Annotated in this window: 35 protein-coding genes and 1 pseudogene (2 of these 36 only partly in view); 18 read left to right on the forward strand and 18 right to left on the reverse strand. The window is 71.7% G+C overall.

Annotation, left to right across the window (positions count from 1 at the left end; translation table 11 throughout):
* Together ACSU6M_RS00485 and ACSU6M_RS00490 are read right to left on the reverse strand one after the other, a co-directional pair.
* Nucleotides 1-163, reverse strand: the beginning of a protein-coding gene (locus ACSU6M_RS00485) for a universal stress protein (protein WP_437066008.1). It extends 323 nt beyond the left edge of the window; the window shows 163 of its 486 coding nt (coding positions 1-163); its start codon is at nucleotides 161-163; its stop codon lies beyond the left edge, outside the window.
* 3 nt (nucleotides 164-166) lie between these two features.
* Nucleotides 167-1,426, reverse strand: coding sequence for an arsenic transporter (locus ACSU6M_RS00490; RefSeq protein ID WP_437074940.1), 1,260 nt, complete (start codon nucleotides 1,424-1,426; stop codon nucleotides 167-169).
* Between the two features lie 81 nt (nucleotides 1,427-1,507).
* Between ACSU6M_RS00490 and ACSU6M_RS00495 the strand changes: the two genes are divergently transcribed.
* Entirely contained in the window at nucleotides 1,508-2,614 is a 1,107-nt protein-coding gene (locus ACSU6M_RS00495) for a ricin-type beta-trefoil lectin domain protein (RefSeq protein WP_437066010.1), read from the forward strand.
* A gap of 260 nt (nucleotides 2,615-2,874) precedes the next feature.
* Nucleotides 2,875-3,288: a hypothetical protein gene (locus ACSU6M_RS00500; RefSeq protein WP_437066012.1), complete on the forward strand. Its 414-nt coding sequence runs from the start codon at nucleotides 2,875-2,877 to the stop codon at nucleotides 3,286-3,288.
* Nucleotides 3,289-3,389: 101 nt separating this feature from the next.
* Here ACSU6M_RS00500 and ACSU6M_RS00505 read toward each other — a convergent pair whose 3' ends face one another.
* Nucleotides 3,390-6,050: an RICIN domain-containing protein gene (locus tag ACSU6M_RS00505; protein ID WP_437066014.1), complete on the reverse strand. Its 2,661-nt coding sequence runs from the start codon at nucleotides 6,048-6,050 to the stop codon at nucleotides 3,390-3,392.
* A gap of 449 nt (nucleotides 6,051-6,499) precedes the next feature.
* Here ACSU6M_RS00505 and ACSU6M_RS00510 point away from each other — a divergent pair, with 449 nt between their 5' ends.
* The 8 genes from ACSU6M_RS00510 (at nucleotide 6,500) to ACSU6M_RS00545 (ending at nucleotide 18,254) form a co-directional block, all read left to right on the forward strand.
* A complete protein-coding gene (locus ACSU6M_RS00510) occupies nucleotides 6,500-8,632 on the forward strand; it encodes an alpha-galactosidase (RefSeq protein ID WP_437066015.1) in 2,133 nt (710 codons plus the stop codon).
* A 41-nt stretch (nucleotides 8,633-8,673) separates the two neighbouring features.
* Nucleotides 8,674-10,185 carry a glycoside hydrolase family 43 protein gene (locus ACSU6M_RS00515; protein WP_437066017.1) on the forward strand — a complete coding sequence of 504 codons (1,512 nt, stop codon included), beginning with the start codon at nucleotides 8,674-8,676 and terminating at the stop codon, nucleotides 10,183-10,185.
* A 170-nt stretch (nucleotides 10,186-10,355) separates the two neighbouring features.
* A complete protein-coding gene (locus ACSU6M_RS00520; RefSeq protein ID WP_437066019.1) occupies nucleotides 10,356-11,414 on the forward strand; it encodes a LacI family DNA-binding transcriptional regulator in 1,059 nt (352 codons plus the stop codon).
* 125 nt (nucleotides 11,415-11,539) lie between these two features.
* The gene (locus ACSU6M_RS00525; RefSeq protein ID WP_437066021.1) at nucleotides 11,540-12,874 is read left to right on the forward strand and encodes an extracellular solute-binding protein; all 1,335 of its coding nucleotides are present in this window, start codon (nucleotides 11,540-11,542) and stop codon (nucleotides 12,872-12,874) included.
* 5 nt (nucleotides 12,875-12,879) lie between these two features.
* Nucleotides 12,880-13,869 (forward strand): carbohydrate ABC transporter permease, encoded by a 990-nt coding sequence (locus tag ACSU6M_RS00530; protein WP_437066023.1) that lies wholly within the window; start codon nucleotides 12,880-12,882, stop codon nucleotides 13,867-13,869.
* A complete protein-coding gene (locus tag ACSU6M_RS00535) occupies nucleotides 13,866-14,702 on the forward strand; it encodes a carbohydrate ABC transporter permease (RefSeq protein ID WP_437066025.1) in 837 nt (278 codons plus the stop codon). Before ACSU6M_RS00530 ends, ACSU6M_RS00535 begins: the two co-directional genes overlap by 4 nt.
* Nucleotides 14,703-14,751: 49 nt before the next feature.
* Complete coding sequence (locus ACSU6M_RS00540) at nucleotides 14,752-17,118, forward strand: glycoside hydrolase family 3 N-terminal domain-containing protein (protein ID WP_437066027.1); 2,367 nt, start codon at nucleotides 14,752-14,754, stop codon at nucleotides 17,116-17,118.
* Between the two features lie 53 nt (nucleotides 17,119-17,171).
* Nucleotides 17,172-18,254, forward strand: coding sequence for an endo-1,4-beta-xylanase (locus ACSU6M_RS00545; RefSeq protein WP_437066028.1), 1,083 nt, complete (start codon nucleotides 17,172-17,174; stop codon nucleotides 18,252-18,254).
* Between the two features lie 143 nt (nucleotides 18,255-18,397).
* Here the strand turns inward: ACSU6M_RS00545 and ACSU6M_RS00550 are convergent, their stop codons facing one another.
* On the reverse strand, nucleotides 18,398-18,751 hold the full coding sequence (locus ACSU6M_RS00550) for a peptidase inhibitor family I36 protein (protein WP_437066030.1): 354 nt from the start codon (nucleotides 18,749-18,751) through the stop codon (nucleotides 18,398-18,400).
* Nucleotides 18,752-19,064: 313 nt separating this feature from the next.
* On the opposite strand from ACSU6M_RS00550, the gene ACSU6M_RS00555 reads away from it, so the two are divergent.
* The 3 genes from ACSU6M_RS00555 (at nucleotide 19,065) to ACSU6M_RS00565 (ending at nucleotide 21,643) form a co-directional block, all read left to right on the forward strand.
* Entirely contained in the window at nucleotides 19,065-20,294 is a 1,230-nt protein-coding gene (locus ACSU6M_RS00555; RefSeq protein WP_437066032.1) for a hypothetical protein, read from the forward strand.
* A 242-nt stretch (nucleotides 20,295-20,536) separates the two neighbouring features.
* Nucleotides 20,537-21,013, forward strand: a complete 477-nt coding sequence (locus tag ACSU6M_RS00560) for a DUF6924 domain-containing protein (protein WP_437066034.1) — start codon at nucleotides 20,537-20,539, stop codon at nucleotides 21,011-21,013.
* Between the two features lie 105 nt (nucleotides 21,014-21,118).
* Nucleotides 21,119-21,643 (forward strand): hypothetical protein, encoded by a 525-nt coding sequence (locus tag ACSU6M_RS00565; RefSeq protein WP_437066036.1) that lies wholly within the window; start codon nucleotides 21,119-21,121, stop codon nucleotides 21,641-21,643.
* Nucleotides 21,644-21,773: 130 nt separating this feature from the next.
* Here ACSU6M_RS00565 and ACSU6M_RS00570 read toward each other — a convergent pair whose 3' ends face one another.
* From ACSU6M_RS00570 to ACSU6M_RS00610, 9 genes are all read right to left on the reverse strand, one after another.
* A complete protein-coding gene (locus ACSU6M_RS00570; RefSeq protein WP_437066038.1) occupies nucleotides 21,774-23,558 on the reverse strand; it encodes a lectin in 1,785 nt (594 codons plus the stop codon).
* 16 nt (nucleotides 23,559-23,574) lie between these two features.
* Entirely contained in the window at nucleotides 23,575-26,370 is a 2,796-nt protein-coding gene (locus ACSU6M_RS00575) for a lectin (protein ID WP_437074942.1), read from the reverse strand.
* A 503-nt stretch (nucleotides 26,371-26,873) separates the two neighbouring features.
* A complete protein-coding gene (gene pgm, locus ACSU6M_RS00580; protein WP_437066039.1) occupies nucleotides 26,874-28,514 on the reverse strand; it encodes a phosphoglucomutase (alpha-D-glucose-1,6-bisphosphate-dependent) in 1,641 nt (546 codons plus the stop codon).
* Between the two features lie 130 nt (nucleotides 28,515-28,644).
* Nucleotides 28,645-29,214: a hypothetical protein gene (locus ACSU6M_RS00585; RefSeq protein WP_437066040.1), complete on the reverse strand. Its 570-nt coding sequence runs from the start codon at nucleotides 29,212-29,214 to the stop codon at nucleotides 28,645-28,647.
* A gap of 177 nt (nucleotides 29,215-29,391) precedes the next feature.
* Nucleotides 29,392-35,616, reverse strand: a complete 6,225-nt coding sequence (locus ACSU6M_RS00590) for an RHS repeat-associated core domain-containing protein (protein ID WP_437074943.1) — start codon at nucleotides 35,614-35,616, stop codon at nucleotides 29,392-29,394.
* Between the two features lie 492 nt (nucleotides 35,617-36,108).
* Nucleotides 36,109-37,512 carry a GH1 family beta-glucosidase gene (locus ACSU6M_RS00595; protein WP_437066041.1) on the reverse strand — a complete coding sequence of 468 codons (1,404 nt, stop codon included), beginning with the start codon at nucleotides 37,510-37,512 and terminating at the stop codon, nucleotides 36,109-36,111.
* A gap of 106 nt (nucleotides 37,513-37,618) precedes the next feature.
* Nucleotides 37,619-38,521, reverse strand: coding sequence for a carbohydrate ABC transporter permease (locus tag ACSU6M_RS00600; protein WP_437066043.1), 903 nt, complete (start codon nucleotides 38,519-38,521; stop codon nucleotides 37,619-37,621).
* Complete coding sequence (locus ACSU6M_RS00605; protein ID WP_437066044.1) at nucleotides 38,518-39,480, reverse strand: carbohydrate ABC transporter permease; 963 nt, start codon at nucleotides 39,478-39,480, stop codon at nucleotides 38,518-38,520. The genes ACSU6M_RS00600 and ACSU6M_RS00605 overlap by 4 nt, the downstream gene beginning before the upstream one ends.
* Nucleotides 39,481-39,561: 81 nt before the next feature.
* Nucleotides 39,562-40,860: an ABC transporter substrate-binding protein gene (locus ACSU6M_RS00610; RefSeq protein WP_437066045.1), complete on the reverse strand. Its 1,299-nt coding sequence runs from the start codon at nucleotides 40,858-40,860 to the stop codon at nucleotides 39,562-39,564.
* A 351-nt stretch (nucleotides 40,861-41,211) separates the two neighbouring features.
* On the opposite strand from ACSU6M_RS00610, the gene ACSU6M_RS00615 reads away from it, so the two are divergent.
* Nucleotides 41,212-43,986 (forward strand): glycosyl hydrolase, encoded by a 2,775-nt coding sequence (locus ACSU6M_RS00615; protein ID WP_437066046.1) that lies wholly within the window; start codon nucleotides 41,212-41,214, stop codon nucleotides 43,984-43,986.
* A 194-nt stretch (nucleotides 43,987-44,180) separates the two neighbouring features.
* Here the strand turns inward: ACSU6M_RS00615 and ACSU6M_RS00620 are convergent, their stop codons facing one another.
* Nucleotides 44,181-45,203: a LacI family DNA-binding transcriptional regulator gene (locus ACSU6M_RS00620; RefSeq protein WP_437066048.1), complete on the reverse strand. Its 1,023-nt coding sequence runs from the start codon at nucleotides 45,201-45,203 to the stop codon at nucleotides 44,181-44,183.
* Between the two features lie 363 nt (nucleotides 45,204-45,566).
* Here ACSU6M_RS00620 and ACSU6M_RS00625 point away from each other — a divergent pair, with 363 nt between their 5' ends.
* On the forward strand, nucleotides 45,567-47,171 hold the full coding sequence (locus ACSU6M_RS00625; protein WP_437066050.1) for an ABC-F family ATP-binding cassette domain-containing protein: 1,605 nt from the start codon (nucleotides 45,567-45,569) through the stop codon (nucleotides 47,169-47,171).
* Nucleotides 47,172-47,248: 77 nt separating this feature from the next.
* On the opposite strand, the pseudogene ACSU6M_RS00630 reads toward ACSU6M_RS00625, so the two are convergent.
* Both ACSU6M_RS00630 and ACSU6M_RS00635 read right to left on the reverse strand, forming a co-directional pair.
* Nucleotides 47,249-47,860: pseudogene (locus tag ACSU6M_RS00630) on the reverse strand (alpha/beta fold hydrolase); the annotation flags it as partial.
* A 211-nt stretch (nucleotides 47,861-48,071) separates the two neighbouring features.
* Entirely contained in the window at nucleotides 48,072-48,743 is a 672-nt protein-coding gene (locus tag ACSU6M_RS00635; protein WP_437066051.1) for a hypothetical protein, read from the reverse strand.
* A gap of 375 nt (nucleotides 48,744-49,118) precedes the next feature.
* Here ACSU6M_RS00635 and ACSU6M_RS00640 point away from each other — a divergent pair, with 375 nt between their 5' ends.
* The 3 genes from ACSU6M_RS00640 to ACSU6M_RS00650 all read left to right on the forward strand — a co-directional run bounded on the left by ACSU6M_RS00640 (nucleotide 49,119) and on the right by ACSU6M_RS00650 (nucleotide 51,542).
* Nucleotides 49,119-49,934 carry an SAM-dependent methyltransferase gene (locus ACSU6M_RS00640; RefSeq protein WP_437066053.1) on the forward strand — a complete coding sequence of 272 codons (816 nt, stop codon included), beginning with the start codon at nucleotides 49,119-49,121 and terminating at the stop codon, nucleotides 49,932-49,934.
* Nucleotides 49,935-50,031: 97 nt separating this feature from the next.
* Entirely contained in the window at nucleotides 50,032-50,526 is a 495-nt protein-coding gene (locus ACSU6M_RS00645) for a GNAT family N-acetyltransferase (protein ID WP_437066054.1), read from the forward strand.
* Between the two features lie 194 nt (nucleotides 50,527-50,720).
* Nucleotides 50,721-51,542, forward strand: a complete 822-nt coding sequence (locus ACSU6M_RS00650; protein ID WP_437066055.1) for a serine peptidase — start codon at nucleotides 50,721-50,723, stop codon at nucleotides 51,540-51,542.
* A 69-nt stretch (nucleotides 51,543-51,611) separates the two neighbouring features.
* Here the strand turns inward: ACSU6M_RS00650 and ACSU6M_RS00655 are convergent, their stop codons facing one another.
* Together ACSU6M_RS00655 and ACSU6M_RS00660 are read right to left on the reverse strand one after the other, a co-directional pair.
* A complete protein-coding gene (locus tag ACSU6M_RS00655; RefSeq protein ID WP_437066056.1) occupies nucleotides 51,612-55,988 on the reverse strand; it encodes an AAA family ATPase in 4,377 nt (1,458 codons plus the stop codon).
* Nucleotides 55,989-56,050: 62 nt separating this feature from the next.
* Nucleotides 56,051-57,671: the 3' portion of an SAV_2336 N-terminal domain-related protein gene (locus ACSU6M_RS00660; RefSeq protein WP_437066057.1), read on the reverse strand. Its footprint extends 1,280 nt past the window's final position; the window shows 1,621 of its 2,901 coding nt (coding positions 1,281-2,901); its start codon lies beyond the right edge, outside the window — the gene reads right to left on this strand; it ends in the stop codon at nucleotides 56,051-56,053.

Raw genomic sequence — 57,671 nt, forward strand, 5'->3', positions numbered from 1 at the left:
GACCGCGGCCGAGCAGTCCGGCGAAGGCGCCGTGGGCCGCTCCGGGGACGTCGGCCGGGGTGACGTGCAGCAGGACGATGCCGGCGTCCGCCGGGGCGTGGGCGCGGGCGGCGTCCACGCAGGCGGGCCAGGTGCCCTCGACGATCCAGACGACCACGGACATGGGTCAGCCTCCTCCGATGACGGCCAGCGAGACCCACAGTGCCAGCACGGCGGCACCCAGGCTCGCGGGCACCGCGTACAGGCCGAGCCGGGTGAACTCCTTCAGCTCCACCTCGCCCTCGTGGGCGTGGACGATACGCCGCCACAGCAGGGTGGCCAGCGAGCCCGCGTAGGTGAGGTTGGGGCCGATGTTCACCCCGAGCAGCACGGCGAGGACGGCGCCCGGCCCCGACGGGGCGGCGAGCGGCAGCAGCACCAGCACGGCGGGGAGGTTGTTGATGACGTTGGCGAGGACGGCTGCCAGAGCGGCGAGCGCGAGCAGTTCGGGCAGCCCGGTGCCCTCGGGGACCAGCCGGCCCAGGGCCTCGTCGAGCCCGTTGTCGACGACCGCCCGGACCACGATCCCGAGGGCCAGTACGAAGGCGAGGAACGGCACCGAGGCCGCTCCCAGCAGGGCCCGCGGCGTGGTGGGCCGCCGTAGCAGGGCCCTGACGGCGAGGGTCAGGGCGCCGCCCAGGGCCGCCCATGCCGGGTCGATTCCGACCGCCGAGGTCAGCACGAACCCGGCGAGCGTGCAGCCGACGGTCACCAGGGCGAACATCGGCAGCCGCGGTGGCTCGGCGACGGAGGGGGCCTGCGCTCCGGCGTCCAGGTCCAGGGCGAAGAAGCGGCGGAAGACCACGTACTCGACGGCGATCGCGGCCAGCCAGGGCAGGGCCATCAGCGCGGCGAAGCGGGTGAAGCTGAGCCCGCTGGCCGCGAAGGCCAGCAGGTTGGTCAGGTTGGAGACCGGCAGCAGCAGCGAGGCCGTGTTCGACAGGTGGGTGCAGGCGTACACATGCGGTTTGGGGCGAGCGCCGAGCCGTGCCGCGGTGGCGAACACCACCGGCGTCAGCAGTACCACCGTGGCGTCCAGGCTGAGCACCGCCGTGATCGCCGACGCGGCGACGAACACCTGCCCCAGCAGCCGCCGCGGCCGGCCCGCCGCCGTCCGCGCCATCCAGGCCCCGCACGCCTGGAACAGCCCTTCGTCGTCGCAGAGCTGAGCCAGTACCAGTACCGCCGCGAGGAAGCCGACCACCGGCCCCAGTCGTTCGACCTCGTCCAGTGCGTCGTCCAGCGGGATCGCCCCGACGGCGATCAGCAGTCCGGCGGCCGGCACGGCCACCACGGCCTCCGGCCAGCCGAAGGGGCGGATGACCGCGCAGGCCAGCACCAGGACGAGCAGGGCCGCGGACAGTGTCTCCGCGAGCTGGGTGTTCAGAATCGGGTCCTTCCGCTCGGCGGCGGACGCACCGCCTCCACATCACACCGAACGATATCCCTGACAGAAAAGGACACCTGTATGAGAAAGTCCTGGATCTCCACCCTGGTCATGCTCGTCGCCGCCGCGCTCGGGGTGACGGCGACAGGGGCACCTCCCGCGGCGGCCGCCTCCGACACGCCGTTGCGGGTCATGCCGCTGGGCGACTCCATCACCTGGGGGGTGGGCAGCAGTACGGGCAACGGCTACCGGGGGCCGTTGTGGACCATGCTCGCGGCGGACGGCCATCCGGTGGACTTCGTCGGCACATTGCGGGGCGGTTCGATGTCCGACCCCGACAACGAGGGCCACTCCGGGTACCGCATCGACCAGATCGCCGCACTCGCCGACGCGCCGCTGACCCGCTACCGGCCCAACGTGGTGACGCTGCACATCGGAACCAACGACCTCAACGGGAACTACCAGCCCTCCACCGCCGCGGCCCGGCTCAAGTCGCTGGTCGCCCAGATCACCGCCGCCGCCCCCGACGCGACCGTCCTGGTCGCCTCCCTGGTCGTGTCCACCAGCGCCTCGGAGGAGCAGCACCGGGCCGGGTACAACCGGGCCATCCCCCAGATCGTGAGCGAGGCACAGGCGGCGGGCAAGCGCGTCGGCTATGTGGACATGAGCGGCCTGACCACGGCCGACCTGGCCGACGCCCTGCACCCCAACGACTCGGGCTACCGGAAGATGGCGGACGCCTTCCACCGCGGCATCCGGGCCGCGGACGCCGCGGGCTGGCTGAGGAACCCCGCGCCGGCCGCCGCGAGCGTGCGGTCCGGCATCACCGGCAAGTGCCTGGACGTCAAGGGCGCGGGCACCGCCGACGGGACCGCCGTCCAGAGCTGGAGCTGCAGCGGCGGGGTCAACCAGCTCTGGTCCGCCTACACCGACGGCACCCTGCGCTCCCTGGGCAAGTGCCTCGACGCCGCCGGCTGGGGCACGGCCAACGGCACCAAGGTGCAGCTGTGGTCCTGCCACGGTGGTGCCAACCAGGTCTGGCAGCCCTACAACGGCGGCTACCGCAACCCCGCCTCCGGGCGCTGCCTCGACGTTCCGGGCTCCTCCACGGCCGACGGCACACAGCTCCAGCTGTGGGACTGCCACGGCGGCGCCAACCAGAGGTGGACCACCCTCACCGCCGGATGACCCCGCGCTGCGCCGGAGTGCGCCCGAGGAGGTGAGCGCGGTGTGCACGGCACGTGAGGGGTCGGGGCGGCGCGGATGAGACGGCCCCTCCGGACGGCGGCTGCTCCGCCCCGGCCCTCGGGACGGAGCAGCCGGTCGACCACCACATCCCGTACGGCTCTGACGACCGGCGGCCGACCGCCGTGCCTGCCCTGGCCGAGGTGCTTCGCGGCCGAGCCGCATCTTGACCTCAACTGTGGTTGAGGTACAACACTCGACGCATGAACGCCACAAGCAGCAACGCCATTCTCTTCCGCAACACCATGCGCATCACCGACGGTCACCTCGACGGCTTCCGGCACGCCATCGCCCAGGCGGTGGCGTTCGCTCAGGAGCACGGCCCGCAGCTCATGGTGGACGTCTTCATCGACGAGGAGCGGATGCTGGCCCACAGCTTCCAGCTCTACCGCGACTCCGACGCCATCCGCACCCACTGGCGGCTGTCCGATCCGTACATCCGCGAGGTGATGGAGCACTGCACCGTGCAGCACTTCGAGATATTCGGCGCACCGGACGAGGACATCGTGGCGGCCCTCAGGACCCCCGACGGCGAGTCCTTCCCCTTCGCCGTCTCGCCCCGCCTCGTCGGCTTCCACCGTCTGGGGACGCCTGTCCGGAGCGCATCGCCCGCTTAGCGAACGGGACCGTCCGGTCGGCGGCCACCGGGGCGCCCGCGCGATGCGGGCACCACAGGGCGGGGGCCCCGGCGCCGTCGTGCCCGGGGCCCCGCTCCGTGTCAGGGTCGGGACGGGTCGCCGTACTGGAGGCCGCGGCCGTTGGTGCCGACGTAGACGCGGCCGAAGGTGTCGGGGTCGCCGGTGATGACGCCGACGCCGCCGATGCTGCCCCACTGGTGGGCGTCGTCGTTGACGCGGAGCCAGGTGGCGCCCTTGTCGGTGGAGCGGAAGACTCCGGTGACGTCCTCGACGGTGCCGATGAGGTACAGGGACTGGTAGGAGGCGCCCGGCGCGGCCTTGCCGAAGCCGAGGGCCGAGGCGGACTTCACCGTGGTGAGCCGGGTGAAGGTGCGGCCCCCGTCCGTGGAGTGCAGCAGCCCCTTGTCGCCGCCGGCGATCCACAGGTCCCCGGCGATGCCGGGGACGGCCTTGAGCCGGCCGTCGGCGGGCAGGCCGGTGGCGCGGGCGCTGAACGTCGCGCCGCCGTCGGTGCTGGCATGGAGCGTGCCGCCGGACAGCGCGTAGAAGGTCCGGGCCGAGGAGCGGTCGGCGACGACCACCGCGCCGGTGCCCAGACCGCCGACCCGCGACCAGCTCGCGCCCCTGTCGGTCGAGCGGTACGGGGCCTGACCCTCCTGGGTCCAGACGAGGGTGGAACCGTCCGCCGCGAGCGCGACATGGCCGTCCTGGGCAGCGGCCACCGGCTCCGCCCCGAAGCCCTTCCAGCTGCGGCCGCCGTCGGTGGAGTAGGCGCCGTCCTGGGAGCCGCCACGGCCGACGCGGACCATCGTCGACGGCTTGGACTGGGCGAAGTCGATGTCGGTGCTGTTGGTCATCATCGGGTTCTTCAGTCGCCCGGCGGGCACCTTGGTCAGGGAGTCGTGGCGGAAGCCGCCCTGGTCGCCCATGGCGGTGACGACGGTGGCGCCGCCGGGCGGGGCGATCGCGTCCAGCAGCGCGGTCTCCTCCAGCCCTCGCGCCCCCGCAGTCCAGTGGCTGGTGCCGCCGCTGTCGGTGGCGGTGGCGTCCTTGCTGCGCCAGATGCCGTTGCCGGTGCCGTACAGCACGTGCCCGGAGTCGAAGGGGTCGATGGCCAGGGCGGTCATCCAGTGCCCGGTGTGGGTGCCGATGTAGGGGGCGGCGGCGGCGTTCCGCGCCGTCCGGCCGGCCAGTGCCTTCCATGTCGTACCGCCGTCGGTGCTGCGGTAGATCTCGTCCTCGGGCCACCAGCGGCCGAGGGTGGTGACCATCACCGTGGACGGCTTGCGCGGGTCGACGGCCAGACCGGAGAACCCGTAGGAGCCTTGGGAGGGGGAGATGTTCTTCCACGCCCCGCCGGCCGGTGCGTACTTCCACACCGAGCCCGCCGTCACGCCGTTGGGTCCGAGGTTGTCGGTGTACGTCAGGTACAGCGAGCCGTCGCCGGAGAGCACGCCGTGCTGCGGCAGTTGGCCGGTGGGCTGCCCGGCGACGGCCTGCCAGGTGGTGCCGCCGTCGGTGGAGCGGTACAGGGAGGTGGACCTGTCGGCGACACCGACGTAGACCGTTCTGCTGCCGGCCGGGCCGTACGTCACGAAGGAGATGCCCGCACCGGTGCTCGCCCCGCCCTTGACGGGGAAGGAAGAGACCTGACGCCATGTCACCCCGTAGTCGGTGCTGCGCCACAGGCCGTTCTTGCGGGTGCCCAGCAGCAGCGTGCCGTGGCGCGCGGGGTCGATCGCGAGCCTTTCGCCCGCCCCGCGGCCGTCCTCGTTGGCGCCCAGCTTGAACGGCAGGTCGGTGCGCTTGAAGGTGCGGCCCCGGTCGGTGGAGCGCAGGATCGCGCCGTTGCCCGCCCATGCGTTGGTGTAGGTGCCGGCCCCGAGGTAGAGCCGTCTGGGGTCGACGGGGTCGGTGGCCACCGCGTCGATGCCGAGCAGGTTCCAGTCCTTCTCACCGACCCAGTCGGTCAGCGGAATCCACTGCTCGGCCCCCGTGTCCCAGCGGTAGGCGCCGCCCATGTCGGTCCGCGCGTACAGCAGGCCCTTCTCCCGCTGGTTGAACACCAGCCCGGTGACGTAACCGCCGCCCACCACCTGGGCGTTCTGCCACACATACGGTCCGGCGGCCGCCGCGGTCCGCGCACCGCCGGCATCGGACGCCCGGTCGCCGGCCGTCTTCACCAGCCTCCACCGCTCGTCGGCGCCGCCCCGGCTCGGATGCTGGACGACCGCGGCGCCGTCGGCCGGGGAGTTCCCGGAGACGGCCAGGACCTGCCCGCTCCTGCGGGAGGTGAAGGTGACGGCGCCGGAACCGCCCGCTTTCTCGATCTTCCACTCCTGGGAGGTGGCGGAGCTGTCGGTCTGCTGCGCGGCGACGGCGCCCTCGGCGGTCGAACCGCCCGCTATGCCCAGCACTTTGCCGCTGTTGCGGTTCACCAGCTCGTAGTAGCCGTCTGCGGTGGCCCTGAGCCTCCACTGCTGGTTGGCGGTGCCCTGGTCGGTCCACTGCTGGATGCGGGTGCCGTCGGCGGTGGAGTAGCTGTCGACGTCCATCACCTTGCCGCTGCGCACCGAGACCAGCCGGTAGTAGGCACGTCCGTCGACCGTCGCGGCCTGCGAGTCCTCCTGCGCGAACAGGAGCCAGGGCACGAGGGCGGCGGGCACACCGAGCAGCAGACCGGTGGCGGTCCAGCGACGGCGGTGACGTCCGCGGCGTCCGCCGTTCGTGGGGTTGTTCATGAGGGGGGTGTTCTCCTTGCATAGCGTTCACCGGAGGGCGACGGATCCGGGCACCGCAGTGACCGCGGATCCGACTCCTTGTGGCCGCAGCCACCGCGAAGGGTTGCCTCGGTCGGGAAACTTTTTGACCTTGGCCTGCGGACCCCGAATTGAAGCGCATCGACTCCCGCTCACTGTTGAAAGGGGCTGCTATTGGCGCAGGTCGGAGAAACCCGTCGAGGTCGCGGTCTGACCTGCCTCTTGTTTCGCAAGAAAGATGTCCGTTAACTTCCCTCTCGGGGTGAAGCGCTTCGACAGTCCGGGAAGAGACGCACACCGGCATCCACCGCAGCGGAACAGGCGCCCCGGCCACAGCTGCTGACGACACATCAGAAGCACATCGACCCCCGATCCCTGTCCTGCACACTCCTGCGCGGCCATCGACGCCCTCGACCTGGAAAAGGGACACCATGGACAACGAACAGCGGAGCTTCCGGTGGGGTCATGAGACCCTGCGACTCGACTTGGTCATCGGCGACGACGGCAGCGCCCGCCTGACGCATCTCGGGCTGCCCGGCGAAGCGGGCAGCGACCTCCGTCCGTCCCTGCCTCTGGTCGAGGTGACGGCCACCGGTCACGGCCGCGGCTGGTCGGGCAGCCGCCTGGTCGGGACCGCGCTCGGCGAGCGGCTGCGCCACCGCGGTCACCGCGCGGCCCGCGACGGCGACTGGCACACACTGACCGTGGACCTCCACGACCCGGACAGCGGGCTGGCCGCGGAGGTGACCTACCGGTCACCGGACGGCGTGCCCGTGCTCCGCGGTGAAGTGACCCTGCGCAACGAAGGGCCCTTGCCGCTGCACCTGGAGTCGGTCACCTCGCTCGTTGTGGGCTGCCTCACCCCGCGCGCCCGCGCGGCCGTCGACGCCGCCGACGTGCTGTGGGCGGACAACGACTGGCTCGCCGAGTGCCGTTGGCAGCGACAGCCGATGCGCCGGACCACCCCGGCTGTCAGCGGACGCGTGAGGTACGGGCACGGCAAGGCCGGCTTCGAACTGACCGGACGGGGCACCTGGTCGAGTTGCGGGCACCTGCCCATGGGCGGTCTGACGGACCGGCGTACCGGCCGCACCTGGGTGTGGCAGATCGAGCACAACGGCGGCGGCTGGCGCTGGGAGTGCCAGGAGCACGACGGGGCGGCCTACGTGGCGCTGTCCGGCCCCACCGACACCCACCACGGCTGGCGGCACCCCCTGGAACCGGGCGCCGCCTTCCGCACCGTACCCGTGGCCCTGTCCTTCAGCGCCGACGGCGGCCCCGACGCCGCGTTCGCCGCGCTGACCCGCTACCGCCGCGCCCAGCGCCGCCCGCACGCCGACCACCAGCGTCTGCCCGTCGTCTTCAACGACTACATGAACTGTCTGATGGGAGACCCCACCACCGACAGACTGCTGCCGCTGATCGACGCGGCGGCCGACGCGGGCGCCGAGTACTTCGTGATCGACGCCGGCTGGTACGACGACAGCGACGGCTGGTGGACCAGCGTCGGCGCCTGGGAGCCGTCCGTCACCCGCTTCCCCGGCGAGAAGGGGATCCACGAGGTGCTGGACCGGATCCGCGGACGCGGCATGGTGCCCGGCCTGTGGCTGGAGCCGGAGGTCGTCGGCGTCGACAGCCCCGTGGCCGCGTCCCTGCCCGCCGAGGCGTTCTTCCGCCGCGACGGCGTCCGCGTCACCGAGTCCGGCCGGCACCACCTGGATCTGCGCCATCCGGCCGCCCGCGCCCACCTGGACCAGGTCGTGGACCGCCTGGTCGGCGACTGGGGCGTCGGCTACCTCAAACTCGACCACAACATCGACCCCGGCTCCGGCACCAGCGCCCACCCCGGCGAGAGTCCGGGTGCCGGACTGCTCGGCCACAACCGGGCGCACCTCGCCTGGCTCGACGGCATCCTCGACCGCCACCCGCACCTGGTCGTGGAGAACTGCGCCTCCGGCGGCATGCGCTGGGACCACGCCCTGCTGTCCCGACTCCAACTGCAGTCCACCAGCGACCAGCAGAACCTCCACCACTACGCGCCCATCGCGGCCTCCGCCCCCACCGCCGTCACCCCCGAGCAGGGTGCCGTCTGGGCCTACCCGCAGCCGCAGGACTCCCTCGACGAGGTCGCCTTCACCATGGCGAGCGCCCTCCTCGGCCGCATCCATCTCTCCGGCCGCCTGCCGGAGCTGGAGCCCGAGGCCCGCGCCCTGGTCCACGAGGCGGTCGCCGCGTACAAGGCGGTCCGCGCCGACCTGCCGCGGGCCGTGCCCTCCTGGCCGCTCGGCCTGCCCGCCTGGGACGCCCCCTGGATCGCCCTCGCCCTGCACACCCCCGCCACCACATACCTCACCGTCTGGCGCCGTCCGGGAGGTGCGAGCACCACGACCGTGAGGCTGCCCGAACGGGCGGGCGGCGCAGCGCGTGCCGAAGTGCTGTACCCCGCCGCACGTCAGGCCGCCGCCGACTGGAACCCGGACACCGCCGACCTCACCGTGACCCTGCCCACCGCGCCCTCCGCGGCGCTGCTGCGCATCACCCGCACGGAACCGGACGCTCCCTGAGCGCCGTACCCGCCGCCCGCCCCACGAAAGGACGACCAAGGGTGCCAGACCAGCCCCGGCCCGCCCGCGCCGCCAACCCCGTCATCCCCGGATTCCACCCCGACCCGAGCATCTGCCGGGTCGGCGACGACTACTACCTCGCCTGCTCCAGCTTCGAGTACTTCCCCGGCGTACCGCTCTTCCACAGCCGTGACCTGGTGCACTGGCGGCAGATCGGCAACGTCCTGGACCGGCCGGAGCAGTTGCGTCTGCCGGCCGCCATGCCGTCCTCGGGCGGCATCTACGCCCCCACCCTGCGCCATCACGACGGACGTTTCTGGCTGATCGTCACCAACTGCTGCGAGGGCGGCGGGAACCTGATCGTCACGGCCACCGATCCCGCCGGTCCCTGGTCGGATCCGGTCCGGGCGCCGGGCGTGCCCGGCATCGATCCCGACCTGGCCTGGGACGAGGACGGCACCTGCTGGTGCACGGTCGCCGGGGTGTCGCAGGTCCGTCTCGACCCGTCGACCGGGCGGACGTACGGGACACCGCACAGGCTCTGGTCCGGCGGACCCGGCGCCAAGGCCCCGGAGGCGCCTCATCTGTACCGGATCGGCGACTACTGGTACCTGCTCATCGCCGAGGGCGGCACGGAGCGCTGCCACGGTGTGTCCGTCGCCCGCGGACGCGGGCCGAGCGGCCCGTTCGAGCCCTGCCCCGCCAACCCGATCCTCACCCACCGCGGCACCGACCATCCCGTCCAGAACACCGGCCACGCCGACCTGGTGCAGGGCCCCGACGGCTCCTGGTGGATGGTCTTCCTCGGCGTACGGCCGCGCGGCGGCACCCCCGGCTGGCACGTCCTCGGCCGGGAGACCTTCCTGGCCCCCGTCAGCTGGGAGGACGGCTGGCCGGTCGTCGGCGAGGTCACCGAGGACCTGGCCACGCTCCCCTGGCCGCTCTCCCCCGGACCCGTCGAGGAACGGCGGGACGACTTCGATCTCGGCGCACTCGGGCCGTCCTGGATCTCCGTGCGCGACCGGCCCGCCGGGCACTGCACGACCGAGGAGCGCCCCGGATGGCTGACGCTCCGCGCACGGGGCGGCTCCCTCGACGAGCCCGATGTGGTGTTCACCGGCCGCCGGCAGCAGCACCTGACCTGCCGGGCCCGCACCCTGATCGACCCGTCCGAGGGGCGCGGCGGCCTCGCCGTCCGGCTCGACGAACGGCACCACTACGCGATCGAGGCGACCGGCACCCACGTCCAGGTGATCGTGCGCGTCGGCGACCTGCGCAGTGTCGTGGCCGAACAGCCGGTGGCGCCGGGACCGTTGGTGCTGGGCGTCACGGTCACCGGCCCGCCGTCCCCGCACGGCCCGCTCACCGGACCCGACGTCGTCTCGCTCGGCATCGAGGCTCCGGACGGCACGTTCACCGCGCTCGCCGCCCTCGACGGCCGCTACCTGTCGACCGAAGTCGCCGGCGGCTTCACGGGCCGGGTCATCGGCATGTACGCGGCCCGGGGCACCGTCCGCTTCGACTGGTTCGACTACGAACCCGTCTACGACTGACAGGCCCTGACGCAGACGCTGGGGCGCAGGGCGAAGGGTGACGAAGTGCCCCATCCGTTCGGTGGGTCGGACGGAATCTCGGGGTGACCGGCGGGCGGTCGGCGGCATGTCCTACGGTTTCCGGAAGGTGTCCGGAGATTTTCCGGGCGTACAGCCAGGGAGGTGGGGCGATGGCCGGCCGAGGTGCACAGCGCAGGACAGGCACACGGGGTCCGGAGGAAGCGGCCAAGGTGACGATCGCCGAGATCGCGCGGGAGGCCGGTGTGTCCGTGCCGACCGTCTCGCGGGTCGTCAACGGGCGCTCGGACGTGTCGCCCGCCACCCGTGCCCGGGTCGAGGACCTGCTGCACCGGCACGGCTACCGCCGCCGTCCGGCCGCCGCCGGCACCCGGGCGGTCCTGCTCGACCTCGTCTTCAACGATCTGGACAGCCCCTGGGCCGTCGAGATCATCCGGGGCGTCGAGGAGACCACGCACGATGCCGGTGTGGGCACGGTGGTCTCCGCCATCCACGACCGGGCGGGGTCCGCGCGGCAGTGGATGACCAATCTGCGGGCCCGCCAGTCCGACGGCGTGATCCTGGTGACCTCGGTGCTCGCGCCGGGGATCCACGAGCAACTGCGCCGGCTGGGTGTGCCGTTGGTGGTGGTCGACCCGGCAGGTTCGCCGGCCACCGACGCGCCGAGCGTGGGCGCCACCAACTGGGCGGGCGGGATGGCCGCGACCGAGCATCTGCTGCGGCTCGGACACCGCAGGATCGGGTTCATCGAGGGGCCGCCCCGGCTGCTGTGCTCGCGCGCCCGGCTCGACGGCTACCGGGCGGCGCTGGACGTGGCCGGCGTGGCGGTGGACCACGCCCTGACCGTGCCCGGCGACTTCTACCACGAGTCCGGGTTCAGGGGCGCGGGACGGCTGCTGGACCTCGACGAACCGCCCACCGCGATCTTCGCGGCGAGCGACCAGATGGCGCTCGGCGCGATCGAGGCGCTGCGGCGGCGCGGGCTTCGGGTGCCGGAGGACATGAGCATCGTCGGCTTCGACGACCTGCCCGAGGTGCGCTGGAGCGCGCCTCCGCTGACGACGGTCCGCCAGCCGTTGTCCGACATGGGCAAGCTGGCCGCCAGGATGCTCCTCGACCTGGCACAGGGCGTCGAACCGGCTTCGCCCCGAGTGGAGTTGGCGACCGAGCTGGTGGTCCGCGCGAGCACCGCACCGCCCCGCCCGGCATAACGGAAGATAACGCTCCGGGGGTGTCGACGGCCTTTTTTGTCAAGGCCGTTGACACCCCTCTTGCATGCCCGTAACTTCCATGGCCGTCTCCGTATAGTTATCGGAAATTTTCCGGAAGGTGTGCCATGTCTGCCTCCGTTCGAGCCATCACTTCCGTGTTCCGCGCCTCGCCCTCCCCCCTCTCCCGCCGCCGGTTCCTGGGGAGCACCGCGGCGGTGGGCCTGGGGGCGGCCGGCCTGTCCGCCTGTTCGGACTCGGGGTCCTCCAACACCGACAGTCAGGGGCGGACCGTCGTGGAATGGTGGAACATCCAGACCACGGAACCGTCGAAAAGTATCTGGCCCGAGCGGGCGAAAGCCTTCGAGGCCGCACACCCCGATGTGCGCATCAAGCTCGTCACGATGGAGAACGAGGCATACAAGTCGAAGATGACGGCGCTGACCAGTTCCGGAAAGCTGCCGGACATCTACCACACATGGGGCGGCGGCGTTCTCCGGCAGCAGATCGACGCCGGCCTGGTCGAGGACCTCACGCCTTCTGTCGGCTCGCTGCTCGACACCCTCGTACCGGCGTCGGTCAAGGCGTACCAGTTCGACGGGAAGACGTATGCCGTGCCCTTCGACATCGGCGCCGTCGGGTTCTGGTACAACAAGGCCCTGTTCGCGCGGGCCGGCATCCAGGCGCCCCCCACCACCTGGGCCGACTACCTCGACGCGGTCAGGAAGCTGAAGAGCGCCGGGATCACTCCCATCGCCCTGGCGGGCAAGGAGAAGTGGCCCGGCATGTACTACTGGGCGTACCTGGCCATGCGGATCGCCGGGATCGACGGCATGCAGGCGGCCGCCGACACCAAGGACTTCACCGGCGACGACTTCGTCAAGGCGGGTGAGCACCTGAAGGAACTCGTCGCGCTCGAGCCGTTCCAGAAGGGCTTCCTCGGCGCCGCGTACTCCACGCCCACCGGCGAGGCGGCCGCGATGGGCAACGGCAAGGCGGCGATGGAGCTGATGGGCCAGTGGGCGCCCGTCGTGCAGGCCGACGCGGGCAAGGGCATCGGCAAGGACCTCGGGTTCTTCCCGTTCCCCGCCGTCGCCGGCGGCAAGGGGGCCCAGACCGATGTGTTCGGCGGAGGCGGCGGCTACGCGGTGCGCAAGGGCGCCCCCAAGGCAGCCGTGGACTTCCTGAAGTTCTTCATGTCGGCCGAGTCCGACCGCATTCTTGTGTCGAAGGCGTCGATGATGCCCGTCGTCAAGGACGCCACGAGCGCCCTGACCGATCCCAGCCTCAAGCTGGTCTCCGATGTCGTCGGCAAGGCCACCGGTTTCCAGCTCTACCTCGACCAGGCGTACCCGCCCGCCGTCGGCCAGGAGATCAACGACTCGGTGGCCGCCCTGATCGCCGGATCCAAGTCGCCCGAGCAGGTGGCCCGTTCGGTGACCCAGGTCGCGAAGAGCCAGTGACCGCCATGGCCTCCCCGTCCGTGAAGGAGCCCGCGACCGCCCCTGCTCCACCGAAGCTGCCGGACGCCGGGACCGGGCGGTCACGGGCCCGGCGGACCGTCGACTGGCTGACCGCCTTCACCTTCACCCTGCCCGCCCTGGTGCTGTTCGGCGTGCTCGTGCTCGCCCCGATCCTGTACGCCCTGTACGTCAGCCTCTTCAACTGGGGCGGCTTCGGCTCGCCCGAGGACTATGTCGGCCTCGACAACTACAGCCGGCTGCTGCGGGACCCGGTCTTCCTGGGCGACCTGTGGCGCGGACTGCTGCTGGTGCTGTTCTCGGTGGGCGTGCAACTGCCGTTCGCGCTCGCCATGGCGGTCCTGCTCAACCAGCGGCTGCGCGGCCGGGCCCTGTACCGGACCCTCTTCTTCGCCCCCTACGTCCTGTCCGAGGTCATCACCGGCGTCCTCTTCTCCATGATCTTCGCGCCGGAGGAAGGGCTCGCCGACAACGTGCTCGGCAAGGTCGGCCTCGACGGCCTCGGCGGTCTGTGGTTCGCCGACCAGGACCACGTACTGCCGACCCTGTTCCTCGTCATGACATGGAAGTACTTCGGCTTCCACATGATGCTGTACCTGGCCGGACTGCAGGGCATCCCCGCCGAACTGCACGAGGCGGCCCGCATCGACGGCGCCGGCCCCTGGCAGCGCTTCCGCCACATCACCCTGCCGCTGCTCGGACCGACGATCCGCATCAGCGTCTTCCTCTCCGTGATCGGCGCCATCCAGCTCTTCGACCTGGTGTGGGTGGTCACGCAGGGCGGCCCCGACCACCACTCCGAGACCATGGCCGTGACCATGTTCCAGTACGGCTTCAAGCGCTTCGAGATCGGCTACGCCAGCGCGATCAGCATCGGCATGTTCCTCATCAGCCTCGTCTTCGCCCTCGTCTACCAGCGCTCCGTGCTGCGCCGCGACACCGAAGGAGCCCTCACCACCATGCGAGCCTCCCGATGAGCGCCGGCACGCGCAGAAGGCTGCGCTCCGCACCGCTGTATGTGATCGTGTGGCTGGTCGGCGTCGTCATGGTCACACCGCTGGTGTACGCGTTCGTGTCCGGGTTCAAGTCCACCGACCAGCTCTCCAGCAACACCTTCGGGCTGCCCTCGCCATGGGTGACGTCCAACTACACCGATGTGCTCGCCTCCGGCTCGTTCTGGCGCATGCTGGGTTCGTCCACCCTGATCGCCGTCGGTACGGCCCTGCTGACCGTCGGCACCGCGGCCCTCGCCGCCTTCGCGCTGGCCCGCTTCGCCTTCCGGGGCCGCGAGGTGCTCTTCACCCTGTTCACCGCGGGGCTGATGTTCCCGTTCGCCGTGGCGATCCTGCCGCTGTTCGTGCTGCTGCGCACCTTCGGGCTGCTCGACAACCCCTGGGGCGTGATCCTGCCGCAGGCGGCGTTCGGCCTGCCCATGACCATCGTCATCCTGCGCGGCTTCTTCCGGGAGATCCCCGGAGAGATCGAGGAGGCGGCCACCCTCGACGGCTGCTCGGCGTTCGGCTTCTTCTGGCGGATCCTGCTGCCCATGGCGCGGCCCGCGCTCGGCACCGTGTCGATCCTCGCCATCGTCGGAAGCTGGAACAACTTCCTCCTTCCGCTGCTGGTGTTCAGCGAGCAGACCTGGTGGACGATCCCCATCGGCGTCCAGCAGTTCCAGGGCCAGTACGCCACCGACATCGCCCGCGTCTTCGCCTATCTCGTCCTCGCCATGGTGCCGGCCCTCGCCTTCTACGCCGTCGCGGAACGGCAGTTGATCGGCGGCATCACGATGGGCGCCACCAAGGGCTGAGACCCGCGCAGGCCAACCCCCGTACCAGCACCGCCCTTTAAGGAGTTCCATGGTCGAGCCATGGCAGGACACCACCCTGCCCGCCCACGTCCGGGCGGCGGACCTGCTCGCCCGGATGACCACCGAGGAGAAGACCGCCCAGCTGTCCAGCGTCTGGATCGGCGCCGACACCGAGGGGGCCGACGTGGCCCCCGGCCAGCACACCTACGCGGCCCGCAGCGCCGCCCTCGACGCGCTCCTTCCCTATGGCGTGGGCCAGCTCACCCGCCCCTTCGGCACCGTTCCCGTCGACCCCGCCGAGGGCGCGGCCCGCCTCGCCCGGCTGCAACGCCTGATCCGCGCCGGCAACCGGTTCGGCCTGCCCGCGCTCGCCCACGACGAGTGCCTGACCGGGTTCACCGCCTGGCAGGCCACCGTCTTCCCCACCCCGCTCGCCTGGGGCGCCACCTTCGACCCCGAGCTGATCACCGAGATGGGCCGGGCGATCGGTACGTCGATGCGCGCAGTCGGCGTGCACCAGGGCCTCGCCCCGGTCCTGGACGTCGTACGGGATGCGCGGTGGGGCCGCACCGAGGAGAGCATCGGGGAGGACCCGTATCTCGTCGGCACCATCGGCACCGCCTATGTGCGGGGCCTGGAGACCGCCGGGATCGTCGCCACGCTCAAGCACTTCGCCGGGTACTCGGCCTCGCGGGCCGCCCGTAACCACGCGCCCGCCTCGCTCGGTCCGCGCGAGCTGGCCGACGTGATCCTGCCGCCGTTCGAGATGGCGCTGCGCGACGGCGGGGCCCGGTCTGTGATGCCCGCCTACAACGACATCGACGGGCTGCCCGCCCACGCCCACGTCCAACTGCTCACCGGGATCCTGCGGGAGCAGTGGGGGTTCACCGGCACCGTGGTCTCGGACTACTACGGCGTCTCGCTGCTGGAGGAGGCGCATCGGGTCGCCGACGGGGAGCAGCAGTGCGCACGGCTCGCCCTGACGGCAGGCGTCGACGTGGAGCTGCCGGCGGCCCGCTGCTTCAGCCCCGCGGACCCGCTCCCCGAGGAGCTGCTGGACCGGGCCGCGCTGCGCGTCCTGACCCAGAAGTGCGAACTGGGGTTGCTGGACCCGGACTGGGAGCCCGTCACGGACGCGGAGCCGGTCATGGGTGGGGAGCCTGTCACGGGCGGGGAGCCCGTCACGGGCGGGGAGCCCGTCATGGACGCGGAGCCCGTCGCGGACTGGGAGCCCGTCATGGACACGGAGCCCGTCACCGACGCGGAGCCCGTCGCGGGCGGGGAGCCCGTCGACCTCAATCCCCCGCACATGCGGGACCTGGCACGGAAGGTCGCCGAGGAGTCGGTCGTCCTGCTCGCCAACGACTCCGGTGTGCTGCCGCTGAGCGACGGCCTGCGTCTCGCGCTCCTCGGTCCGCTCGCCGACGAGCAGGCCGCGATGCTGGGTTGCTACACCTTCCCCCGGCACGTGGGCGTGCACCATCCCGGACTGCCGACCGGGGTCGAGGTGCCGACCCTGGCCGAGGCGCTGCGTGCCGAGCTGCCGGGCGCCGTGTTCGTCGACGAGCCGGCGCAGGCCGAGGTCTGCCTCGCCGTGGTCGGGGACCGGTCGGGTCTGTTCGGGCGCGGCTCGTCGGGCGAGGGCTGCGACGCGGAGGACCTGGAACTTCCCTATGGCCAGGCGGAGTTGCTGGACGAGGCGCTGGACTCCGGTGTGCCGGTCGTCATCGTCGTCCTCAGCGGACGGCCCTACGCGCTCGGGCGCTGGGCCGACCGGGCCGCCGCCGTGGTCCAGGCGTTCTTCCCCGGGCAGGAGGGCGGCGGCGCCGTCGCGGGCGTCCTGTCCGGGCGGGTCGAGCCGTCCGGACGGCTGCCGGTCGGCGTGCCGCGCACCCCCGGCGGGCAGCCCGCGCCCTACCTCGCCCCGCCGCTCGGCCGGCACGGCTTCCCCAGCACCGTGGACCCGACGCCCCTCTACCCCTTCGGGTACGGCCTGTCCTACACGACGTTCGCCTGGGAGACCCCGCAGTGCGACGCGCCCGAACTGCCCACCGACGGCGAGACCACGCTGCGCCTCACCGTCCGTAACACCGGCGAGCGGCCCGGCACCGAGGTGGTCCAGCTCTACCTCCACGACCCCGTCGGCACCGTCGCCCGCCCCGAGGTCCGGCTCGTCGGCTACGTCCGCGTCACGCTCGATCCCGGCGCGTCCGCCGAGGTGCACGCCACGTTCCCGGCCGACCTCGCCGCGTACACCGGTGCCGACGGCCGCCGTGTCGTCGAACCGGGCGCCCTGGAACTGCGTCTCGCCGCATCCAGCGAGCACGTCCACCACACCGTGCCGCTCACCCTGACCGGCCCCGCACGCGAGGTCGGGCACGACCGCCGGATGCGCTGCGAGCTCCGGGTGAAGTGAGCCCCTGCGATCCATCCCCGCACAGCACCGTCCCCCAGTTGAGGAGATGCACCATGCGCACACCCGTACGCCGTGTCCGCGTCGGATCCGCCGCGCTCGCCGCCTCCGCGGCCCTGCTGCTCGGCCTCGCCGTGGCGCCCGCCGCCGAGGCCGGCACCGACGCCAGGAAGCCGACCAAGACGCTGCACCAGCTGGCCCGCGAGTCGGGCCGCTATTTCGGCGCCGCCGTCGACAACCCGGAGCTCGCCGACACCGAGTTCGCCGAACTGCTCGGCACCGAGTTCGGCCAGACCACACCGGGCAACGGCATGAAGTGGTACGCCACCGAACCCCAGCGCGGAGTCTTCGACTTCACCGCGGGCGACGAGATCGTGAACTTCGCCCGCGCGAACGGCATGAAGGTCCGCGGGCACACCCTGCTGTGGCACTCCCAGCTCCCGGACTGGCTGACCTCCGGCACCTGGACCGCCGACGAACTGCGTTCCATCCTCAAGAACCACATCACGAAGGTGGTGAAGCACTACCGGGGCAAGGTGTTCGCCTGGGACGTCGCCAACGAGATCATGAACGAGGACGGCACCTACCGCGAGAACATCTTCTACAAGACCCTCGGTCCCGGCTACATCGCCGACGCCCTGCGCTGGGCGCGCGCCGCCGACCCCAAGGTCAAGCTCTACCTCAACGACTACAACGTCGAAGCCCTAGGCCCGAAGTCGGACGCGTACTACACCCTGATCAAGCAGCTCAAGAAGGACCGGGTCCCGATCGACGGCTTCGGACTGCAGGGCCATCTCGCCCTCCAGTACGGCTTCCCCGGCGGCCTGAAGGAGAACCTGCAGCGCTTCGCCGACCTAGGCGTCGAGGTCGCGATCACCGAACTCGACATCCGCATGATCCTGCCCACCGACGCCGCCAAGCTCGCGCAGCAGGCCGACTGGTACGGGCAGGTGACCGACGCCTGCCTGGCCGTACGGCGCTGCGTGGGCATCACCCTGTGGGGCTACACCGACCGCCACTCCTGGATCCCCGCGGTCTTCCCGGGCGAGGGAGCGGCCCTGCCCTGGGACGAGAACCTCCGTCACAAGCCCGCCTACGACGCGATCCGCAACGCCCTGAAGGCGGCGGCCCGGTCCTAGCACCGGGAGCACACCGCCGGAGTCGCGGCCGGACCTACAACCCGGCCGCGACCCCGTCACCCCGGCTGGGACTGGCGTCGCCGGTCGGGCACAGACCTCCGGTAGACCGGCTCACGTGGGCGTCCCGGCACCTGGCGAGGTGGTCAGCATGCGCCTACCCACAGGGAGCTGATGTTGTCGTTCCGGTTGTACAGGGAGGTATTGCCCTGCCAGTTTCCTACGGGCCACGTGGCGCCGTCGCGATTGATGTTCAGCCACGTGCAGAAGGTCCTGCCCGTCCTGTTCCAGACCGAGGAGATCTGGTCGTTCAGGTTGAAGTCGCGGAGGTCGTCTGATCCCAGCTGGAAGCGCGCCATCCGGCCCCATCCGCCGGCGTCCTCCCAGACACAGAACCAGCCGACGGGGCAGTCCTGGTACGCGGTGATCGACGTCGGCGCCGACCGAGTGGCGGGGACTGCTGCCGCGGCTGGTGCGGTGAGCGCCGCGGACAGTCCCATGCCTGCGGTGACAGTGAGGGTGAGGAGTGAGCGTCGCCGTGACATCACAGGATTCGCCTTCGGCCGGGGACGGGTGGACTGCTCCCTGCCTACTAGAGCAGCCGGAGGCGGGGGAACCACACACCAACAGGCCGTGGCCGCGGGCGATTGGCCCGGACCGCACACCTCAAGCACACCCTACGGATCCCGCGTAACGCCTCGGTCGGAATCGGCCGGTCGAACGGCCGAATTGTGGCCTTGGGCGAGGGGGCCGCCTTCAATACCTTCTTCCGCACTGCGGTCCCGCGCCTGCGGGACCGGTGAGGGGGGACAGATGAAGAACGCCCTGAGACGTTCGATCGCCCTCGCGGGAGCCCTCGTGCTGCTTCCGCTGATGTCGGTCTCCGCCGCGGCGGAGACTCCGGGCCCGCTGTCCGCGGAGATGGTGGCCGCGATGACCCCGGAGCGGCAGGCCGAGGTCCTGGAACCGCTGCGGGTCGCCGCCGATGCCGCGGCCCAGGTGGGTCAGGGTGAGCGGGCGGACATCTACACACAGGTCGAGATGGCCGCCGACTACCGCAAGGTCAATGTGTATCTGACCGATGTCCGCCGGGGCGGGGAGTTCCTGTCCGCGGTACGCCGGACCAACCCCAAGGCCGATACCCGGCTGATCGACATCGTGCAGGGCAAGAAGTCCCGGCAGCAGCTCAGGAAGGAGATCGACGAGCTGACGAACCGCTCCGACCTGCCCTTCACCGTCACCCTCGCCGGAACCTCGGTGGACGGCGGCACCATCGAGCTCGCCGTGGACGACCCCGGTGCCGCGCGGGCCTACTTCGGCTCACCGGCTGTCGCGAGCCGGCGTGCCGCCGCCGGGGCCACCCCCGTGAAGGTGCGGCAGGCGCCCGCGGCGACACCGCTGAGCCGCTGGAACGACAGCTCGCCGTTCTACGCGGGGGCCGCGCTCGGACCGGCTTCGGGCGGGCAGTCGTACTGCACCAGCGGCATCCCGGCCGTCAGCACCTGGGACGGCCGCCAGTGGCTGGTCACGGCCGGCCACTGCTACGGAGTCGGCACCAACGTGTACACCGCCGGCGGCAACTACATCGGCCGCGTCGAGTTCCGCAGGCCAGAGCTCGACGCCTCGTTCATCGAGGCACCCACCTACCGCTACACCTGGGACGGCACCGACGCGACCGGCTACACCCGCTACCTCAACGGCGTCCGCAATGTCGCGGTCGGTGACTTCACCTGCCAGCTCGGGTACAACTCCAAGGTCGTCTGCAACATCCGGACGGTGTACGCGGGCAACGCCAGCTGGAACATCAGCGGCACGACCGTCTGGGGCAGCTACGGCGTCCCGCACTACGGCGGTGTGGTGGGCCGGGGCGGCGACAGCGGCGGCCCGGTGATCTACATCAACGACCCGAACTCCCGGCAGCTCAACGGCATCGTCAGCGCGGGCTGGGGCTGCGACGCCAACAAGGTGTGCAGCACCGGGCTGGGCTGGGTGGACGTCTGGTCCATCTTCAACGGATTCGCCATCAAGCTGAACCCGTCCTGATCCGCACCCCTGATCGGCACCCCTGTCCCGCATCCCTCGGCGCCCGTGCCTCCGACAGGATCACTGGACGCTGTAGGTCGATTCGGGGCTGCTCCGTCGCGACGTCGGCCTTCAGGACCCGGTGGTGGTTCTGAAGGCCGACGTCGTCGTGCGAGGTGAGTGCGGATGTCGATTGCAGCCGAGGCGGCGGCCCGTGAGACAGTCGGACACGGCTCACCGATCGTCACCGAGGAGAAGGACCCATGCCGGCGCTGCCCACCGTCACCGGCCGTGGCGAGTTCGACGTCCTGGTCGTCAGGACCGACTACCACGACGACCGGGCGTGGCAGGACGTGACGGCGGCGCTGACGCAGCCCTGGGGCGACGGTCGGTACGAGGCACACCTCCACTTCGTCGACGACCCGGCCTGGGCGGGAGCGAGCGTCGAGGAGGTGCTGCACGCGGTCCGCGCCGACGACGAACTGGCCGTCGTCTTCCTCGCCGACCGGACGACGATGCAGGCCGAAAGCCATGCGCTGCTTGCGGTCACCACGCTGACGCGGGAGGAGTGCGCGGACGACGAGGACTACGAGCGGCTGACCGAGTTCGGCCGTGAGTTCCGCACCGTCCCCGCAGGCGTCCACGACGTCCACGCCAACCTGAGCATCGGCAACCTCGGCTTCGAGGAGTACGCCGCATGGGCTCACGATGACCCCGAGGGGATCTACCGGCCCTTCTGAACAGGGCGGAGGGAACTGCGGGCAGAGCCGGACGCACCCCCGGAGTGCGGTCCTCGGGCATCGGATATGTTCCCCGTCGGACAGAGGCAGGACGAGGGAGAGGGCATGGCGCAGTACCTGGGGCCGTTGGAGCTGATCGGGGACCGGTGGGTGATCGGGGACCCGGCGCGGGAGGACGGCCTGTCCATCGTGCTCACGCCCGAGGGCCTGGAGCACCACCGGCGCGGACAGGCGGAACCTCTTGCCGCGACGGAGTGGTCCCGGTTTCTGGAGCTGAAGGTGCGAGCCGCCTACCGGAGGTGGCATGTCACGCGGTTCGGAGGCTTCGTGGGGGGTTTCGCGCCCGGTGCCGACATGGGCCGCGACGGCTGCTCCCTACGCGGCATCGTGCGCGATCCCTACGAGCTGTGGTCGGTACGGTACACGCGGCACGAGCGCGCTTACACGGGCGGGCACGTCATCGTGCTGAAGGCCCTGTTCGACCAGCTCACCGAGGCCAAGGCGCTGGACCGGCTCGGTGACCCCGAGTGGTTGGGTGCGGCGGTGGCCAAGCTGTCGTCGTACACCTCGTGGTACGCGCCCCAGGGCAACCGTCTGGTGGCCGAGACCCTCCAGAGCCTCGGCACCTGAGCCGGCACCCGAACCGGGTGGGCCGGCTGACCCTGTTGCTGACCAGCTCCGCGCCGCAGGTGCGGGCCGGGACTGGGCCCGGCCCGCACCTTCATCGTGCCGCCCCGCAGGTGGCGGGGTGGTCAGGCCGTCAGGGCAGGGTCCATTTCTGGTTGGGTCCGGTGTGGCAGGTCCACAGATGGACGGCGGTGCCGTCGTTCCACGTGCCACCGGACGCGTCGAGACACTTGCCGGACTGGGGATTGCGGACGGTGCCGTCCGCCTGCGCGGCCCACTTCTGCGCACCCGAGCCGTTGCACGTCCACAACTGCACCCGCGTACCGTCGGCCGTGCCCCCACCGGCGACGTCCAGACACTTGCCCAACGCCTGGAACGTACCGTCGGCCGCCACCGTCCACCGCTGCGCGGCCGTACCGTTGCACGTCCACAACTGGATCCTCGTACCGTCCGCGGTGCTCGCGCCGGACACGTCCAGGCACTTGCCGTTGACCCCCTTCACCTCACCGGTACGGGGGCCCGGCTGCGGGTCTGCGGCGGTCTTGATGCGGACGTTGCGGAAGGCGACGTCGTCGCCGTCACCGTGGTTCTGCAGGCCGATGTGGCCCTGTCGGAGGCTGCGTGCCGGGTCGGTGTTGGTGAAGTCGTTGATCTTGCGGCCGTTGAGGAAGATCTCCAGCCGTTCGCCGGTGACGCGCAGCTCGTAGGTGTTCCACTCGCCGGGCGGGTTCAGCGCGGCATCGCGTGCCGCGATGTCGGCGGACTTGAACCCGTAGACGGCCCCCGTGGTGCGCTCGGCCGCGTCGGTGGCGTCGATCTGGATCTCGTAGCCGTTGTTCACCGCCGACCAGGGGTCGTCGGAGGAGGGGAAGCCGATGAAGACGCCCGAGTTGTCGTCACCGGCGGCCCTCCAGTCGAGCTTGAGCGAGTAGTCGCCGGTGAACTCCCGGGCGGAGTACCAGAGCATGCCGAGCCCGCCGTACGAGGTGAGGGTGCCGTCGGCCAGGGTGAATCCGCCGGGGCCGGCCTGCTTCCAGCCGGTGGTGGACGAGCCGTCGAACAGGGAGGTGTAGCCGGTCTCGGGCCGGCAGTCCGCCTCCGTCATGCCGGCGGCCCAGCGGATGCCCCCGAGGAGGTGGCGGCGGAAGGCGGGTTCGCTGTAGGACTCGTCGGTGTGGCCGCCGCCCGTGTAGAAGGCGCGGCCGCCCTGGTAGTCCTTGCACCAGGCGATCGGGTGGTCGCCGGACATGTTCCCGCCCGCGTAGCTGGACTCGTCCAGGGAGGCCAGCACATGGGCCGTGGTGCGCGGGTTGGTGCGGTAGTTGTACCACTCGTCGGTGCGCTGCCAGGCGGAGCCCAGATGGGCGGTGGCGTCGTGTGCCCGGTCCTCGACCTCGACGGTGGCCGGCTGGATGGCCGGGTGCGAGTGGAACAGGGCGCCGGCCAGCCCTTCGTAGAAGGGCCAGTCGTACTCCGTGTCGGCCGCCGCGTGGATGCCGACGTAGCCGCCACCGCCCTTGATGTACTGCTCGAAGGCGCTCTGCTGGGCGCTGCCGAGCACGTCGCCGGTCGTGGAGAGGAAGACGACCGCCTTGTACTGGGCGAGATTGCCGGTGGTGAAGACCTGCGGATCCTCCGAGGCGTCCACGGTGAAGTTGTGGGCGGTGCCGAGGGACCGCAGGGCCGCTATGCCGTCGTCGATCGACGAGTGCCGGAAGCCGGCGGTCCGGGAGAAGACGAGAATCCGGTACGCCGGGTCGGCCGCCGGCGCGGCCGCGGTCGGGCCGGTCGCCGCGGACTGCCGGGCCGGGGCGGCCGGTCGGTCCGCCGCCGGGCCGGGGACGGCCACGGCCTGCGATGTCAGACAGAGCGCGAGGCCGGCGAACAGGCCGAGCGTCGCCTTGAGTCGGGTGCGCATGAGGGTCGCCTCCTTTCTACGGAAGGGTCCATTTCTGGTTGGGTCCGGTGTGGCAGGTCCACAGATGGACGGCGGTGCCGTCGTTCCACGTGCCACCGGACGCGTCGAGGCACTTGCCGGACTGGGGATTGCGGACGGTGCCGTCCGCCTGCGCGGCCCACTTCTGCGCACCCGAGCCGTTGCACGTCCACAACTGCACCCGCGTACCGTCGGCCGTGCCCCCACCGGCGACGTCCAGACACTTGCCCAACGCCTGGAAAGAGCCGTCGGCCGCCACCGTCCACCGCTGCGCGGCCGTACCGTTGCACGTCCACAACTGGATCCTCGTACCGTCCGCGGTACTCCCGCCGGACACGTCCAGGCACTTGCCGTTCACCCCCTTCACCTCACCCGTACGGGGGCCGCCGCCGGAGGTGGTGAAGGAGAACTCGTCGACGTCGAACAGCGCGCCGGTGCCGCCCTTGAAGACGAGGTACAGCGTCGTGGAACCGGCGGGGCGGTTGGTCAGCGGCGCGGTGACGTCCTGGAAGGTCTCCCAGCCGCCGGTCACGGGCACGGACGCCGTGCCGAGCAGGGTGCCGGCCGGGGACCCGGCGCGCACCTCGATGGTGCCGCCGGCGCCCGCGGAGGAGACGCGGGCGGTGAACCGGGTGACGTTGTCGAGGGCGTACGGGGTGAAGGCGATCCAGTCGCCGTTGTCGATGTGGCCGACGGTCCGGCCGCCGTGGGCGGGGGCGTGGGTGACGACCTGGACGCCGAAGGAGTCGCCGTGGTGTTCGGCCTGCCGGTGGGTGGGCTGGGTGATGTGCTGGTCGTGGGTGGTCAGGGCGGGCTGGCCGTTCGCCCCCTTGTCGGTGTACTCCGCGTCGACGACGCCGAAGATGTTGGCGTTGGGGTCGTGCTCGCCGTCGGCGAGGGTCTGGAGGGTGCCGGTGCAGCCGGTGGCCGAGGTCTGCGGGTGGCCGTGGCTGTCGTGCCCGACGATGAACGAGACCTTCACCTTGGAGCAGTCGATGGTGCCGTCCTCCGGGTCGGTCACCGTGACCTTGAACGGGATCGCGGCGCCGAAGTCGTAGACGCGTCCGTCCAGGGGGAGGTCGATGTTCACGGTGGGGGCCGTGTTGCCGACGGTGATCTGCACGGATGCCGTCGCGGACTTGCCGGTGGAGTCCGTGACCTTGAGCGTGGCGGTGTACTGGCCGTCGGCCGTGTACGTGTGGGAGGGGTTGGCGGCCGTGGAGGTCGCTCCGTCACCGAACGTCCAGGCGTAGGCGAGGGAGGTGCCGTCCGGGTCGGTGCTGCCGGCGGAGGAGAAGGAGACGGCCAGGGGCGCCCTGCCCGAGGTGACGTTCGCCTTGGCCTGCGCGATCGGGGCGAGGCCGCCGGTGACGTGTTCGATGCGGTACAGGGCGGAGTTCTCGTCGCCGCTGAAGTAGCCGGTGCCGTAGTCCAGGACGTACAGGGCGCCGTCCGGGCCGAACGCCATGTCCATCACCTGGGTGCCGCTCCAGGGGAAGGCGTTGATGGACTGCACGGTGCCGTCGCCTGCGGCCTCGACGCGCTTGATCCAACGGCGGCCGAACTCGCCGGCGAAGTAGTCGCCGTCGTACTCCTGGGGGAACTTGACCTCGGAGGCGGAGCCGGCGTCGTAGCGGTAGACGGGGCCGCCCATCGGGGACTCGGAGCCGTTGCCGAACTCCGGTACGGAGCCGCCGTTGTAGGGAATCCAGGCCGGTTGCGCGGGGGGCAGATCGGTCAGGCCGGTGTTGCGCGGTGATGTGTTCCTCGGGACGGCGCAGGTGAACTTGGCGCCGGATGCGCCGGTGGCGAAGTCGTAGTCGGTGTAGGCGTCGTTGTTCCCGGTGCAGTACGGCCAGCCGTAGTTGCCCGCCTTGGTGATCCGGTTGAACTCGACCTGTCCCTCCGGGCCTCGGGCCGGGTTGGCGACTCCCGAGTCGGGGCCGTAGTCGCCGAGGTAGACGATGCCCGTGGCCTTGTCGACGCTCATCCGGAAGGGGTTGCGGAACCCCATCGCGTAGATCTCGGGCCGGGTCCTGGCGGTTCCGGGCGGGAAGAGATTGCCGCTGGGGATCGAGTACGACCCGTCGGCGTTGACCTTGATCCTCAGGACCTTGCCGCGCAGGTCGTTGGTGTTGGCCGCGGAACGCTGGGCGTCGTAGGCGGGGTTGCGGGAGGCACGCTCGTCGATCGGGGTGAAGCCGTCCGAGGCGAACGGGTTGGTGTCGTCGCCGGTCGACAGGTAGAGGTTGCCCGCCGCGTCGAAGTCGATGTCGCCGCCGACGTGGCAGCAGATGCCGCGCGAGGCCGGAACGTCGAGGATCTTCTTCTCGCTGGTCAGGTCCAAGGTGCCGTCGGTCCTGAGGACGAACCTCGAGAGCCGGTTGACGCCGTCGAACGGCGCGAAGTCGGAGGCCGATCCGTCGGAGGGGGCGTCGCCGCTCGGGGTGCTCAACCGGGGCGCGTAGTACAGGTACACGAACCGGTTGGACGCGAACTGCGGGTCCGCGGCGACGCCTTGCAGCCCTTCCTCGTCGTGGCTGTACACGTCGAGCTTGCCCGCCACCTTCGTGGTTCCGGCCGCGTCCGTGAGCCGGACCGTGCCGTCGCGCGAGGTGTGCAGCACCGAACGGTCCGGCAGCACGGCGAGCGTCATCGGCTCGCCCGTCTCGGCCACGCCCTTGGCGAGCGTGACCTGCTGGAAGTCGGCGACCGCCGCCGGCTCGGCGCCGCCGGTCCGAGGGGGCGGAGCGGCGGTCGCGGTGGTCGGCATCAGACAGCCGGCGGCGAGCATGAGGGCCGGCACGGACCAACGGACGGGTCTGGATCTGATGAATCGTGTCAGCACAGACGTCTCCCGTGGAGTGGGGGTGACCGCAGGGCTCGATCAGTCCTGTGGAGGGGAGCACCGGCGCGCGCCGTCGCGCCGTCGAACCGGACCTCATGTACATGACCGGTTCAATCGAAGGAAGTTAGCGGCCTTCTTTCCGGCGCGTAACCCCTTTCGCGCTTGATCTCTCGACTTTTTCTATGACTAGGACAAAGTCGAGTGGCGTCCGACGAGCGCGTGCGGGCCCGGTGCGACGCCCACGAGGATCCGCGGGACCTCGGAGGAAAGCGGTGCGGTCGATACGGGAGGGGCCCGACAGGGGGGTGTGGTCGTGCGCAGCCTGGGTGCGCCTGGGCCGCGCGTTCAGCGACTCGGCCAGGACGCGGGCAGCGGCGGCTCGTCGCCTCACGCCCGTTCGCGCGGTACGGCGGCTCCCGTACCGCGCGAGCGGGTGCGCTTGGTCCGGGTCAGGCTCCCAGCGCCGCGAGGACGACGGACTTGGCCTCCTCCTGCACCCGGCGCAGGTGGTCCTCGCCCTGGAAGGACTCCGCGTAGATCTTGTAGACGTCCTCGGTGCCCGAAGGGCGGGCCGCGAACCAGGCGTTGGCGGTGGCGACCTTGATGCCGCCGAGGGACGCGCCGTTGCCGGGGGCCTCCGTGAGCACCGCGGTCACCGGTTCACCGGCGAGGGTGTCGGCGGTGACCTGGCTCGGGGAGAGCTTGGCGAGCAGCGCCTTCTCCTCTCGGGAGGCGGGGGCGTCGACGCGTGCGTAGGCGGGGGCGCCGAAACGCTCGGTCAGCCGGGCGTAGTGCTCGGAGGGCGTCTTTCCGGTGACGGCGGCGATCTCGGAGGCGAGCAGGGCGAGCGTGATGCCGTCCTTGTCGGTGGTCCACACCGACCCGTCGCGGCGCAGGAAGGAGGCGCCCGCCGACTCCTCGCCGCCGAAGCCGAGCGTCGCGTCGGACAGGCCGTCCACGAACCACTTGAATCCGACCGGAACCTCGACCAGCCGGCGGCCGACGTCCGCCGCCACCCGGTCGATCATGCTGGACGACACCAGGGTCTTGCCGATCCCGGCGCTGCCGGGCCACCGCTCCCGGTGCGCGAACAGGTAGGAGATCGCCACCGCCAGATAGTGGTTGGGGTTCATCAGGCCGGCGTCCGGGGTGACGATGCCGTGCCGGTCGGCGTCGGCGTCGTTGCCGGTGGCGATGTCGAACCGGTCGCGCTGCTCGATGAGGGAGGCCATGGCGTACGGCGAGGAGCAGTCCATGCGGATCTTGCCGTCCCAGTCCAGCGTCATGAACCGCCAGGTCGGATCGGTCAGCGGGTTGACGACCGTCAGGTCGAGCCGGTGCTCTTCGGCGATACGGCCCCAGTAGGCGACCGAGGCGCCGCCGAGCGGGTCGGCGCCGATGCGTACGCCGGCGGACCGGATCGCGTCCAGGTCCACCACGTTCGGCAGATCGGCCACATAGGCGCCCAGGTAGTCGTGGCGGCCGGTGCCGGGGGCGGCCAGGGCGCGGCTGTAGGGGACGCGCCGTACGTCCTTCAGGCCGCCGGTGATGATGGCGTTGGCGCGGTCCTGGATCCATGAGGTCGCCGCGGAGCCGGCGGGACCGCCGTGGGGCGGGTTGTACTTGAAGCCGCCGTCGGTGGGCGGGTTGTGCGAGGGGGTGACCACGACGCCGTCGGCGAGGCCGGACGTGCGGCCGCGGTTGTAGGTGAGGATGGCGTGCGACACGGCCGGGGTGGGCGTGTATCCGTCGCCCTGGTCGATCAGCACGGTCACGTCGTTGGCGGCGAAGACCTCCAGCGCCGTGATCCGCGCGGGCTCGGACAGGGCGTGGGTGTCGGCGCCGAGGAAGAGCGGGCCGTCGGTGCCCTGGGCGGCCCGGTACTCGCAGATGGCCTGGCTGGTGGCGGCGATGTGATCCTCGTTGAAGGCGGCCACCAGGGACGAGCCCCGGTGCCCGGACGTGCCGAACGCCACCCGCTGGCCCGGCTCCGCCGGGTCCGGGTGCAGTGCGTAGTACGCCGTGACGAGGCGGGCCACATCGACGAGATCTCCGGGCCCGGCGACCTGCCCAGCTCGCGCTTCCTGCATGTCCTCGCTCCTCCGTGAAGGTCGTCGACCGTTGGTCACGGCACCCATTCTCCCCCGCTCCACCCCGCCGCACGTCACCCCTGGCCCGTCAGGTCGGGGACCTCTCGGACGCGGGGTGGCCCCCGGGGCGTCAGTCGAAGCAGCCGGTCTTCGAGCCGTCCGTCTCGGAGCCGACCTCCAGCTCGAAGCCGGAGCCCGAGGCGAACTCCGGGCCGGCGGCGTAGTCGTGCTCGATCTTCAGCTGGCGGGGGGTGGTGAACTGCACGGTCAGCAGGAGGGCGTCGCCGTCGTCGCCTCGGGTGAAGCAGAGTCCTGCCGTGGTCTCGGGGGCGGACTGGTCCTCGGGAGCGGTCTGCAGGTGCCAGCCGTGGGCCTTGGCGGTGGTGCGGTAGAAGTCCACGACCTTCTGCCGGGGGCCGGGGAAGGCGTAGATGCGTTCGGCGTACAGCCAGGCGTCGCCGCTGTCGTCGATGCAGCCGGCGTCGACCGAGGCCAGGTCCTTGGGGACGGTGGCGCCGTCCGGGGCGGTACGGAGGATCGGCTGGGAGCGCAGTTCCTCGACGCGGGTCGCCGTGTCGTCGCAGGAGTTGAACGGGGAGAGCGTGGAGCAGCCGGTCAGGCCGGCGGCGAGCAGGGCGGTGGTCAGCAGGAGGGCGCCGGGCAGGGCGAGCGGCCGGGTGGGGTGCGTCCGGGGCGGCATGGGGGGCTCCCGAGGGTCGGGGGGTGGAGGTTCGGAAGTCCGGTGGGGAACGGCGAACCTGGGTGAGGAGAGAGCGTACGGGCGGTGCCGGGACCGGCCCCACGAGGGGACCGGTCCCGGCACCTGTTGCCGACACGGCCTGTCAGGGGACGGAAGCGTCCCACGGCAGGCCCGGGATCACCTGGCCAGGTATCCGTGGCTGTAGAGCCAGCTGCCGGCGTGGTACAGGTACTGGAAGAGATAGCCGCGGTTGGCGTAGTAGCGCATCCAGGACCGGTTGTAGCTGCTGGAGGCGAAGGTGCGCGCCACCCGGTTGTTGTACTGGTCCTTCCGGGAGTCGCGGCTCGTCTGCCCGTACTCGTGGGCGTCGCCGAGCCTCTTGGCCGCACGCCAGCCGAAGAAGTACGTCAGCGCGGCCTGCCAGATGAAGTGCCGCAGGGCGTTGTTGCGGGACTTGCTGCCGGGCAGCTTCCACAGCAGGATCCCCGACAGCGTCATCGCGAAGGCGCAGCCGCCGGCCCCGAGGCTCTTGCATGCCTTGGCCTCCTCGTACTTCTTGCGCCAGGACGAGGCGCGGCCGTCCAGGTCGAACTGGTTGACCGGGTCGGCGTTGGCGTAGTCGTACGCGTTGGCGCTGCCGCCCCGGACCGGGTCGAGGGACAGGAAGCGTCCGACGGCCGGGTCGTACAGACGGGCACCCATGAGCTTGAGGCCGGTGACGGTCTCCGAGGAGCGCCGCTGCGCGCCGAGCCAGCTGTAGCGGGTCTCCGCCTGCCCCGCCCGGGGGTTGCCGAACTCGTCGGCGTCCAGGACCACTGGGGCGACGGTGGTGTCGGCCGGCAGCTGCAGGGTGATGTCACCGTGCAGGTTGGCCAGTTGCAGGACCGTACCGCCCGTCTTGGCGGTGGTCGCCGCCAGGTTGCCGTCCGGGCCGACGACGTTGCGGGTGACCGCGCCGCTGCTCGTGTTCTCCACGATCCAGCGGGGGCTGTCCCCGTCGCCGTCGTAGTGGTTCAGGCGGGAGGCGGTCTGGGTCCAGGTGCCGGAGCTGCTGGACTCCGTGGTCCAGGAGCGGTGCCGCAGGGCGGAGTCCAGCGTCCAGGTCTGCCGCTCGGTGCCCGCCGTCTGCCGCTGCACCATGTCGTTGACGTGGTACGCCAGGGTGGTGCCCGGCCTGGCGGTGGTGCGGCCGAACGCGTCGTAGACGTATCCGGTGGCGATCAGCCGGTCGCCGGTGTCGTACGTGTACGACGTGGTGGTGGCGCCGGTCGTGGTGCAGTCGGCGTTCACCGCGGCGGTGGCCGTGGCCAGCGTCTTGCGGTTGGAGTTCTTGTCGAAGGTGTAGGCGCGGGTGGTGCAGACCGCGTCGGTGGCGGTGTCCTGCGCCCGGGCCAGCCGGCCGGCCTTGTCGTAGGTGTACGCCTGGGAGGCGGTGACGCCCGGGGTTCCGGCGTGGGTGGCCGTCTGGCCGTGCACCGTCTCGGTGACGCTGTCGGCGATCACCACGGAGTTGTCACTGTTGCGGGTGACCGTGCGGGCGGTGGTGGTGCCCGCGGGGTCGATGACGTCCTTCGTGGTGTAGCCGCCGGGCAGGCCCTGGGTGACCAGTTCGCCGTCCGCGTCGTAGCGGGCGGTGAACGTGCCGGCCACGGAGTCCGTCATCGACGTGAGCAGACCGCGCGGGTCGACGGCGGTGTCGTAGGTGTAGGTGGTGGTCGACGGCACGGTGTCGGTGACGGTGGTCGGCCGGTCGAGCGCGTCGTACTTGGTGGTGGTCGTGCCCCCGTCCGCGTCGGTGTACGTCAGCTGACGGCCGAGCTGGTCGTAGGTCCGGCTGATGGTGCCGCCGGTCGCCGAGGTGGTGCTGATCGGCAGGCCGGTGGCCTCGTCGAAGGTCGTGGTGCTCGCGGGGACGGCGGTGCCGACTCCGCCCGAGATGGTCAGGGTGGTGACCCGGCCCGCCGCGTCGTGGCCCGTCGTGGTGGTACGGGTGACCCCGTTGGCCGTCTCGATGATCTTGGTGGCCTGGCCGAACTGGCCGTACTCCAGGACCTTGGTCGGCAGTTGGGCGGGGTTGGTGCCGCCGCCGCTGATGTCGGCGGCCGGGGCGAGACGGCAGATCTGGTCGGCCCACTCCGGCCTGCCGCCGCAGGTGCCGGTGCCGTCCGCGGTGTAGTACGTGATCAGGGTGGTGCCGGCGTCCGAGCCGGTGGACGCGGGCTGCGACTCGCGGTTCACCCGGCCCTGGGCGTCGTAGCCCGTGGTCGTGGTGATCGCCAGGCCGCCCGGGTCGACGGTGGAGCTGGTCGGCTGGCCCTTGGCCCAGTCGTAGGTGGTCGTGGTGACCCGCGGGTCCGCCGTCAGGGTGGGCCAGGAGCGGGGCTGTGCGCCCACGGTGACCTTGGTGACCTGGTCACGGACGACGGCGGTGCCGTCGGTGGGACGTCCCGTGTCGAACTCCCGTGCCGTGTGCCGGCGTGCCATCAGCTGGGTGCCCGCGGTGGCCAGCGTGGTGGTGCCGCTGGTCAGGTTCGCCGCCAGGGTGACGCGGTGCAGCGGCCCGTAGGTGTCGGTCTCCCGCTCGCCGTTCGCGTCGAACACCGACACGGTCGACAGCAGCTGGGCGCGCTCGGCGGAGGCCAGGGAGCCGATGCCCAGGTCCGTCAGGCTCTCCTTGTGCGCCTCCGTGGCACCGAGGGCGAGCTCGCGGTTGGCCGCCGACAGGGTGCGGACCACGTTGCCGAAGCGGTCGTACTCGGTCACCGACAGGCGGTGGCCCGGTTCGGCCTTGTTCACGGCGCGGCCGCTGGCGTCCAGGTAGTGGATGCCGGCCCGGCCGTAGTCGCCCGCGGTGAGCGAGGCACCGTCGTTGGAGGCGGGTACCTGGTCGGGCGGGAAGATGGCCGTGGCGTCGGTCGGCGTGTCCGACTGACCCCACGAGGCCGTGGCCGCGGCGCTCAGGTTCTCGGGCGCCGCGGAGCCGGTCAGCGGCACTCCGTAGACGATGTTGGTGACCGCGGTGCCGTTGGTCTGGTCGGCGCTGCCCGGGGTGAGCGTCGCGCGGGAGACCTTGAGCAGCATGCCGGGGCCGGACGCGGGGCTGGAGCCCGCCTGGCCGTAGGTGAACGACCAGGGCAGCTGGCCCGGAGGCTTGAGCGAGGTGACCCGGCCGGCCGCGTCGTAGCCGTAGGCCGTCTTCAGCGCCGGGGAGATCCGCGGGTCCCAGGTCTCGCGGAGCCGGCCGTCGGCGTCGTAGGCGTAGCGCGCGACCGTGGTCGCGGTGGACGCCGTGCCGCCGGGGGCGGTCGCCCACAGCCTGATCGAGGACACCTGGTCCTTCACATCGCCGAACACCGTGGACGTGGCGGTGGTGGAGGTCGCGTAGACGAACTCCAGGACGCGGCAGCCCTTGACGGAGGAGTCGGCGGCGCAGGTGGAGTTGGACACCGCCGAGTTGCCGGCGACGATCTTCTTGGGCCGGGCGAGGTTGGTCTCGCCGAGCGTGACCGTCTCCGAGACCGTGGTGGTCGTGGAGTTGTCGACGCCCTCGATCCAGGTCGTGCTGGCGCGCCAGGTGGTACCGCCCGCCTCGACGGGGACGAAGGTGGTGGTGCCGCCCTCGGTGCTCTTCAGGACGAAGTTGCCGCCGAAGCCGCCGGTGAGGGTGTAGTCCTCGGAGCCAGGCTCCGCGATCCAGCCGGTGCCCGCCGCGTTGGCGGTGAAGTGGATCTGGCTGTCGTCGCCGGCGAGGCCGATGCTCAGCGAGGTCGCCGACGTCTTGCGCAGATACGAGAACGGCGTGGTGATCTGGTCGGCCGCCGCGCTGTACAGCCATTCCTTGCCGAAGATCGGGGCCTGCTCGTTGGCGGCTCCGGCCTGCGGGGAACGGGACGAGGCGCTGCGGGTGATGCTCATGCCGAAGAACGAGGCGTCGCCGCCGGGGAGGGTGTAGTCACCGGTCAGCAGGTTCACCGAGCCGGGGCCGACGCTCTCGCCGGCCGCGCCGTCGGCGCCCCGGTCCACCACGACGCCGACCGGGTCGGAGACGCCCGTCGCGCCGGCGGGGCCGGTGAACTGCGCGCGGAGCTGCACGACACCGTCGGGATCGACGGTCGAGGTGGCGTTCCAGGTGAGCTGCGGGGTCTTGCCGGCGGAGAGCGCGAGCGGCCAGGAGGCCACCGGGCTGCCGCCGGAGGTCACGTCACCGGTCGGGATGTCGACCCAGGCGTCGGCGTCACCGCGCCGCCACTGGAAGGTCACGGCGTCGAACTTCGGCGACTCGGCCTCCGCGGCCAGCGGCACGCGGGCCGCGGTGCGGGTTCCGTCGTCGGGCAGCGTGACACCGCCGGGGCCGACGTGGAAGGTGTACGAGATCGGGTCGGACTTGTTCTCCGCCTTGTCCGTGGCACGGACCTGGAGGACGTTGGTGCCGGCCTTCTCGGGCGCCAGGGTGATCTTCACCGGGGTGGTGCCGCTGGCCGGGACCTTCTCCCAGACCGCGCCGTCCAGCGACCACTCGATGCCGTTGTGGTCACCGGAGGGCGGGGTGACGGTGAAGTCGCCGCTCTGGCCGACGCCCTTGACCCAGGAGCCGCTCGGGTAGTCGGTGGAGGTCACCGCGGTGGGCGCGGAGGGGGCGCTGGTGTCCACGGTGAAGTACGCGTAGGCGGACCAGCCGGTGTTGTAGTGCAGGCCGTCGTACGGCGACGTACGGAACTTGTACGTCTTGCCGTTGGCCAGCAGTCCGGCGGGCACCTTCACCGCGGCCGGCTGCCCGGAGGCCACGTACGGCGAGACCAGGACGTTGCCGACCTGCGTGCCGGTGGCGTTGTCGAAGATCTGGAAGGTGCCGTTGACCTTGTCGTTGTTGGGGTCGACGAAGGTGTCCTGGAGGGTCGGCGTCGTGGTGTTGACGAACCACGTGCCGCCGGCGTCCTTGAAGAACGGCGGGCCGGCCTGCTGGTCGGTGCCGGTGCGGGGCCGGTAGTTGTAGTTCACGACCAGCTTCGGCGGGTTGGCCGCGGCGTTGCCGGAGTTGACGCGCTTCCACTGCCCGGTGACGGCCTCGTCGGAGGCGCGCAGGCCCATGTGCGACCGCGATGCCTTCGCCGACGCCCACTCCTGCACCAGGGTGGTGACGTTGGCGTTGATCCAGCCGTCCGGCTGGGTGGAGCAGGAGGCGTTGCCCCGGGTCTCCGAGGAGGTGGCCTTCTCCGCGATCCAGGTCGGCTGGGCCGTCCACCGCGAGGAGGTCGAGGCGGCCCCGGTGGACCACACCTCCCACGGCTGGTTCGGACACGACGTGCCGGTGTAGTTGCCGGAGTGGAAGTTCCACAGCGACAGCTTCGCGTCCGTCACCAGCGCGTCGGCGATCGGCGCGGTGTTCCACGAGATGAACGAACGCGCGGTGCGGAAGGTGCCGTCGGCGTTCTTGGTTCCGGGGTTGCCGAGGTCCAGCTCGGTGTCGGCGGACCAGTCGACCGTCTCGCCCTGCTGCACGTACGTGTCGAACACGTTGGACAGCGCGGACGTCGAAGGGTCGACCGTCACCGGGTACTTGGTCTTCGGGTCGGCGAGGAACTCGGCGTCCGGGGTGATGACCAGGTCGATCGTGCCGCCCTTGCGGACCACCTTCATGTCGACCCGGACCCGGCGGGTGTGTTCGCCGGAGACGGGATCGACGGTGGAGTCCCACATCACGGGTGCGGGCATCACCGCGGTCTTCTTGTTGTTCCGGCCGGTGAACAGCACGCTGCCGTCGGCCTGCTCCTTCGCCGTAAGGCCCTTGGCCTTCAGCGGGAGGGTGTAGGAGAAGCCGCCCTCGGCCGGCTTCTTCTTGAGCTCCACGTACTGCTCGAAGCCGGTACGCGTCGCCTCGACGATCACATCGGCGCCGGGCACGGCGTCGGTGTACTCGGCGCGGGTTCCGTCCAGCTTGGGCTGGGGCAGACCGCCCTTCCACTGGAGGGTGATGCCGGTGTCGCCGTCGCCGAGGGTGACCAGGTCGACGGCCTTGGCGCCCTGCGCCGCCGCCAGTGAGCGGGCGCGGGTGCCGGACTTGCCGGAGAGCCGCAGTCCGCGGGGGTGGGCCATGGGTTCGACCGCGCCCGAGCCGTCGGCGACCAGGTTCAGGTCGACGGGTCGCCAGTCGCCGCTGTCCTGGTCCTTGAAGCGGATCGGGCCCGCGGTGATCTCGGTGGTCAGCGAACCGTTCGCGTTGACCCAGGTGGTGGAGGTCTCGGTGCGCTCGGACAGCGCCTCGACCCGCTTGCCCGAGAGCCGTGCGGCGATCCGGGCCGACGGGATGTCCGCCGCCTGCGTCGCGTGCCGGCGGGGGGCGGACTGCCCCTGGTTCTCGGCTGCCAGCGCGGCGCCGGCGCCGTCCAGGAGCGTGATGGCCATGGTGAGGGCTATGCATCCGGCGACGTACCGGCTGGGCCCTCCGAACCATGCCTGTTCGCGCCATCTCGGCGCGAACGCGTGGTTTCTCATGAAGTTTCCGATTCTGTGACGTGAATCAACACGCCGCATGATCAACTCTGCGGCTCAGGCGCAACTTATCGGGCGTCAAAAGATCCTTAACGGGCGCTACTTGGCCAAGTCCGCGCTCAACCCGTGAAGTTCCTGTATGACATCCGTCACGTTGTGAAACCGGTGCGCACCCCGGACGTCGGAGTGACGGCCCCTCATGCCCTGGTGTCGCCGCAAAGGAACCGGAGCGTGCATACATGCGGCGATCCGGGGCACCAGAACGCCAGAATGCCCGGGCAGCCCTCCCCCCCGGCGCCCGGGCAGCCCACGGCCTCGCCACCCCCTCCCCCCGGGGTGGCGAGGCCGGCTCACACCCGCCGTGAGAGGGCGGTCACCGGTCCGCCTGCCGCCCTCCGTCCGACGTCACCGGGCGGGGACGGCGTTGTGCGCGATGGCGTCGGCGTACCAGCGGGCGCTGGACTTCAGGGTGCGGCGCTGGGAGGCGAAGTCGACGTGGACGATGCCGAAGCGCTTGCTGTAGCCGTAGGCCCACTCGAAGTTGTCCAGCAGGGACCACAGGAAGTAGCCCCGTACGTCGGCGCCGTCCTCGATGGCGCGGTGCACGGCCGCCAGATGGGCCTGCAGATAGTCCACCCGTTCGGGGTCCTTGACCTCGCCGGAGGGGTCGGCGTAGTCGTCGTAGGCGGCGCCGTTCTCGGTGACGAGCAGCGGGGTGCCCGGCAGCTCGTCGCGCAGCCGCAGAAGCAACTCGTGCAGCCCGTCGGGGTCCACCGGCCAGTCCATGGCCGTGCGCGGGCCGGGTACGGGCACGAAGCGGACATGCTGTTCGGCGCCCGCCCACGGCGAGGGCGACTCGGAGGTACCGGCGGCGACCATGGCGGGCGAGTAGTAGTTGATGCCGAGGGAGTCGATGGGGGCGGAGGCCGTCTCCAGGTCGCCGTCGGCGACGAAGGACCAGTCGGTGATCGCGGCCGTGTCCTGGATCAGGTCCTCGGGGAGGCGCCCGCGGAAGACCGGGTCGAGGAAGATCCGGTTGCCGACGGCGTCGATCCGGCGGGCGGCGTCCACGTCCTCGGGGGCGTCGGTGTGGGGGCGCAGCGCGTGGAGGTTGAGCGTCAGGGACACCTCCGCGGGGCCCGGGAGCGCGGCCCGCAGGGCTCGGGTGGCGAGTCCGTGGGCGAGGTTGAAGTGGTGGGCGGCGCGCAGTGAGGCGAGCGCGCTGGTGCGGCCGGGGGCGTGGACGCCGTTGCCGTAGCCGAGGAAGGCCGCGCACCAGGGTTCGTTGAGGGTCGTCCAGGTCGCGACGCGGTCGCCGAGCGCCTCGGCCATGAGGGCGGCGTAGTCGGCGAAGCGGTACGCCGTCTCCCGGTGCGGCCAGCCGCCCGCGTCCTCCAGTTCCTGTGGCAGGTCCCAGTGGTAGAGCGTGGCCACCGGGCGGATCCCGGCCTCGCGCAGTTCGTCGGTGAGCCGCCGGTAGAAGTCCAGGCCCCTTTGGACGACGGGTCCTCGGCCGGTCGGCTGGACGCGGGGCCAGGCGATGGAGAAGCGGTAGTCGGTGACGCCGAGGCGGCGCAGCAGGGCGACGTCCTCGCCGAGGCGGTGGTAGTGGTCGGCGGCGATGTCGCCGGTGTCGCCGTTGCGCACCTTGCCGGGTGTGCGGCTGAAGGTGTCCCAGATCGACGGGGTGCGGCCGTCCTCGGCGGCGGCACCCTCGATCTGGTAGGCCGCGGTGGCGGTGCCCCAGCGGAAGTCGCTGGGGAAGCGGAGCATCGCGGTGGTGTCGGGGCGTGCGTCGAGCGCGGTCATGAGCAGGAGGCTCCAGGAGGGGTGGGATGTCTGGGAGGTGATGGGGCCAGGGGGCCGGGCGGCCGAGCCGGCGGCCGGACGCCGGCCGGAACGACTGCCGCTCGGCTCAGCCCTTGACGGCGCCCTGCATGATGCCGCCGACGATCTGCCGGCCCAGCAGGCCGAAGACCAGAAGGACCGGCAGCGTGCCGAGCAGCGTGCCGGCCATGATCACGGACTGGTCGTGGACGTAGCCGCCGCCGAGCTGGCGCAGGGCGACCTGGACGGTCGGTTCGGAGGAGGACAGGGCGACGATGGGCCAGAAGAAGTCGTTCCAGGCGGCCATGAAGGTGAGCAGGCCGAGGACGGCCATGCCGGGCCGGGCGACAGGCACGACGATCGACCAGAAGATCCGGGCGGTGGACGCGCCGTCGACGCGGGCCGCCTCGATCAGTTCGTCCGGGAGCGACTGGACCAGGTACTGGCGCATGAAGAAGACACCGAAGGCCGAGACCAGACCGGGCAGGATCACCGCCTGGAGCTGATTGACCCACTGCAGCTCGGCGATCAGCATGAACAGCGGGATCACCCCCAGCTGCGGCGGGATCATCATGGTGCCCACAGTGACGGCCAGCAGGGCGCCCCGCCCCCGGAACCGGAGCTTGGCGAAGGCGAATCCGGCGAGGGTGCAGCACAGCACGGTGCCCAGGGTGATCGAGCCCGAGACGATCAGGGAGTTGAGCAGCGCCTTGCCGATGTCGGCCTCTTCCAGCACCGCCTCGAAGTTGTGCATCAGGTTCGGGCCGGGCAGCAGCGAGGGCGGCACCCGCGCCATGTCGGCGTTGGAGCGGCTGGCGGCCACGATCGTCCAGTAGAACGGGAACGCGGAGATCAGCACGGCGACGATCAGGATGGCGTAGGCGAGCTTTCCGCCCTGCATGGTGCGGCCCGCGCGGGAGCGGCGGCGCGGACGCTCAGCCAGGGGCGGGTGCTCGGGGGGCGCGGCCGGCGGGCTGGCCAGTGCGGTCATCGGACGGCCTCCTTGCGGGAGCGGCGGCGCGCGATCAGGGCGTTGAGCCCGACGAGCACCACGATGAGCAGGAACATCACCCAGGCCACGGCGGCGGCACGGCCGAGGTGGAAGAAGCCCCAGCCCTGTTCGTACATGTAGAGGCCGAGCGTCTGGTACTGGTGCGAGATGCCCCCGGAGATCGAGCCCTCGAACAGCAGCGGTTCACCGAACAGCTGGGTGGCGCCGATGGTGGAGACGACGACGGTGAAGACGATGGTGGGCCGCAGTCCGGGCAGGGTGACATGGAAGAACTGCCGCCATCGGGAGGCCCCGTCCATCTCGGCGGCCTCGTACAGTTCGGCGGGGATGGACTGCATGCCGGCCAGGTAGATCAGCGCGTTGTAGCCGGTCCAGCGCCAGATGACGATCGTGGAGACGGCGACCTGGGAGGCGACGGTGCCGGTCTGCCAGTCGATGGGGCCGATGCCGACGAGTCCGAGGACGTAGTTGACCAGGCCGTAGTCGTGGCCGAACAGCTGGGCGAAGACCAGCGTGGCCGCGGCGACGGACGTCGCGTAGGGCAGCAGCATCGCCGTACGCAGGAAAGTGCGGCCGCGCAGTTTGTAGTTGAGCAGATGGGCGAGGCCGAGTGCCATGACCAGCTGGGGCACGGTGGAGAGCACGCCGATGGTGAAGGTGTTGCGCAGCGAGAGCCAGAAGTAGTCGTCCGACAGCAGCGCGGTGTAGTTGCCCAGGCCGCGCCACTGCATGTCGCCGGGTGTCTGGAGTTCCACGCGGTACAGCGACACGAAGGCCGTGTAGAGGAGCGGGAAGAGGCCGAAGGCGGCGAACAGGGTGAAGAAGGGGGCGATGTAGGCGTACGGCGAGAACTTCTGCCAGGCCCGGCGGGCGGCGTGGGGCCGGGGCGGCGCCGCCTGCTTCGGCGAGGCCGGTGGGGCGGAGGCGGTGAGGGTCACGGTGCGGCCCTTCGAATGGTCGGAGCAGGTGGGAAGGGGTGCGGCGGGCCGGGCGGCGCCGGCCCGCCGGCTGGGTCCCGGTCAGCCGATGATGTTCTCGACGCCCTTCTTGGCGTTCTCCCACGCCTTGTCCGGGGCCAGGCCCTTGCGCTCGACCTCGCTCAGGGCGTTGGTGATCTGCTGGGACACGTTCTGGTCGTGGATGCCGAGGACCTGGACGGGCGCGGCCTTGGCGGCGTCACCGAAGATCTGGCCGATCGGCGCGTTCGAGAAGTACGGGTCCTTCGCGTCGGCGATCTTCTCGATGGCGCCTGTGGCGGACGGGAAGCTGCCCTGCTTCTGGAAGAGCTTGGCCTGCTGCTCGGGCGCGGTCAGCCAGGCGATCAGCTTGTACGCCTCTTCCTTGTTCTTGGCGGCCTTGGGCACGGCGAGGTAGGAGCCGCCCCAGTTGCCCGCGCCGCCGGGCAGCGCGGCGACGTCCCACTTGCCCTTGCCGGCCTCGCCGGCCTGGCCCTTGATGTAGCCGAGCATCCAGGCGGGGCAGGGCAGGGTCGCGAAGGACCCGGCGGCGAATGCCTGGTTCCACTGCGGCGACCACTGGTCCAGCTCGGCGCTGAGACCGCTCTGTGCGGCCTCGACGGAGGTGTTCCACGCCTCCTTCAGGGCCGGGTTGGTCTCCCAGATCAGCTTCCCGGAGGCGTCGTAGTAGCGCTCCTCCTCCTGGCCGATCATGACGGAGTAGAGGCTGCCGACGCTGTCCAGCCAGGCGCTCTTGCCGGGGGCCTTCTTCATGTACTGCTTGCCGAGCTGGAGGTATCCCTCCCAGGTGGACCACTTCTGGGCCAGTTCGGCCCGGTCGGTGGGCAGGCCGGCCTTGGCGAGGAGGTCGGTGCGGTAGCACATGGCCTCGGGGCCGACGTCGGTGCCGAGGCCGAGGACCTCGCCGTTGGCGCCGGTGGCGGCCGCCCACTTGGCCTCGGCGAACTCGCCCTTGAGCTTGTCCGCGCCGTACTTGCGCAGGTCCTCGAACTTGTCGGCCTGCTGCTGGGCGACGGAGGCGATCCGGCCCACTTCGACGGCCTGGACGTCCGCGAGGCCGCCGCCGCCCGCGAGGCGGGTCTGGAGGGACTTCCAGTAGTCGGCCTCGTCCTCGGTGTCGGTCTGCTTGATGGTCACGCCGGGGTTGAGCTTCTCGTACTCGGCGTAGAGCCCGGCCTCCTTGTAGCCGAAGGAGCCGAAGAGGTCGACGGTGACGGTGACCTTTCCGTCGGCGTTGGAGGCGCCGTCCGACGAACCTCCGCAGGCGGCGAGGAGCGCTCCGGCGAGGGCGACCGCCCCCAGGCGGACGGTGGCCTTCTTGGCGGCTCGGGCAATGGGCATGGGGAAGCCTCCTTGGCTCCGGGTGGAACGAGCGCCGAAACCTTGAGAGCGCTCTCAAAATGTGAGGGGAGCGTGCCCGCACCACACCCGTCCCGTCAAGACTTGAAGGGGTAAAGAAGCGGGGACGGGCCGAAATTGACGTATTGCCCCCTAGGACGCTCGGTCTTGCGCGATGTATTGACAGTCGATTTCAGGAGTCTTACGTTTCGGCCACCTGAGAGCGCTCTCAGGCTGGGCTCCCCCACCCTCCCCACACCTGGCGACGCCGCAGGTGAAGGGCGATCCCGTGCCCTCGGCCGCACGCGGCCGCCGCCGATGAGCCCGTCCGTCCCGACGACATGAGGTGTTCCCATGCCAGCTCCCCGACCACGGCCGACCGCCGCAGTGGTCCTGGCCGCCGCACTGGCGGCCGTCGGCCTAGGCCCGGCAGCGACACCGGCGGCAGCCGCCACCGTCCCGGTAGGAGCCGGGAGTTACTCCGACACCCGGCCGGCGGGCACGACGGGCCCCACGACCAACACCGGCGCGCCCGTCACCCCCAAGGTCACGCAGGCCGCCCAGGGCAAGCCCGTGCCCACCAACGACTGGTGGTCCTCGCTCGCCTTCCAGCGTTACGGCGACAACCCGTACTCCACGCCCATGTACGGCCACCCCCTCACGTACCAGGCCGTCTCCGGCGGACTGGAGGTCGGCTACCCGACCAGCCCGGCCGTCGTGGGCGAGGGCCGCCAGTACGAGTACGCGCACAAGCGCGACCTCACCCTCGGCCTGAGCGGCCTGAACTCGCCCGACACCAAGGCCGACGCCTGGTCCGACTGGACGGTCACCCCCTACTGGTCCGACGGCACCCGCACCCTGCGGACCACCATCGGTCACGGCCTGCCCTTCGTGTACGCCCAGGGGACCGGCGGCAACGCCCAGATCACCACGGCGGCGACGCCGACCGTCTTCTCCGACCAGGGCAACGTCGTCGGCATCACGGTCGGCGGACACCACTACGCCCTCTTCGCGCCGACCGGCAGCGACTGGACCTTCTCCGGCACCACGATCAGCGCCGCCCTCGGCGGCAAGGACTACTTCTCCCTCGCCGTGCTGCCCTCCACCGACGCGCTCGCGACGTTCCGCAGGTACGCGTTCAGCTTCGTCACCGGCTCGCAGGTCGACTGGAGCACCTCCGGCGGCACGGTCAGCGCCACGTACAGGCTCACCACCGAGGCCAAGGAGGGCACCGAGCGCGGCACCCTCCAGGCCCTCTACCGGCACCAGTGGCTGCACACCACCGACGCCCTGACGGCGTACACCTACGTCTCCCCCCGCGGCACCATGAAGGTCCGCGAGGGCACCTCCTTCACCACCCGGCAGAAGGCCGCCCCGGTCCTGCCCGCGCTGCCCAGGACCAGCGCGGTCGACACCGCGCGGCTGCGGACCTATCTGTCGGAGGTCGCGAACTCCTCCGACCCGTTCTCCGGGGCGACGGACACCTACTGGACCGGCAAGGCGCTGGGCAAGCTGGCCCAACTGGTGCCGCTCGCCGACCAGATCGGTGAGACCGCGGTCCGCGACAAGCTCATCGGCCTGCTCAAGGGCCGCCTCCAGGAGTGGTTCACCGCGGGCGGGGCGAGCGAGTTCTCCTACGACACCCGGTGGAAGACCCTCATCGGCTACCCCGCGTCCTACGGCAGCGACACCGAGCTCAACGACCACCACTTCCACTACGGCTACTACGTCTACGCGGCCGCGATCGTCGCCCAGTACGACGCCTCCTGGGCCGCGGACTCGGCCTGGGGCGGCATGGTCAAGGCCCTGATCCGGGACACCGCCAACCCGAGCCGCACCGACAGCGCCTTCCCGTTCCTGCGCGGCTTCGACGTCTACGCCGGGCACAGCTGGGCCTCCGGCCACCAGGGCTTCGCCGCCGGCAACAACCAGGAGTCCTCCTCCGAGTCCACCAACCTCAGCGCGGCGCTGGTGCTGTGGGGCTCGGCCACCGGCAACACCACCCTGCGCGACCTCGGCAGCTACCTGCTCGCCACCGAGGGCGAGGCGATCGCCCAGTACTGGTTCGACGCCGACCAGCAGGTCTTCCCCGGCACGTACACGCATGACACGGTCGGCATGGTCTGGGGCAGCGGCGCGGCCTACTCCACCTGGTGGACCGCCAACCCGGAGGAGATCCACGGCATCAACGTCCTGCCGGTGACCGCCGGCGGCTCGCTGCACCTGGCCGGGCGCAAGGACGCGATCCGGCGCAACCTCGCGGAGATGGAGCGCGAGAACGGCGGCCCCGCCGTCGAATGGCGCGACATCCTCTGGGAGTTCCAGTCACTGGCCGACCCGGCCGGCGCGAAGTCGAAGTGGGACGCCGGCCACGCCGGGTACACCCCGGAACAGGGCGAGTCCAAGGCCCACACGTACCACTGGATCACCACCCTCGACGCGCTCGGCGCCCCCGACCCCTCGGTGACCGGCGACCTGCCCACGTCGGCGGTGTTCACCAAGAACGGCATCCGCACCTACGCCGCCCACAACCACGGATCCACGGCCCGTACGGTCACCTTCTCCGACGGCAGGACGCTCAGCGTGCCCGCGCGTTCCACCGCGACCGGCACGGGCTCCGACGGAGGCGGGTCCACCCCCCAGCCGTCCACCGGCAACACCTTCCAGCTCCGCTCCGGCGGCACCCTCACCACGGCCACCGGCGGCACCGCCGTCAACGACACCATCCCGTCGGCCGAGGGCCGCAACTACGACGGCACCCCGAACAAGCCGCTCGTCTACGAGGTCAAGGGCGTCAACGGCACCCTCAAGGCGGGCGCGTCGACCACCTTCCGCCTCCCGGTGGACGCCGGCACCGCCGTCGGCCTCGGCCAGCAGGCCCGCGTCAGCTACGACCTCACCGGGGACGGCACCTTCGACCGGATCGAGACGTACCACTACTTCGCCACCGACCCGGTCGCGGGCTGGGAGGAGTACAACCAGACCCGCGGCCTGAAGGCCGCCACCGGCAGCCTCGGCAACCTGAGCGGAGGAACGGTACGACTGGAGGTCTGGAGCGCGATCGGCAACGCGAACGCGCTGCTGCGCACCGGCACCGACACGTCCGTGCTGGTCATTCCCTACGAGTGACGCGCGCGGCGCCCCGCAGGTGACGGCGGCGGGCGTGGGCTGCGGCCCGCGCCCGCCGTCCGTCGTCCGCGCGCCGGGGCAGCGGTCTGCCCGGCAGGCGCGTCAGTGGGGGCGTGCCGGGGCGTTCGGCGATCGCTTACGGTCAGTCACTCGCCCCGGCCGACGCAACGGCTCCTCCTCCCCGGATCCGGCGGTCAGGCCGACGCCCGGCGCACCAGCATCGTCGGGGTGATCACCGAAGCGGGCACCTCCTCGTTCGGCGAATCCAGCAGCCGCATCAGCAGCTTCACCATGATGCGGCCCATGCCCTCGATGTCCTGGCGCACCGTGGTCAGTGGCGGCTCCGCGACCTGGACCACGGAGGCCATGTCGTCGAAGCCGACCACCGCGACGTCCTGCGGCACCCGCACTCCGCGCTCGCGCAGCGTGCGCAGCGCGCCCAGGGCCATCGTGTCGTTGGCGGCGAAGACCGCGTCGATGCCGGGGCACCGGTCTAGCAGCTCCCCCATCGCGCGGGCCCCGCTCTCCTCGGTGAAGTCGCCCGCGCACAGCAGCAGCGGATCGGCGTCGACCAGGACATCCCGATAGCCGTGGATCCGGTCCGTCGCCGAGGTCTGGTCACGCGGTCCCGTGATGTGCGCGATGTGCGTGCGGCCCAGGGAGACCAGATGACGCACCGCGTCGCGGGCACCTCCGCGGTTGTCGCAGTCCACGAACGGAATGCCCAGATCCTCACTCCCCGCCGGGCGTCCCCCGAGCACGGCCGGCACCCCGGTCCGGGCGATCAGGGCCGGCAGCCGGTCGTCGTGGAGGGAGAACGCGAGCGCACCGTCGACATGCCCGCCCCCCAGATAGCGCGCGATCCGCTCATGGTCGCCGGAACCCTCCGCCCACAGCAGCACCAGCTGCATGTCGCGCGAGGTCAGCTCCCGGCTGATCCCTCGCACCTGCTGCTCGAAGAACGGGTCGGCGAACACCCGGAACTCGGGCTCCGCGATGATCACCGCCACCGCACCGTTGCGCCGGGTGACCAGAGTGCGGGCCGCGTGATTGGGCACGTAGTCCAGTTCCTCGACCGCCCGGCGCACCTTGTCGACCAGGGCGGGACGCACCCCCGCGCCTCCGTTGACGACCCGGGAGGCCGTCGCGCGGGATACGCCGGCGCGTGCCGCGACCGCTTCCAGCGTGGGACGAGGAGACACGGTCTGGTCCGGCACTGCTGGCGCTCCTCCTGTGTGCGTCTGCGAGGTATCCGGCATGCTCTGCCGCGCATCTGTGCACACCACAATAGACCGAGGCAAGGGCACCTTGAGAGCGCTCCCAGGATTCGGCCGACGGCAGTCCGCCCCGGTTGCCCGTGCCCCGTCATGTCGCCGGGCGCCCCGTCATCGCGTCGAGCGGTGGCGCGTCGTCGTTGTCCGACGAGGCGACCGGCCGCCGACCGGGCACCCGGGAAATGCGGATGCGCCGGTCGAGGCGCGCCGGTTACGGTGGGGGCATGTCTACGCCCCGAATTTCCTAGCTGAGGACCCGCTTCCACGCCAGAAGTGTGTCCTTTCGCTTTTTCGGAGCGTCATCCCATGATCACCGTTCGTGGTGTCGAGCTGCGCGCGGGCGCCCGCCTGCTGCTCAGCGACATCTCCTTCACCGTCTCCCCCGGCGACCGGATCGGCCTGGTCGGCCGCAACGGCGCGGGCAAGACCACGCTCATGACCGCCCTCGCGGGCGAGGCCACGCCTGCCGCCGGGACGGTCACCCGCACCGGACCGGTCGGCTTCCTCGCGCAGGACTCCCGTGCGGCCGACCCCGCCGTCACCGTCACCGACCGCATCCTGTCGGCCCGCGGCCTGGACCGGGCGCTGCGCCAACTGCGGGCCGCGGAGGCCGGGATGGCCGACGCCGCGGGTCCCGCCGCGCTGGAGCGGGCGATGCGCGCCTACGCCCGCGCGGAGGCGGCCTTCCAGGCCGGCGGCGGATACGCGGCCGAGGCGGAGGCGGCGGGGGTCGCCGCCGGCCTGGGCCTGCCCGACCGGGTCATGCACCAGCCCGTCGGCGCCTTGTCCGGCGGCCAGCGGCGCCGCGTGGAACTGGCCCGCATCCTCTTCGCGGGCCACGACGGCACGCTGCTGCTGGACGAGCCGACCAACCACCTGGACGCCGATTCCGTGGCCTGGCTGCGCACGTTCCTGGGTGGCCACCGGGGCGGGCTGGTGGTCATCAGCCACGACACCGGCCTGCTCGCCGACGTCGTCAACCGGGTCTTCCACCTGGACGCCACCCGCGCCACCATCGATGTCCACAACACCGGCTGGGCCACGTACCTCGCCCACCGGGAGAGCGACGAGCGGCGCCGGGCCCGCGAGCGGGCGAACGTCGAGCGCAAGGCCGCCGCCCTGCACGCGCAGGCCGACAGGATGAAGGCGCGCTCCGCCACCGCGGTCATGGCCAAGAGCATGGCCCGCCGGGCCGACCGGATGCTCGCCGACCTGGAACCGGCCCGCCGGACGGAAAAGGTCGCCAGGATCCGGCTGCCCGAGCCGGCACCGTGCGGCCGGATCCCGCTGGGCGCGGTCAGCCTGGCCAAGTCCTACGGCGACCACCAGGTCCTCACCGGTGTGGACCTCGCCGTGGACCGGGGCAGCCGCCTGGTCGTCCTGGGCCTCAACGGTGCCGGCAAGACCACGCTGCTGCGCATCCTGGCCGGACAGGAGAGGCCGGACGCCGGCCGGGTGGTGCACGGGCACGGGCTGCGGCTGGGCTACTTCGCCCAGGAGCACGACACCCTCGACACCACCCGCACCGTCCGGGAGAACCTTTCCGCCGCCGCGCCGCACCTCACCGACGGTGAAGTCCGGCGCGTCCTGGGCGCGTTCCTCTTCACCGGGGACGACGCGGACAAACCGGCCGGGGTCCTCTCCGGCGGCGAGAAGACCCGCCTCGCGCTGGCCGGGCTGGTCCACTCCGGCGCCAACGTCCTGCTGCTCGACGAGCCGACCAACCACCTCGACCCGGCCTCCCGCCACGAAGTCCTGGCCGCGGTCGGCTCCTACCCCGGCGCGATCGTGATGGTCACCCACGACGAGGGCGCCATCGACGCCCTCCGCCCGGACCGCGTCCTGCTGCTGCCCGACGCGGACGAGGACCTGTGGAGCGAGGACTACCGGGACCTGGTCTCCCTCGCCTGACCACCCGGCCCACCGGAGGTGGCGCGGCCCGCCCACGGCGCTGCGCCACCGCCAAACCACCCCGTGACCCGCCTGGTTCAGGTCGGAATGGTGGCGAGCCAGTCGATCAGCGGGCCGTTGACCTCGTCGGGGCGTTCCTGCTGCACGTTCCTGCTGCACCCAGTGGCCGCAGCCGTCCAGGAGGTGGGAGGCGAACAGGGCGGGCAGAGTGGTGGAGGAGGCGTCGATGGCGTCGGCCATCCAGGTCGTGGAGGCGTCCAGGGCGCCGCCGATGAACAGGGCGGGCTGGGTGATCGGGGCTCCGCGGTGGGGAGCGAGGTCCGCCCAGTCGCGGTCCAGGCTGCGGTAGCGGTTGAGGGCGCCGGTCAGCCGGTGGGCTCGAACTCCCCGGCGTAGAAGTCGAGATCGTCCTCGGTCGGCCAGGCCGGGAGCGGGCCGGCGGGGAAACGGTCGCGCAGCCGGCCGCCCGGTGCGACGAAGTGCGGGTCGGGCTCGCCGGGGGCGGGCATGGTGTCGGCGGACAGCGCGGCGTAGAAGCCGGCGAGCCAGCCGCGTACGTCGGGCTCGATCTCGGCCTCGGCGCGGCCGGGTTCCTGGACGTAGGAGACGTAGAACTCCTGCTCGGGGCCGCCGATCAGGCCGAAGACATCGCTGGGCCGGGGGCCGCCGGGCGGCGCGTAGGGGTTGCTCTACAGCAGCCGGGAGGCGCCCACCCGGCGTGGATCGGTCGCGGTCACAGGTCGCATGCCCCATCCCCGTCAGACGCCTCCACGTCGTCCCCCAGAGCGGCGCGCCCCGCCGGGCGCGCGGGACGCGGGCCGGTCGGGTGTTCGGGGAACGGTCGTGTCCGTACCGCACAAGCGGACTCGCGTCCGGCACCGAGGGGCAGGCGTGGGGGCCTCAGTTTCGGCGGCACATGTCCTGGGCGTCGGCGCCGGTGGGCAGCCGGGCGGCTATCAGGGCGAGTCCGCGGCGCAGCCGGCGGAAGTAGGTGGCCCGGCTCAGGTGCAGCCGCCGGGCGACCTGATGGTGCGTTGGGGCCCGGCCGAAATAGTACGCCTGAAGGATCGCCCCGGCCTCCGCGTCCGCGGGCGACTCGGCGGCGGCGAGCTCGGCGACCCTTTCTCGCAGACAAGCCCGCAGTGCCACGGCCGTTCCCGTCTCGGGCAGGGTCAGCAGCGGGCTCTGGGCGAGTGCCGTGAGATCGGCGACTCGGGCCAGCGCCCCGGCGACCAGGACCGTGGCGTCCTGCGCCGCCGCCACCGGGCGTGTCGGCGCGGCGCCGGCGGGCGTCAGCGCGGCCATCCATCCCGGCAGCCCGGCGGCGCCGAAGTCGTGGCTGTAGACCTCGGGCCGACGCCCGCAGCGGTACACGTCGTCGCGGATCTCGCCGTGCGGGCGGAAACTCAGGGTGCGCAGCAGCGCCTGGTAGTCCGGGCTGGCGGTGGACACCACCAGATGACCGGTCCGTACGGCCTGCCGCAGGATGTCCCGCAGGATGTGCGCGTGCACCACGGGGTCCGTGCCGTAGGCGGCGCCGAGGAACAGTCCGCCGTGCGCCGGGTCGGGCATGTGCTGCTGGAGCAGCGGCTCTCCTCGTCTGCTCCAACTCCCCCATCCCCGCCGGATGGGTCATCACCTCCTCCAGCCAGAACACCACCTGCGTCACGGGCGTCCGATACAGCATCAGGAAGCTCTGACCGAAGGCCCCCGGCACCAGTACGCCGGCGGGACCCGAAGACCTCCGGTGTGGTGAAGCCCAGATCCCACCACCACACCGGAGGTCTCCCCGTGATCAAGCCCCCGTGCGTCGGCGACGCGTGCGGGCCGCACGCCCTGGACGGCGCCGGGACGCGCCGGAAAGGGGAACTGAGTTACGGAGAACGGGAGTCGGGCCATAGGTTGTGCGCAGGACTCCTCGTATCGGCTGAAAGACAGGCAGTGCACATGACCGACCACGCGACCACGCCCGGACCGGCGGCGCAGCAGAAGATCGACGCATCGGTGCCGCACTCGGCCCGTATCTGGAACTACTGGCTCGGCGGGAAGGACAACTACCCCGTCGACGAGCAGGCCGGCGACGCGTACACCGCCGTCTTCCCCGGCATCGTGACCATCGCCCGCAGCAGTCGTGCCTTTCTGCGCCGCACCATCACGTACTTGGTGGCCGAGGCGGGCATCCGCCAGTTCCTCGACGTCGGAACCGGCCTGCCGACCGCCGACAACACCCACGAGGTCGCCCAGCGGATCGCGCCGGAGTCCCGGATCGTGTACGTCGACAACGATCCGATGGTCCTGGCACACGCCCGTGCCCTGCTCTACTCCACGCCGGAGGGACGCACCGCCTATGTCGACTCGGACGTCCACACGCCGGAGCGCATCCTGGCGGCTGCCGCCGACACGCTGGACTTCAGCCGGCCGACGGCCTTGATCCTCAGCAACATCCTGGGGCATGTCGCGGACCACGACCAGGCGCACTCGATCGTCACCCGCCTGATGGAAGCACTGCCGTCCGGCAGCTACCTCTCCATCAACGACGGTTCCAGGGGCATCGACCCTGTCTTCGAGCAGGCCCAGGACGCGTACAACGAGAGCGGCGCCGTGCCGTACAACCTGCGCACGGTCGACGAGATCACGGCGTTCTTCGACGGTCTGGAACTCCTGGAGCCCGGCGTCGTCTCGGTCCCCCACTGGCGACCCGACCCCGCCGCCCCGGCCGCGGAGGTCATCGCCGAGCACGGCGGCCTCGCCCGCAAGCCCTGACGTCACGCCGTGACGGACCGCGGTGGGGACCCCGGCGAGCGGCCGCCCCGGCGAAAAATCGGCTGGCATCGGCGCACGATCCGGGTACGGTCGGGCGATGCCCGAGCTGAAGCGGCTGCACGCCGACCACGCACCAGCGGTCCTGGCCTTCGAACTGGCGAACCGCGCCTACTTCGCGGCCTCGATCCCCGACCGCGGCGACGACTTCTTCGAGGAGTTCACCGACCACCACAACGCCGCGCTGGCCGAACAGGAGGACGGCGTCTGCGCCTTCTACGTGCTCCTCGCCGAGGACGGCTCGATACACGGCAGGTTCAACCTGTACGACCTCGAGGACGGCACCGCCAGACTCGGCTACCGGGTCGCGCGGCAGGTCGCCGGCCGCGGCGTGGCGACCGCCACCGTCGAGGAGCTGTGCCGGCTGGCGGCAGCGCGGCACGGGCTCCACACCCTGCGTGCGGCCACCTCCCACGACAACGTCGCGTCCCAGAAGGTGCTGACCAAGGCCGGTTTCACCCCGGTCGGCCCGGCCGCCCCGGCCGATCTCGGCGGCAGGCCGGGCACCTGGTACCAGCGCGACCTTCGGCCGTAGACCTCACCCTGGTCCGCGTCGCCGGGTCAGGGGGGCGGAGTCCTTCCCGTGGCATGGGGGATCCCTCACCGGGGGGCTGGCCAACTCACCTCTGCGTAAGAGGCGTTGGCGTCGAAGATTGCCAACGTCGCTCGCGTCGCGGTCGTTTGGCGTAGCGTGCCGCCTAGTCGGTTGCTCGGCCTGCGGGAGGTACCGTGATCGTCGGAGTCCATGGCATCCGCTGCTACAGGTACCTCGCCGAGGCCGGCACCGTGGAAGGGGCAGCCGAGGCCCTGGCCGCGGAGTGGGCCGCGGCGCTCGGGATGCCGCTGAGCACCGCGTACTACGCCCCTCTGCTGCACCTGGGAGCCCATCAAGGCACTGCGGACGCGCCGGAACTGCTGCCGCCCGGCGCGCAGCGGATGCTGACGGACTGGGTGTCCGCACTCGGTGCTCCGGCCGAGGTGACGATGGGCCCCGGCACCCTGCCCGTGCGGCAGGCCGCGTCCTGGCTCGCGGAGCGCTTCGGAGAGGTGGCGCGGAAGGTCGCGATCGTGTTCTGCCGCGAAGCCGACACCTACGTCACCGACCGCGACTCGCCGCGCCGCGCGGCGGCCCGTGACGAGGTGCTGCGCGTGCTGCACGGAACCCGGCCCAGGGCGGTCGTGGCCCACTCGCTGGGCTCGGTCGTCGCCTACGAGGCCCTGTGGCACCGGCCCGTCGCACTCGATCTGCTGGTCACCCTGGGCTCCCCGCTGGGGATGCCGCACGTCGTCTTCGAGCGGCTGGCCCTGGGCGAGGGCAACGAGGAGCGAAAGGGCGAGCGGCCGCCGGGAGTGCGGCGTTGGGTCAATGTCGCCGACGTCGGTGACATCGTCGCCATCCCGCGCGATCTGCCGAGCCGCTTTCCCGGCATCGACGACCATCACGAGGTGTCCCTCGGGCTGGTCGCGTCCCACAAGGCGACGCGCTATCTGGCCCGGCCGGAGGTCGTGGACGCACTCGCTCCGCTGCTGGCCGCACCCGACGGCGCGTGAGGGCCGGCCGGTCCGGGCTGCCGTGACGGGCGGCCGGGCGACTCCGCTCGAGCCGTCGCCGTGTCCGGCTCACCCACCGCCCTCGGACGTCCGGCGCAGGACGACCACCTCCCACTCGCAGCCCAGCACGAGCTGATCACCCGTCAGCAGTAGGGCGGCGACCGTACCCGGCACGCCGATGCTGTCCAGCGGCCTGCCGGAGAAGAGGTCCCAGACATGGACCGCGCAGTCGTCCGCGGCCACCACCACCGCGCGGCCCCCGACCGCGCCGCACGCCACGGCATTGACGCCGGCCGTCACACTCAGCGGCGGTGTCAGCGGTGAGCCGTCGCCCAGGTCCCACACCTGGACGGTGCCGTCCTGTCCCCCCGTCACGGCGACGGCCCTCTCCTCCAACGCCGCACAGGCCAGAGCGGTGACCCACCCGTCGTGCGCCTTGACCGGTGCGCGTGCGGGCAGGCCGGTCTCCAGGTCCCACAGGCGCAGTGTGCCGTCGTCGCCGCAGGACACCCCGGTGATCCGGTCCCTCACCTCGACGCAGGCGACCGCGTTGACCCCGCCGGCGTGTCCGGCGAGCGGCAGCCCGCGCTGCAGACCCGATTCCGTGTCCCAGCACCGGATCAGGCCGTCCGCTCCCCCGGACAACAGCACCGGCCGGGTGTCCAGCGCGGCGGCAGCCAGCGCGTGCACGGCCCCCGTGCCGGCGTCCAGGGCCGTACCGTAAGGGGTTCCGTCGGTGAGGTCCCAGCGCCGGATGTGGCCGTCGGCGCCCGCGGACACGAGCAGCGGCCGACTGCCGACGGTCGTGGCGGCCAGGGCGTGGATCGGTCCCGCCGCGGTGTTCGTGGGGGTACCCCGAGGAGTGCCGTCGGCCATCCGCCAGCGGCGGATGTGTCCGTCCGCGCCCGCCGAGACGAGCAGGGCGCCGTGGCCGGATTCGACGGCGGCCAGGGCGTTGACCCAGGACGTGTGGCCGACGCGCCCGGCCGGGTGCTGTCGGTGCCACGGCATGTGCCACAGCCGCAGCACCGGATCGGCGCCGGCCGATACGAAGACCGAGGACTCGGGGCCGGTGTCCGCGAGGGCGGTGACCGCTCCCATGTGGCCGATGAACCGGTTGTCCGGCGTCAGTTCGCGGGCCTCCCCGTCGGGGTCCCAGCTGCGGATCGTGCCGTCGCTGCCTCCGCTGAGGATCCGGGTCCCCTCGTGCCCGGCGACGCGGGCCAGGGCGTACACGGGTCCGTCGTGCGGCACCTGGGACGCGGCGGTCAGCTCATGGGTACGCGCGTTCCACATCCGCAGGTGACCGTCGTCCCCCGCCGTGACGATCTGCGGCGTGCCGCGCGCCTCCAGGCCGAGGAGGGCGTTGACCCGCGGCGGGTGGAGGGCTTTCACGGCTGCCTCCTCGTCGCCGAGGAGGGACCAGAAGCGGATCGTGCCGCGCTCGTCCGTGAGGACGGCGTAGTCGTGGCCCGGCCCGTCGCCCTGCGCGACCAGCTCGGCGAGCTGGGCAGCGTGCGGCACGTCCAGCTCGGCGCCGGGCAGTTCGCCGCGCAGGTCCCACAGCATCAGCCGACCGGACTCGTCACAGGTCAGGGCCATTCGGCGGCGCACGACGTCGGCACAGGAGATCGTGCGCACCGTCTCGGTGTGCCCGACGGCCGGCCACCGCAGCTCGGTCAGGTCCGGCAATCGCCACATCCTGAGCTCACCGCCGGTTCCCGCGCTCAGCAGGACCGGTTCCTCGTCCACCTCGGTGCACACCAGTGCGTGGATCTCGCCCGTCCGCGGGTTGGCCGTCGCCAATTGACGCCCGCTGCGGGTGTCCCACACCCGTACTTTTCCGTTCCTGGCGCCGGTGACCACCAGCGGCGTTCCGTCGACGGTGGTGCCCGCCAGTGCGGTGACGCGGTCGTCGGGCACCTGGAGGGTGAAGGCGTGGGCATCGCTGATCCGGCTTCCGGTGGCCCAGGACGGCCGCCACGCCATGACCGGGCCGGAGCCCGCCGGCGGCTCGGCGAGCCGGTCGGCGAGGGTGGCTGCTTCGTGCCGTACCGCGTCCAGGGACAGGATGTGGCGTCGCTGGCCGGGCTCGGTCCTGCGGTGCACATGGGCGCTGGTGCGGTAGACGGACGCGGCGGTACGGGCGGTGTCCGCCCTCGCGTGCCGCAGCTCGGGCACCAGCCAGTCGGGGTCGGCGTGCACGAGGAACTCCGGCTCCGTGCACAGCTCGTCGAACCGGCCGGCGTCGACGGCGTGCTGGGCCAGATGGCGGCGCAGATAGCCGTGGAGGTCGGCCCAGCGGAGGTGGCCGTCCACGTCGCGCAGCGAGTCCACCAGAGCCTCGTACACCTGGACCAGCGGATCGCCGGTGCCGTCGGCGTCGCCCGGCATCGGGCGCTGGCGCAGTTCGTCCGCGACGCTCTGGTGCAGCAGCCGGTACAGCCGCGTGCCGTCGCGGTCGGGCGAGGAGCGCAGGAACGGCCGTACGTCGTCGAGCAGCTGACCGACCGCGGTGGGCCCGGCCGCGACCCCGTCGGCGGCGAAGGCGCGGGCGACCGCCGCGACCGTCTCCACGGGCATGCCGTCACCCTGGGCGAAGGCGAGCGCCGCCAGCACCGGGCGCAGCAGCTGGTGGGCGTGGTCACGGGCGAAGCTGAGGTCGAGCAGGGCGGTGAGGGTGAGCGGGACGCCTGCGCCGAGCTCCCGTGCCGTCGCCGGATCGGTGAGCGAGGGACGGATGTCGTCCTGGAGCACGTACGAGGTGTAGAGCGCCGCCATGAGGTACGGGCCCGAGGCACGGGCCAGCACAGGGGCGGCGGCATCGGCGAACTCGGCCGACGGTGCCGGGGCGCCGGCCCCGGCCTGTGACGCCGGTGGTGCGGCGGCCAGCAGCTTGCCGATGTACTCGCGCAGGTGCTGCTCCAGGCCGACGGGATCCGCCTGGTCGAGGTCGACGAGGTCGCCCGACTCCCGTGCGCGGGCGACGAGCCCCGCGAAGGGCTCCTCGTCGCGGGTGCCCAGCAGAAGTCGGCACAGGGGGCTTCCGTCGGGCCGGCGGGCGGCGCCCAGCGGCTGGAGGAGGAGGCGGGCGGCCTCCTGCGGGTCGCGCATCTCGTCGAGGGCGTCCACGACCATGACCGGCGGTGGTCCGGCCATCCGGCTCAGGGCGTCGGACAGGCGCGGCACCGTCCAGCCCTGCGGCTCGTCGGCGCCGGATCCGCCCTCGCCGAGCCCGAGCTGGCCAGCGAGCGAGCCGACGATCTCGCGGACCGTGCGCCGCCGGGCGTGGACGGCGGCCACCGGGACGGTCACCCGGACCTCGCGCAGGGGCTCCCACAGGGCCCGGGTGCGGGGACGCAGCGCGGGGTGTGCGGCGCAGACCAGGACGCCGAGCAGCGCCGACTTGCCGACGCCCGGGCTGCCGGTGACCACGTACACCGGGGACGCGTGGTCGTCCGCCAGCCAGTCGGACAGCCGGGCCGCTTCCGTCGAACGGCCGGTGAACAGTCCTTTCGCGCCGTCGTCCCGCGGCAGCAGCGGGAAGCCGGAGCCGGCCTGCGCGTGCCGTTGGAAGTGGGCGAGGTCGGCGATCTCGTCGAGGAACGAGCCGACCTCACCGCCCAGTTCGGCGGTGAGGTCACTGCGGACGCGGTTGAGCGGGCTCGCGTCGTAGCAGGGGTTGGGGAGGAAGGGCGGCTCGGCGGCCGTGTCCAGGGCGCTGGAGGTGACGCGCTGGCGCAGGCCGCCGTGGTGACCGGCGAGCTGGTCCACACGGTCGCGGACCTGGTCGCTGAACCAGGTGAAGTCGATGTACTGCCTGCTGCGGTCGTACTGGATCCGTTTGTGCGCGATGTCGGCGAGCACCTCGACGACGGCCTGGGTGAACCGTCCATCGACGGCGAGTTCCGCGCCGCCCGCCGCCGCCATCACCCACGCCCGGTTCGTGCCGTCCAGGGCCCGTAACTGCCAGTCGTGCCGGGCTGCCCGGCCGGCGTGGCACAGATCGAGCAGGAACAGGACGGTCGGGCGGTCGGGGAAGTCCTCGACGGCCGCGAGCCATCCGGCGACCGCGGTCTGGGGCAGGTGGCCGCTGTCCGAACCGAGGGCGTACAGCCCGGTGGTGCGCGGTACTCCGTGACTGAGCACATGCACGATCAGCACGTCGTCGGCGCCGGCGGCCGCGAGCATGTCGTGGAAGGCGGCGCCGAGTTCGGCGGCCGTCGGTCCGGGGCTCCGCCCCGTACCGGTGAGGGTGGTGCACTCGTAACCGAATGCCTCGTGCTCCAGGACCCGCCGCAGGGCGGCCACACGGTCCTGGGCGAACGGCAGCGGGTCGGGGCCCTCGCCCTCCAGCCCGTACTCCGGGTGGGGTGCGAAGCCCGTGACGCCGATGGTCAGGGCGCGGCGCACGAGCCTGCCGCCCGGTGCTTGCAGTGGTGTCACGGCGGCAGCCGGTGGTGGCCGGTCCGGCAGGGCGTTTCCGGGCGGCTCGTCCGCGGTGGCCGTCACCGTGTCCCCGGCTCGGGTGGGGCGGCTGTCTCGGACAGGAGTGCCTTGAGCAGGTCGTCGAGTTCGTCGACCGCCGGGTCGTCGTGGCCGGAGCGGTCCTCGAGCCGCCGCAGTGCGAGGGCGCCGAGGGCCCGGCATCCGGCGCTGTCGCCGCAGGCGTGCAGATGGCGCAGATGACGCTGGACGAGGTCCCTCATGTGCGGGTCGCGTTCGCCGAACACGCCGGCGGGTTCCAGGTGCGCGGTCAGCTCCGCGAAGCGCGGCCAGGACGACGGCTCGTCCGGGTCCTCGCCGCCGTACCGGTCGGCCATACGGGCGCGTACCGCCCTGCGTGCGACGGCGTCGTCGACATCGGTCATCCGGTCCCGGCAGGCGCGCCGCACCACGGGGTGGACGAAGACGATGCCGTCGTCCGTTTCCTGGGTGTGCAGCAGGCCGTGGCGGTCGAGGGCGGCGAGTGTCTCGTCCGCCACCGCGGCCGCACCCGGCGTGAGCAGTGCGACGGGCACGGGGCCGGGCGCCAGCACGCCGAGTCGGTGCAGCATGTCACGAGCCTGCGGGGTCGTGCGCAGAACGTGGTCCAGGGAGATGCCGCATGCCACGTCGGCGGCTGCCGGGCCGTCGGGGCCGGTGCGCGGCTCGCCGAGCCGTTCCAGGTAGGCGTCGGCCGACTCGCCCGTGACGGACAGGTAGGCGGCCGCGAGCTCCAGGGCGAGGGGCGAGTCGTCCAGCCGTTCCGCCAGGCGCCGGGCCTGGGAGGGGGTGAGCGCCGGCGCGTGACGGCGGGCGATCCTGATACCGGTGCCGCGGCCCGGTGCGGGCAGACGGTGCACCGTGTACCCCTCGGGCCAGTCGTGGGAGGTCGACGTGATCAGTACCTGGCCGCGTCCCGCGGGGAGTTCGGGCAGCTGGTCCGCGGACATGGCGCCGTCGAGCACCAGCAGCCACACCGTGCCGCAGCCCGCCCGGGCCCGCTGCGCCACGGTGTCGGCGAGCCGGGCCAGGTCGCGGCCTCCGACGGCCGGCGTCCCGGCTGTCAGCCACACCACGACGTCGCTCTCGCCGCCGTGTGTGTGCACGTACTCCAGGGCCGCCGCCGTCGCTCCCGCCCCCTCCGGACCGACCAGCACCTGGGGGGACGGCCCGTTCGACGTCAGAGCCGTGTGCAGGTCCTTCACCAGCGCCTCCCGCCCGAACGCCCGCGCGGGCCGGGCCGGGTGCCGGCCGATGACCTGCGGTGCGGTGAGCGGCAGGGCGCGCTGGGGCGCGTCCGTGGGGGCGTAGGCGCTCTCCAGCCGCTGGGCCACGGCCGTGTACACGCCGAGCAGGCGCAGGAGCCGGGCGCTGGCCCGGGCGAAGGGCGGATGCTGCGCGAGCCCGGCCACGGCCAGGTCGTCCCCGTCCAGCACCGCCTGGAAGTCGACGGTGGCGCCGTGGTGTTCGGCTATGTAGTCCGTCATGAGTTGCAGCAGGCGCCGCGCGGTGTGCAGGTTGAGTCCGGGCATCATCAGCTCGCGCACGCCCGGGCGGAACTCGAACCGGACGTCGTCGCCTCGTGCCCCGTCGAAGTCCTCGGCCCGCATGAGCAGTCCGCCGACCATGACCTCTGCCAGCTGG

Source organism: Streptomyces sp. enrichment culture (genome assembly GCF_964272895.1).
In the GTDB taxonomy this organism is placed as follows: domain Bacteria; phylum Actinomycetota; class Actinomycetes; order Streptomycetales; family Streptomycetaceae; genus Streptomyces.

Coding starts and splice junctions, on each gene's coding strand:
- ACSU6M_RS00495 (WP_437066010.1), top strand. CDS start 1,508: ATGAGAAAGTCCTGGATCTCCACCCTGGTCATGCTCGTCGCCGCCGCG.
- ACSU6M_RS00500 (WP_437066012.1), top strand. CDS start 2,875: ATGAACGCCACAAGCAGCAACGCCATTCTCTTCCGCAACACCATGCGC.
- ACSU6M_RS00505 (WP_437066014.1), bottom strand. CDS start 6,050: ATGAACAACCCCACGAACGGCGGACGCCGCGGACGTCACCGCCGTCGC.
- ACSU6M_RS00510 (WP_437066015.1), top strand. CDS start 6,500: ATGGACAACGAACAGCGGAGCTTCCGGTGGGGTCATGAGACCCTGCGA.
- ACSU6M_RS00520 (WP_437066019.1), top strand. CDS start 10,356: ATGGCCGGCCGAGGTGCACAGCGCAGGACAGGCACACGGGGTCCGGAG.
- ACSU6M_RS00525 (WP_437066021.1), top strand. CDS start 11,540: ATGTCTGCCTCCGTTCGAGCCATCACTTCCGTGTTCCGCGCCTCGCCC.
- ACSU6M_RS00530 (WP_437066023.1), top strand. CDS start 12,880: ATGGCCTCCCCGTCCGTGAAGGAGCCCGCGACCGCCCCTGCTCCACCG.
- ACSU6M_RS00535 (WP_437066025.1), top strand. CDS start 13,866: ATGAGCGCCGGCACGCGCAGAAGGCTGCGCTCCGCACCGCTGTATGTG.
- ACSU6M_RS00540 (WP_437066027.1), top strand. CDS start 14,752: ATGGTCGAGCCATGGCAGGACACCACCCTGCCCGCCCACGTCCGGGCG.
- ACSU6M_RS00545 (WP_437066028.1), top strand. CDS start 17,172: ATGCGCACACCCGTACGCCGTGTCCGCGTCGGATCCGCCGCGCTCGCC.
- ACSU6M_RS00550 (WP_437066030.1), bottom strand. CDS start 18,751: ATGGGACTGTCCGCGGCGCTCACCGCACCAGCCGCGGCAGCAGTCCCC.
- ACSU6M_RS00555 (WP_437066032.1), top strand. CDS start 19,065: ATGAAGAACGCCCTGAGACGTTCGATCGCCCTCGCGGGAGCCCTCGTG.
- ACSU6M_RS00560 (WP_437066034.1), top strand. CDS start 20,537: ATGCCGGCGCTGCCCACCGTCACCGGCCGTGGCGAGTTCGACGTCCTG.
- ACSU6M_RS00565 (WP_437066036.1), top strand. CDS start 21,119: ATGGCGCAGTACCTGGGGCCGTTGGAGCTGATCGGGGACCGGTGGGTG.
- ACSU6M_RS00570 (WP_437066038.1), bottom strand. CDS start 23,558: ATGCGCACCCGACTCAAGGCGACGCTCGGCCTGTTCGCCGGCCTCGCG.
- ACSU6M_RS00575 (WP_437074942.1), bottom strand. CDS start 26,370: ATGCTCGCCGCCGGCTGTCTGATGCCGACCACCGCGACCGCCGCTCCG.
- pgm (WP_437066039.1), bottom strand. CDS start 28,514: ATGCAGGAAGCGCGAGCTGGGCAGGTCGCCGGGCCCGGAGATCTCGTC.
- ACSU6M_RS00585 (WP_437066040.1), bottom strand. CDS start 29,214: ATGCCGCCCCGGACGCACCCCACCCGGCCGCTCGCCCTGCCCGGCGCC.
- ACSU6M_RS00590 (WP_437074943.1), bottom strand. CDS start 35,616: ATGGCCATCACGCTCCTGGACGGCGCCGGCGCCGCGCTGGCAGCCGAG.
- ACSU6M_RS00595 (WP_437066041.1), bottom strand. CDS start 37,512: ATGACCGCGCTCGACGCACGCCCCGACACCACCGCGATGCTCCGCTTC.
- ACSU6M_RS00600 (WP_437066043.1), bottom strand. CDS start 38,521: ATGACCGCACTGGCCAGCCCGCCGGCCGCGCCCCCCGAGCACCCGCCC.
- ACSU6M_RS00610 (WP_437066045.1), bottom strand. CDS start 40,860: ATGCCCATTGCCCGAGCCGCCAAGAAGGCCACCGTCCGCCTGGGGGCG.
- ACSU6M_RS00615 (WP_437066046.1), top strand. CDS start 41,212: ATGCCAGCTCCCCGACCACGGCCGACCGCCGCAGTGGTCCTGGCCGCC.
- ACSU6M_RS00625 (WP_437066050.1), top strand. CDS start 45,567: ATGATCACCGTTCGTGGTGTCGAGCTGCGCGCGGGCGCCCGCCTGCTG.
- ACSU6M_RS00635 (WP_437066051.1), bottom strand. CDS start 48,743: ATGCCCGACCCGGCGCACGGCGGACTGTTCCTCGGCGCCGCCTACGGC.
- ACSU6M_RS00640 (WP_437066053.1), top strand. CDS start 49,119: ATGACCGACCACGCGACCACGCCCGGACCGGCGGCGCAGCAGAAGATC.
- ACSU6M_RS00645 (WP_437066054.1), top strand. CDS start 50,032: ATGCCCGAGCTGAAGCGGCTGCACGCCGACCACGCACCAGCGGTCCTG.